The organism is Flavobacterium qiangtangense (genome assembly GCF_042658345.1).
Lineage (GTDB): Bacteria > Bacteroidota > Bacteroidia > Flavobacteriales > Flavobacteriaceae > Flavobacterium > Flavobacterium qiangtangense.
On the sequence record NZ_JBHSQB010000003.1, the window covers coordinates 573064 to 630734 of the forward strand.

Annotated in this window: 50 protein-coding genes (2 of these 50 only partly in view); 28 read left to right on the forward strand and 22 right to left on the reverse strand. The window is 41.3% G+C overall.

Annotation, left to right across the window (positions count from 1 at the left end):
• The 8 genes from ACFPVY_RS02700 to ACFPVY_RS02735 form a co-directional block, all read right to left on the reverse strand.
• Positions 1-1497, reverse strand: partial view of an amidohydrolase family protein gene (locus tag ACFPVY_RS02700; RefSeq protein ID WP_379790173.1) — the 5' portion only. Its footprint begins 24 nt before the window's first position; only the first 1497 of its 1521 coding nucleotides appear in the window; the start codon lies at positions 1495-1497; its stop codon lies beyond the left edge, outside the window.
• Positions 1498-1599: 102 nt separating this feature from the next.
• A complete protein-coding gene (locus tag ACFPVY_RS02705; RefSeq protein WP_379790174.1) occupies positions 1600-2340 on the reverse strand; it encodes a LytTR family DNA-binding domain-containing protein in 741 nt (246 codons plus the stop codon).
• 321 nt (positions 2341-2661) lie between these two features.
• Complete coding sequence (locus ACFPVY_RS02710) at positions 2662-3132, reverse strand: hypothetical protein (RefSeq protein ID WP_379790176.1); 471 nt, start codon at positions 3130-3132, stop codon at positions 2662-2664.
• A 14-nt stretch (positions 3133-3146) separates the two neighbouring features.
• The gene (locus ACFPVY_RS02715; RefSeq protein ID WP_379790177.1) at positions 3147-3740 is read right to left on the reverse strand and encodes a hypothetical protein; all 594 of its coding nucleotides are present in this window, start codon (positions 3738-3740) and stop codon (positions 3147-3149) included.
• Between the two features lie 85 nt (positions 3741-3825).
• A complete protein-coding gene (locus tag ACFPVY_RS02720) occupies positions 3826-4503 on the reverse strand; it encodes a hypothetical protein (protein ID WP_379790179.1) in 678 nt (225 codons plus the stop codon).
• Between the two features lie 19 nt (positions 4504-4522).
• A complete protein-coding gene (locus ACFPVY_RS02725) occupies positions 4523-4885 on the reverse strand; it encodes a hypothetical protein (RefSeq protein WP_379790180.1) in 363 nt (120 codons plus the stop codon).
• 10 nt (positions 4886-4895) lie between these two features.
• Positions 4896-5369 (reverse strand): tetratricopeptide repeat protein, encoded by a 474-nt coding sequence (locus tag ACFPVY_RS02730; RefSeq protein WP_379790181.1) that lies wholly within the window; start codon positions 5367-5369, stop codon positions 4896-4898.
• A 26-nt stretch (positions 5370-5395) separates the two neighbouring features.
• Positions 5396-5623, reverse strand: coding sequence for a hypothetical protein (locus ACFPVY_RS02735; RefSeq protein ID WP_379790182.1), 228 nt, complete (start codon positions 5621-5623; stop codon positions 5396-5398).
• 1112 nt (positions 5624-6735) lie between these two features.
• Between ACFPVY_RS02735 and ACFPVY_RS02740 the strand changes: the two genes are divergently transcribed.
• Positions 6736-7191, forward strand: coding sequence for a response regulator (locus tag ACFPVY_RS02740; protein WP_379790183.1), 456 nt, complete (start codon positions 6736-6738; stop codon positions 7189-7191).
• Positions 7192-7225: 34 nt separating this feature from the next.
• Positions 7226-7900, forward strand: coding sequence for an SOS response-associated peptidase (locus ACFPVY_RS02745; RefSeq protein ID WP_379790184.1), 675 nt, complete (start codon positions 7226-7228; stop codon positions 7898-7900).
• On the opposite strand, the gene ACFPVY_RS02750 is transcribed toward ACFPVY_RS02745, so the two are convergent.
• From ACFPVY_RS02750 to ACFPVY_RS02770, 5 genes are all read right to left on the reverse strand, one after another.
• A complete protein-coding gene (locus ACFPVY_RS02750; RefSeq protein WP_379790186.1) occupies positions 7901-8377 on the reverse strand; it encodes a hypothetical protein in 477 nt (158 codons plus the stop codon).
• Positions 8377-8760, reverse strand: a complete 384-nt coding sequence (locus tag ACFPVY_RS02755) for a hypothetical protein (protein WP_379790187.1) — start codon at positions 8758-8760, stop codon at positions 8377-8379. Before ACFPVY_RS02755 ends, ACFPVY_RS02750 begins: the two co-directional genes overlap by 1 nt.
• 13 nt (positions 8761-8773) lie before the next feature.
• The gene (locus ACFPVY_RS02760) at positions 8774-9283 is read right to left on the reverse strand and encodes a hypothetical protein (RefSeq protein WP_379790188.1); all 510 of its coding nucleotides are present in this window, start codon (positions 9281-9283) and stop codon (positions 8774-8776) included.
• A 1356-nt stretch (positions 9284-10639) separates the two neighbouring features.
• On the reverse strand, positions 10640-11269 hold the full coding sequence (locus ACFPVY_RS02765; RefSeq protein WP_379790189.1) for a M949_RS01915 family surface polysaccharide biosynthesis protein: 630 nt from the start codon (positions 11267-11269) through the stop codon (positions 10640-10642).
• Between the two features lie 215 nt (positions 11270-11484).
• Positions 11485-12072: a hypothetical protein gene (locus tag ACFPVY_RS02770; RefSeq protein ID WP_379790190.1), complete on the reverse strand. Its 588-nt coding sequence runs from the start codon at positions 12070-12072 to the stop codon at positions 11485-11487.
• A gap of 605 nt (positions 12073-12677) precedes the next feature.
• Between ACFPVY_RS02770 and ACFPVY_RS02775 the strand changes: the two genes are divergently transcribed.
• Complete coding sequence (locus ACFPVY_RS02775) at positions 12678-12890, forward strand: hypothetical protein (protein ID WP_379790191.1); 213 nt, start codon at positions 12678-12680, stop codon at positions 12888-12890.
• Between the two features lie 980 nt (positions 12891-13870).
• On the opposite strand, the gene ACFPVY_RS02780 is transcribed toward ACFPVY_RS02775, so the two are convergent.
• The 3 genes from ACFPVY_RS02780 to ACFPVY_RS02790 all read right to left on the reverse strand — a co-directional run bounded on the left by ACFPVY_RS02780 (position 13871) and on the right by ACFPVY_RS02790 (position 16299).
• Positions 13871-14395, reverse strand: a complete 525-nt coding sequence (locus ACFPVY_RS02780; protein WP_379790192.1) for a hypothetical protein — start codon at positions 14393-14395, stop codon at positions 13871-13873.
• Positions 14396-15053: 658 nt separating this feature from the next.
• Entirely contained in the window at positions 15054-15479 is a 426-nt protein-coding gene (locus ACFPVY_RS02785) for a response regulator (protein ID WP_379790193.1), read from the reverse strand.
• A 385-nt stretch (positions 15480-15864) separates the two neighbouring features.
• On the reverse strand, positions 15865-16299 hold the full coding sequence (locus tag ACFPVY_RS02790) for a response regulator (protein ID WP_379790194.1): 435 nt from the start codon (positions 16297-16299) through the stop codon (positions 15865-15867).
• Positions 16300-16816: 517 nt separating this feature from the next.
• Between ACFPVY_RS02790 and ACFPVY_RS02795 the strand changes: the two genes are divergently transcribed.
• A complete protein-coding gene (locus ACFPVY_RS02795; RefSeq protein ID WP_379790195.1) occupies positions 16817-17539 on the forward strand; it encodes a PAS domain-containing protein in 723 nt (240 codons plus the stop codon).
• Between the two features lie 346 nt (positions 17540-17885).
• Complete coding sequence (locus tag ACFPVY_RS02800; protein WP_379790196.1) at positions 17886-18248, forward strand: hypothetical protein; 363 nt, start codon at positions 17886-17888, stop codon at positions 18246-18248.
• 185 nt (positions 18249-18433) lie between these two features.
• Here ACFPVY_RS02800 and ACFPVY_RS02805 read toward each other — a convergent pair whose 3' ends face one another.
• Positions 18434-18625, reverse strand: a complete 192-nt coding sequence (locus tag ACFPVY_RS02805; protein ID WP_379790197.1) for a cold-shock protein — start codon at positions 18623-18625, stop codon at positions 18434-18436.
• A 452-nt stretch (positions 18626-19077) separates the two neighbouring features.
• Between ACFPVY_RS02805 and ACFPVY_RS02810 the strand changes: the two genes are divergently transcribed.
• Entirely contained in the window at positions 19078-20136 is a 1059-nt protein-coding gene (locus tag ACFPVY_RS02810; RefSeq protein ID WP_379790198.1) for a 3-oxoacyl-ACP synthase III family protein, read from the forward strand.
• 333 nt (positions 20137-20469) lie between these two features.
• On the opposite strand, the gene ACFPVY_RS02815 is transcribed toward ACFPVY_RS02810, so the two are convergent.
• On the reverse strand, positions 20470-21591 hold the full coding sequence (locus ACFPVY_RS02815) for a Gfo/Idh/MocA family protein (protein ID WP_379790199.1): 1122 nt from the start codon (positions 21589-21591) through the stop codon (positions 20470-20472).
• Between the two features lie 39 nt (positions 21592-21630).
• Positions 21631-22110, reverse strand: coding sequence for a DUF4385 domain-containing protein (locus ACFPVY_RS02820; RefSeq protein WP_379790200.1), 480 nt, complete (start codon positions 22108-22110; stop codon positions 21631-21633).
• A 329-nt stretch (positions 22111-22439) separates the two neighbouring features.
• Here ACFPVY_RS02820 and ACFPVY_RS02825 point away from each other — a divergent pair, with 329 nt between their 5' ends.
• The 7 genes from ACFPVY_RS02825 (at position 22440) to ACFPVY_RS02855 (ending at position 29308) form a co-directional block, all read left to right on the forward strand.
• Positions 22440-22874, forward strand: a complete 435-nt coding sequence (locus ACFPVY_RS02825; protein ID WP_379790202.1) for a GNAT family N-acetyltransferase — start codon at positions 22440-22442, stop codon at positions 22872-22874.
• Between the two features lie 799 nt (positions 22875-23673).
• Complete coding sequence (locus tag ACFPVY_RS02830; protein ID WP_379790203.1) at positions 23674-23961, forward strand: hypothetical protein; 288 nt, start codon at positions 23674-23676, stop codon at positions 23959-23961.
• 117 nt (positions 23962-24078) lie between these two features.
• Entirely contained in the window at positions 24079-24615 is a 537-nt protein-coding gene (locus ACFPVY_RS02835; RefSeq protein WP_379790205.1) for a hypothetical protein, read from the forward strand.
• A 164-nt stretch (positions 24616-24779) separates the two neighbouring features.
• Entirely contained in the window at positions 24780-25457 is a 678-nt protein-coding gene (locus ACFPVY_RS02840) for an IS1 family transposase (RefSeq protein WP_379790206.1), read from the forward strand.
• A gap of 102 nt (positions 25458-25559) precedes the next feature.
• Positions 25560-26366 carry an RHS repeat-associated core domain-containing protein gene (locus tag ACFPVY_RS02845; protein WP_379790269.1) on the forward strand — a complete coding sequence of 269 codons (807 nt, stop codon included), beginning with the start codon at positions 25560-25562 and terminating at the stop codon, positions 26364-26366.
• A 13-nt stretch (positions 26367-26379) separates the two neighbouring features.
• Positions 26380-26796, forward strand: a complete 417-nt coding sequence (locus tag ACFPVY_RS02850; protein WP_379790207.1) for a hypothetical protein — start codon at positions 26380-26382, stop codon at positions 26794-26796.
• Between the two features lie 2041 nt (positions 26797-28837).
• The gene (locus ACFPVY_RS02855; protein WP_379790208.1) at positions 28838-29308 is read left to right on the forward strand and encodes a JAB domain-containing protein; all 471 of its coding nucleotides are present in this window, start codon (positions 28838-28840) and stop codon (positions 29306-29308) included.
• 71 nt (positions 29309-29379) lie between these two features.
• On the opposite strand, the gene ACFPVY_RS02860 is transcribed toward ACFPVY_RS02855, so the two are convergent.
• Complete coding sequence (locus ACFPVY_RS02860; RefSeq protein WP_379790209.1) at positions 29380-30192, reverse strand: T9SS type A sorting domain-containing protein; 813 nt, start codon at positions 30190-30192, stop codon at positions 29380-29382.
• A 367-nt stretch (positions 30193-30559) separates the two neighbouring features.
• Entirely contained in the window at positions 30560-31651 is a 1092-nt protein-coding gene (locus ACFPVY_RS02865) for an AI-2E family transporter (RefSeq protein ID WP_379790210.1), read from the reverse strand.
• Between the two features lie 677 nt (positions 31652-32328).
• Between ACFPVY_RS02865 and ACFPVY_RS02870 the strand changes: the two genes are divergently transcribed.
• The 15 genes from ACFPVY_RS02870 to ACFPVY_RS02940 all read left to right on the forward strand — a co-directional run bounded on the left by ACFPVY_RS02870 (position 32329) and on the right by ACFPVY_RS02940 (position 56848).
• A complete protein-coding gene (locus tag ACFPVY_RS02870) occupies positions 32329-35439 on the forward strand; it encodes a SusC/RagA family TonB-linked outer membrane protein (protein WP_379790211.1) in 3111 nt (1036 codons plus the stop codon).
• Positions 35440-35450: 11 nt separating this feature from the next.
• On the forward strand, positions 35451-37073 hold the full coding sequence (locus ACFPVY_RS02875) for a RagB/SusD family nutrient uptake outer membrane protein (RefSeq protein ID WP_379790212.1): 1623 nt from the start codon (positions 35451-35453) through the stop codon (positions 37071-37073).
• Positions 37074-37108: 35 nt separating this feature from the next.
• Entirely contained in the window at positions 37109-38233 is a 1125-nt protein-coding gene (locus ACFPVY_RS02880) for a SusE domain-containing protein (protein ID WP_379790213.1), read from the forward strand.
• Between the two features lie 58 nt (positions 38234-38291).
• A complete protein-coding gene (locus ACFPVY_RS02885) occupies positions 38292-39467 on the forward strand; it encodes a glycoside hydrolase family 76 protein (protein WP_379790214.1) in 1176 nt (391 codons plus the stop codon).
• A 98-nt stretch (positions 39468-39565) separates the two neighbouring features.
• The gene (locus tag ACFPVY_RS02890) at positions 39566-41371 is read left to right on the forward strand and encodes a glycoside hydrolase family 2 protein (protein ID WP_379790215.1); all 1806 of its coding nucleotides are present in this window, start codon (positions 39566-39568) and stop codon (positions 41369-41371) included.
• Between the two features lie 82 nt (positions 41372-41453).
• Positions 41454-42884 (forward strand): glycoside hydrolase family 125 protein, encoded by a 1431-nt coding sequence (locus ACFPVY_RS02895; protein WP_379790216.1) that lies wholly within the window; start codon positions 41454-41456, stop codon positions 42882-42884.
• Between the two features lie 22 nt (positions 42885-42906).
• Positions 42907-45090 carry a GH92 family glycosyl hydrolase gene (locus ACFPVY_RS02900; RefSeq protein ID WP_379790217.1) on the forward strand — a complete coding sequence of 728 codons (2184 nt, stop codon included), beginning with the start codon at positions 42907-42909 and terminating at the stop codon, positions 45088-45090.
• A gap of 101 nt (positions 45091-45191) precedes the next feature.
• The gene (locus ACFPVY_RS02905) at positions 45192-46118 is read left to right on the forward strand and encodes an ROK family protein (RefSeq protein WP_379790218.1); all 927 of its coding nucleotides are present in this window, start codon (positions 45192-45194) and stop codon (positions 46116-46118) included.
• 142 nt (positions 46119-46260) lie between these two features.
• Positions 46261-47292, forward strand: a complete 1032-nt coding sequence (locus ACFPVY_RS02910; RefSeq protein WP_379790219.1) for a LacI family DNA-binding transcriptional regulator — start codon at positions 46261-46263, stop codon at positions 47290-47292.
• Between the two features lie 119 nt (positions 47293-47411).
• Entirely contained in the window at positions 47412-48758 is a 1347-nt protein-coding gene (locus ACFPVY_RS02915; RefSeq protein WP_379790220.1) for a sugar porter family MFS transporter, read from the forward strand.
• Between the two features lies 1 nt (position 48759).
• Positions 48760-50502 carry a class I mannose-6-phosphate isomerase gene (locus ACFPVY_RS02920; protein WP_379790221.1) on the forward strand — a complete coding sequence of 581 codons (1743 nt, stop codon included), beginning with the start codon at positions 48760-48762 and terminating at the stop codon, positions 50500-50502.
• A gap of 46 nt (positions 50503-50548) precedes the next feature.
• Positions 50549-52903, forward strand: a complete 2355-nt coding sequence (locus tag ACFPVY_RS02925; RefSeq protein ID WP_379790222.1) for a GH92 family glycosyl hydrolase — start codon at positions 50549-50551, stop codon at positions 52901-52903.
• A gap of 22 nt (positions 52904-52925) precedes the next feature.
• Positions 52926-54104 carry an MFS transporter gene (locus tag ACFPVY_RS02930; RefSeq protein ID WP_379790224.1) on the forward strand — a complete coding sequence of 393 codons (1179 nt, stop codon included), beginning with the start codon at positions 52926-52928 and terminating at the stop codon, positions 54102-54104.
• Positions 54105-54117: 13 nt separating this feature from the next.
• On the forward strand, positions 54118-56286 hold the full coding sequence (locus tag ACFPVY_RS02935; RefSeq protein WP_379790225.1) for a TIM-barrel domain-containing protein: 2169 nt from the start codon (positions 54118-54120) through the stop codon (positions 56284-56286).
• A 232-nt stretch (positions 56287-56518) separates the two neighbouring features.
• Positions 56519-56848 (forward strand): helix-turn-helix domain-containing protein, encoded by a 330-nt coding sequence (locus tag ACFPVY_RS02940; protein WP_379790226.1) that lies wholly within the window; start codon positions 56519-56521, stop codon positions 56846-56848.
• 17 nt (positions 56849-56865) lie between these two features.
• Here the strand turns inward: ACFPVY_RS02940 and ACFPVY_RS02945 are convergent, their stop codons facing one another.
• Positions 56866-57671, reverse strand: the 3' portion of a protein-coding gene (locus ACFPVY_RS02945; RefSeq protein WP_379790227.1) for a site-specific integrase. Its footprint extends 334 nt past the window's final position; 806 of the gene's 1140 nt are visible here — the last part of the coding sequence; its start codon lies beyond the right edge, outside the window; the stop codon is at positions 56866-56868.

Consider the following 57671-nt stretch of genomic DNA (forward strand, 5'->3'; position numbering starts at 1 on the left):
GATAGTCCTGTTTTTGTTATTGGCTTCTTCTATCGCTTTCAGAATTGTCGCGATCTGAACCTTATCGATTGTGCTTTTGTCAGAGAAAACATATTCTATTGTTTTTGTGTTTTTCATGTCCTCTAATGGATTTTCTGAAAGCAGTACCAAATCCGAATCATATCCGACTTTAATTTTCCCAGTATTTGTCTTCATCCAATTACTCGGTTCAACAGTTGCTGAATAGAGTACCTGCGAGTTTTCCATGCCCAATCGCGATAAGGACTGCAGTTCATCATGAAGTGAAAATCCTGGAACGACCGTTGCAACATTCGCGTCTGTTCCGGCCATAATCGCAACCTTATGGTCAACCAGGGCTTTTGCCATGATATGGATCGCTTCCGCATAAGTTTTCCAATAAATCGATGATAATTTTTTTGCCTCTGGATTTTCGTCACCATCGTATTCGTACCCATTTCTGGTTGGCAACCAGCCTAATTTGTACAGTGGCGTCCCTTCGATTATTTTAGGGTTGGCATATTTCAGTTCGATTTCCCTGAGTTTTGATTTTAGATCAAATCTTTGGTTCAAAAAACTCTCACATAACCAGACAGTGGACGTAACGCTGATGTTGTTTTCTTTTAGATTTTTTGCTATCTGAACCGAACGCGTTTCAAAATAGCTGAGAAATTCCTTTGGATTTTTTGATATTGATTTTCCGAAATCATCCATAGCTTTCACCGTTAGTTCTTCCACATGCGCCACTTCTATCTGGCCTGATTTGTAAAATTTGCCTAAGCTGACCAATGGAATATGCCCGATAACAGGAATATTGTATTTTTTGGAAATATCCAGCGTGGTCTCAAACATTTCCGGATTGACAAAACCGTACATTTTGACCGCGTCATAACCTTGTTCCTTTATCTTTTTCAGCTCTTTTTCCGCATCGCCTTTCGTTGAATAATTGATTGACTGCCTGGTCCAGCTGTAGTAATGGCCCATTAGTCTGCTTTCGCTGAATATGGGTGGAGATGCGATAAACATTCGAGGCCCAATACCATTTTTTTGTATCTCTTTTCTCCATTTCAGGGCAATTGGTCTTCCTGCCATTTCTCTGACGGAGGTTACCCCGTTGACTAAATATAAAAACAAATCGTTTTTGCTTTCTTTTAGGTGCACGTGAGAATCAATTAGTCCAGGAATCAGATATTTATCTGTCCCGTTAATAATAACACTGTTTTTTTCGATAAGTTGATTTTTTCCTAACCGGATTATTTTACCATTTTTGATAACGACATCTTGATTTTTAATAAAATGCTTGCAGTCTTCTGAAAGTACATTTGTGTTTTTAATTTGAATTATTTCGGAGGACTTGACAATGGTGGCGACATCAATCACTTCAGTCGATTTGCCTAAAACCTCATGCAATTCATTATCTGCCCAGACAAAGACACCTATTAAAATGCCCAGCACTACGATAGTGACGTAAAGAATCCGCTTGAACCACAATTTTCCCATAATTTTTTAATTTTGTTTTGAGACAAAAATAGACTCAGACACGCTATGGTTCAACGTGTAATGAGAGATTAGGTACGAAGTGGGCTGTTTTAGGGATGAAAATTATAAAGATAGTAGGTGCTCCTTAAAATTTTTAGAGACCGGCAGCTCCATTTGAGTCAGGGCTATGGTATCTTGATTTTTCCAAGCTTTAAAATGCGTTGGATTTATCAGATGCGATCGATGAATTTGAACTAGAAAATCAAAATCTTTTTGAACTTTTTTAAGTGTGCTGCGAATTAGCTTTGTTTTTATTAGGCTGCCTTCCGTATAGAAAATTTCGACATAATTCTGAGCGTTGGATACACAAACCAGGTCGTTTTTTCTTATTTTTAATATGTCCAGTTTGTTTTCTCCTCTGATGGTAATATTTTCGTCTTGAATTGGAATTAGCTTGACGGAATAGATTCTTGCCAAGACAATAATTGGAGTGGAGATTAAAGCAGATTTGAGAATAATTACCTGCAAGAATTTCAAAAAGCCAAACCCTCCATTAAGGATAGGCGATTTGTAATAGGAATAGGTCAGCACTAAAAAGAACAAATGAAATAGTAAAAGGATTGCTATCTCAAAAAGAACATTCCATTTTAATGCTTTCTCAAATAGGCTTTTTTGAATTACTGCAATAAAGCCATAGCATAGAAATGCAATAAAACTAAATCCAGCACTTATAAGAATCCATTGTTTTGAACTTATTGTTCCATCATCAAAGGGTCTGATAAAATAAGCGAAAATGAAAAGCCAAAAACTGATAAAAATTCCGATTAGTAGGTGATTCTTTATCGAAGGATTTATTTTTTTCATTATTCGAAAGCGATGATTAAATGGTTGGTATTGTTCGTTTTACCGTGTTTTTTGGGTGTATTGCTGCCTAAATTATAGCTTTACAACGTCATGGCGCATGTCAGCCTGGTTATGGCTACATATGGGCTGCTTGATTAACATTCTACAATGCTACGAAAAAAAAACAATTCAATTGTCATCTCTTGGCCCATCAAAATTTATTTTTGAAGAAATAGTAAGTGCCTGGGCATCTGTCAATTTGTGCTGACCGCCCTCGACATCTTCAACAAAGAAAAAAACGCTGCCATATTGGTAGCATTTTCTACACGTTATCGTATGAATTTAATTCAATACCGAAATCCAGTTCTGAAACCGAAAAGTAAGCCGTAACCGGATTCTCAACTCCTTTGGTTGCAACTTTCCAGCAATTGCTGAACCAATCATCAAAAATTTCATATTATCATCGTTGTATTCCTCTAATGCCTCTTCAATATCTTCAATACCCTCATCATCTTCGATGTCTTTTACGCGATCCCAAATAGTTTGAGGCAGAAATTTTGCTGACCTCTCGCATATCAATAGTCCAACGTCACCGGTAACTTTAATGCCTTCCTTGTCTGTCCCGAAGAATGTTGTGTCAAGATAGTCATGACGGTATTCAAAATTAAAAGCTGCTACATCGCTTTGTTGGATGCCATCAAATAAACAAATGTTTTCGCCATTGATGAGGCTTTGGAAATCAGTGATCAAAAATGGGCTTATCGATTCAAGGTGCTTTTTTAGTTGCTCATTCAGTTTTTCAAGGGATTCCATAAAGTTTTAACAGGTTAAAGTTTTAGTTTTTCGGCGATGGTCTCGGTCATTCTGTTCGCTACCACCAGATCACAGAAATTAAAATAGACAGGGCTGTCCATATCGGTAACCATGTATTCAAAGCCGTACTCAAAACGTTCGGTAATGACAGGAGCTCCCAAGCCGTATTCGTTCAGTTTTTGCGCGACAGAAGGTTGCACTCCCGCTTCGGCTATAGCCGTGTAGAGCAGGTGATTGATGTCCTGTTGCACCCCGTCATATTCTCCGGATGACTCATATATTTCCATATACAGGCCAAAGATAAACTGCGAGACCTTTCTGAATTTCTCCGACTTACAGGTACTGTACTCAAAAATGCTATAAAACTCCCAGTCGCCCGGACTGTACATAAGTGTGCGGTCTTCGCTAAACGGGTCCATGGTCAGGTAATCGGATTGTTTTCGAAACGAAATCGCAGCGTAGTTATCGCTGGGTATGATGTCGAATGAAATTCCGTTTATCCATTCCAGCTCCATAAGCTCGTCCTTGTGCTGTTCGAAAAGATCTGTCAACGCTTCTTCGAGCATCGGTACAATCTGTTTTACTTTAGGTGGTAATTCGCCTGTCATTTTTTTCTGATAAGGATTATTGCTATGTACATTGGAAAATCTGCGAGACCAGTTGGTGCTCGTTTATTAATAATTGTATCATAGCTTACTTTTTAACGCCTACCCAGTTCCTGTCCAGGTCGCTATAGGGGTAAATATTTAGCATCTTCAACATTTCTACGAACCCTTTGTGGCCAAAGTTTCCTACCGTGACCAACTCTTCTTCGAATATCTCAATACAGAGCAACAGGTGGTGCTTGCTGCTGCCAATTTTAAATTCCTTGTACACATCAAAAAGGATGTACTTGTTTCTGCCGTCATCGCCCTTCAGCATGCAAATTTCGTAGGGGTTAAACGCTTTGTCCCGCGCGGCACCCGCAATCTGTGTGAATGTATCGCAAATTCGTCTCTCGATAATATTAAATGGGGCAGGAGGATCCTGATTGATATCATTAAAAGGCTGCCTGGTAAAAGCCACCAGTTCATACGTTCCTTTTTTGTTTGGCTTCGGTCCTTTACCATCAGGCTTTATAAGTTCCATGGTTGTAAGCCCGGTTCCGGGAATGTGATTTGGGAAATAATGCATATCAACCGACCCAATCGTTATTCCGCCAATTATGCCAAACGGAATTACAGCGTGGCCTACAACAGCTGCCGATATACCTAGCACACCCTCAAGCGCCTGCTGTTTCGAATTATAATGTGCCGCGAACCGCTCGTTAGAAACTTCATTATCAGGGTTTGGCTCATCGCCGCCTCCAAATAGCTTATTGAATATCCCCATGATTTTGTGTTGATTAATATTATTCGATTACCAGCCTCACGCGGGTAACACCCTGCTCATCATCATATTCTTGATTGTACACTCTTTTTCCGATTATTTCGTTGATGGCTTTCTTAACATTATCCAGATTTCCGCCCAGTTCCAGGGTGACGTCACTTGAGTTGTTATAGCGGTCCTCATCTATGAAGTCAGAGACGTGCAGGTAATACCTATCCAAAATATCTTCAAGCGGATATTGAGAGTCCTCTTCATCTTCCAGTTCGTAGCTAAGGGCAAATACATAATGATCTTCTCCAAGGTCTTTATATATGTTACCATCAAGCAATTCGAAATTATTATTGCTGTTGTATTTATCCAGCGATGCCAATTGAATATTCTTCATAGTCGGTTTCTTAGATATTTTTCTTTGCTTTTGCTGCACACTTTCCGTTAGGAAAAATATTCAAATACTGTTGCGACCACCTGGCGTTGTCGCCGTCTGCCTTCATCAGTTTTTCGCAAACCTCCCAAATGTTGAAATCTGCCATCTCCTCATCATATCCTGTATTATATGACTTTATGTAAAATTCCAACGCCTTTTCATAATCGCCTAAAAAGAAATGGCATACGCCGATCTGGCTTTCACAACTTCCTTTCTCTACGGTGTCGGTGGAATTTTCGGCAATTGCAGAGAACAAAGCGATTGCCTCATTATACTGTTTCTTAGGGATGAGCCTGCATGCCTGGTTAAAAACCGAATTATAGGTAGCCGCATCCATATTGTCTTTCAGCGAAAGCTGAATCTTCTCAATATCTTCCATTGAAAGCTGTCCTGAATTCACTGCCAGTCCTTCTTTCTTTTTAAAAATTCCGCTAAAAATTCCCATGTTTATATTTTTTATTTATTTTAAAATTAATACCTTCTCAGCTTTGCGTATTCATCATAGAAGTCCATCCACTCGGTAAACTTTGCATTACAGTCCTCTTTCGGCAATCCTTCATAAGGGTCACTGCCTTTGCCTCCAGGTGATAAAGCTTCGAGCCAGTAATGCCTGTCAATATTTTCATGGCTTAGAGCATCCTGAAGTCTGACGGTCTTAGCCTTCAAATCATCGTTGGTGCAATTAATGTATATAGTCATGCATTCGAATTTGTGTGATTATAATTTACTAAGATTAGGTTTGCTGCTTCACAAGCGCCTTACTATTTGATACCTATTAACTTTCTCCATCATAACTACTGAGGAACTTCGCGACTTCTTTCGAGTCGGCAAGCTCTTCAAATTCAATCAGCATCTTTCAAGTCAATCATCTGCACCAGCATGCTGTTTAAAATGGAGTGCCTAAAAAGTTCTAAATGAAAGCTTATCTCCAAAAGTGAAGCTGTTCATATATCCTGATTCAGGCAGTTCTCTAGTGGTTACTGCATTGGAATACAAGACTTTCCCAGCATATTTCGTTGCAGATTAGCGAATTCCTCAGTAAGTTTCTATTCTTCAAATAAGCTGCGTTTTGCTTCTTGTTTTTCAATATCTTGCGCTTGTCAAACAGTTAAAGAAAGACTCAAAATAAGTAATAATAGGCGTGCCGATCTCATAAATTAATGCTTATGGTGTTTATTGATTTGTTAAAAACTTCCAAATATAAAAAAAATACTGTAAGATTTTTATGGTCGGTAAAAATTAATAAAATGTTGCTTTTTCTGAGGCAATTGAGACAGAATACGCGTAGATTTCGGCTAAAATCGCCACCAAACCGCGGACGACGCGGCAACCGATGTTCTTTAAACGACCCGAAAGAGGTTATGGGATCAGAAGGAAAGTCAAAATAACGACTTGCATTTGAATCCTTGGAGCTAGCCAAAAACCAAAGCGGGCTTCAGTCCGGATTCAGTTGCAAAGCCAGCACCAGCGCCGGAACTTGACACGCAAAGGTCATACCTTATCAACATGGATTTTGTAAATGGAACAAATCGATTGGAAAAACCAGATCTTTGGTGTATACGGAATGGGGCGCGGGTTTTTGCTGGTAGAATAATTTTATAAAGATAGATTGGAATTTTATAACATGCGATTTGATGCGTAGCTTTATTTTTGCCCCAGATTATATGAAGTGGTATTCTGAATTCTAAAATTTGTGGAAAAGAGATGAGGAAACTTGTCTCTTTTTTTATGTGACTGCGCGACCCAAAAATATCTTAATGTGCTTTGCAAGGTGGAAAATTATTGTAAATTTATGGTTCTAAAATTTACTTATGCTAGAAAAAGGCGATAGACTGAAAGTCATATTGGTAGACGACGATCCCGATGACAGGATGCTTTTTGAGGAAGCATTTTCTGAGTTGAGGATTGAAAGCGCCCTGTTTTTGTTCCAAAACGGTTTGGAACTGTTAAATCATCTCTATAGTCCCGAAACCGCAGTTCCTGATTTGATCTTTCTGGATCTGAACATGCCGATAATGGGAGGGATGGAAACATTGGAAAATATCAAGAGAAGCGAAAGGTACGCGAAGGTGCCGATTGCCATTTACTCAACCTCAAGTCACGAACGCGACATCGAGGACACGCTCGCGCGCGGGGCGAACATCTACATCACCAAACCGGCGGATTACAATAAGCTGAAGAAAACGCTGGACGAAGTTCTCAAGATTCAGTGGCAGTATTCGACCAGCCACTTGAAGCTTGAAAATTTTGTTATGGTGATTGAATAGCTTTTCGTAACTTTAGAAGTCTAACTGATTTTGTATGTGCAACAAACGGAAAGCCTATTCTTCTGATGAACTCGTTTACGAAAAAAGGTACAACGCCAGCCTGCTGTTTGACTTTTCCGATTTTGAGTCCTATATGGATGCGTTCACGCATCCGCCTGCGCCAATCCTTTCAAATGACGATCCCGAGGCAATTTCCTTGCGCAATTGGGGCGTTGTCCCGCCGAGCTGGAAAAAGCCCAAGGAAGCGATTTGGAACGGTACCATCAACGCGAAGCTGGAATACTTTGCCAAGCGGTATGCTTGGAAGGAGATCACCCACCAGCGATGCCTGGTCCCGACTTCCGAGTATTACGAGCACCATTGGAACGACGCGAAAGGCAGGAGCAAAACGCTCTACAAGGTGCGGCATGCCGAGGCGGCACTGTTTTCCATTGCCGGCCTCTGGTCCGATTGGGTCTCGCCGGAAGGGGAGGTGCTAAAGACCTACACGCTGGTGACAACGCAGGCCAATGAGATCATGCGATTCGTCCACAACAAGGATGCCCAGAAAGATTACCACAGGATGCCGCTGATGCTGAACCCTGAAGACGAGCGGGAGTGGCTCGATCCGAAAAATGACTACAATGATTTCGCATTTCCGAAGTACCAGCCCAGATTATCTGCATCACCGATGGAACCGCCTGTTGCGACGCAGCTGCGCCTGTTCTAGCTATTTTTTCTTTTTCTTCTTGAATAGGTCCAGCTGCTCGCGCTCCCTGTTTTCAATTTCTACGATATTTTTGGTCTCGTCCTGGTCGAATGAAAACTGGTCGTCGATATACCCGTAGGATTGGTACAGGTCGCCGTCCAGGTAATAGGAGTAGATTTCAAAGTTGGACTTCTCGAGCAGTTCTGAAACTTTGCCCATGACAAATTGCCCATTGGCTTCATCATCCCTCAAAAGAAAATCCGTTTCGATGAACAGGTTCCCCTTAAAATCCTTGTCCCAGTCGGCATTGATCTTTGTGACCTCCACCGGGAAATCAAAGCCGTTGTAATCGTCGTCGCGTTCCAGCACCGTTATTATTGCCTTTCCATCCTTGACGAGCTGCTTCACCTTATTCCAGACTTCGCGCTCATCAAAGTGATTTAATAAGGACGGCACGTCCTCCTTTGCTATTTTTGCCTGTACTTTATAATTTTCCATCAGTCGTAGTCTTTTATGAATGCTAAAAATGTTTCGTCCTGGTTTTCCGAATGGTGGGCGATGTGGAGCGCATCCGATTCGAGTTCGTCAATTACCTTCTGGACTATCAGGTTGTCAAAGGTCTTCCAGTCTTCCCGCTGGTGGCGGTCAAGCAGGATGCTCACAATGGAGTACGTGCCAGGAGCCTTGATTTCATTTTCGAAATCATATACAAAATTTTCCAGCTCGCCGATGTGCTCAACGACAGCTACAATTTCTCCCTGTCCTTCGTTCAGGAACGACCGGAGTGTCAACGCGATGTCTTTTGTTACGGACGCGGTCAGCCGCTCTCCTGTCAGCGGAATTTTTACAGGAACCTTGAATTCAACCAACGCATAGCTCATACCATGATTTTTTTTAGTCAAAATAAACATCTATATCTTTTCTTCTTTCGTCTACTATAATCCTGCTCTGGTTTTCCTCAAAATGTTTTTTCATGTACTCTAGTATTTCTTCCCTGGAAGTTCCGTACGCCGGCGCATTTTGATCTTCAAACTGAAAGGTGATGAAACAGCTTTTGAAAAGATGGGTCTTGAGCGTCTGGTCAACGTAATCCCATCCGGAATCCAGCTCGCAGCCGAAATAGTCTATCTCGGTTCGATCGCTGGCAAGCCTTTCCGCGATAAATTCCCGAAGGTTTTCACCGTCAGGAATGGGGCAGGTTTCATATTTCACTAGCAGCGTGTGGCAGTTGTCGGGCATAATTTCATTTTCTATACTAAAATTACGACACCAACCCGCCAGAAAATTTATACTTTTCTGATAAACAGTTACATCCTGAGACCATTCCCGAAAATTTGGCGCCTTTTCGATGATCTGTTTGCTATTTTCTTCCTGTGAACCCTTTGCTTGTTTGTCTGAGATCAATCTTGAAGGGACGCTATCGAGCTCCAGGAATGAATAAAGACTGTATGCGGAAAATCGTTTTCCTTGCAACGAGGTACTTCTATAAATCTACATCTGCAACAATTCCAGCTATTCGGCCAGAATCTGGCAAAGGGTCGGCGCAATAGAGGCTATCTTCCGCTGGAAAGAAACCGGGACCTGGTGCTGCGGCTCGAATAGCACAGCCGCCTGCGCGCATGCACTGATAGAAAGGGACATGGATAATTAGGGAGCTCAAGAGCATACAGCTCATCTAGCAGAAACTTGTTTATCCAAACGGTACTGAGTCTTTTGCTCTTTGTGGTTCTTGGCGGTATGGCAATGAGGTTTCCTTCAAAATTGAAATCTTCGCTATGGAACGACTCCTAAAAGTAGCTTGCCTGCAGCTTTGGAACTATAAGGGAGATTGCAATAAGCGTCCTTGCCATTGGAGATTGGCGGATGGGCATGAGCAGCTGTCCTCCAGCAGATTTTAATCGGCCGAATTATTTATTTGGTGATTATTAATGCAAATGCAGAGGATATTATGGCTACCTTAGCTAATAAGAGGAATCATGGCATGATTGAACTTTATCGAAAACCTTGAAAAATCGAGCATGGATCGCCAATTGGAAATGTGTAATTTTATTGCAGATTGCGGTTCGCTCAATAGGATTGATTTAGAATTGGTGGGACACGCTCCTGTAGAACAGGCGCCGCAGCAAGAACAGGTTGAAATTTATCTCGGCATATTGTAAGGGTTCAGGAAATGAAACGCACGTTATTGTCACATAAGAACGATGTAAAATTATTCCTCTGGAGTTTCTAAATTGCATTGAGAGCCTTGGGGGCTCTTGACAATTTAGCAAGCAAGAGGCGTTATTTGATAATGCCTCTTTTCTTTTTGCTTAGAATTCGCCAGAGATTTACAGCAAGTTTGCCGGTCGCTTCAATGCCGCGATAGAAGGCCTCGACGAAGCGAACATTTAGCTTCTGACCGGGCGGATTCGACACATACCGGATTAATTAGTGGATTAGATAGTGGATTTGCTATAGCCCTGATAGTTTCCTACAATGCCCTCCGCTGCATTGCTGCTCATGTGAACTGAAAGCTTCGTAGTGTAGCAAAAAGTTGCAGCCGGCAAAAGTGCATATTCCCTTACGAATGCCGCTAATCCTATATTTTATTGTTAAAGATCTGGGGGCCTGCTTGCTTAAACCATTCCGGCGAGCCCCGACGCTATGGAATAGAGCTTAATTTTTAGGATGCATAAATAGGGAAAATAAAACAGCGACTTTCTCATGAAATTAATCGCCCAAAATTGCTTGCGCGTGCGCTGGAGGCTGTGCGCTGTACCGCTACAGGCTTATATTTTTAGTCCACATTTTTTTGGCGTACTCCCTGAAATAGCCAGGTGCGTCATTGAAGGCTTTGTCGAAAGTGTAATTGCCACCATCATATTCTGTTTCAGAAATTTTTACACGACTTTCACCCCGCATTGCTGCTTTATGTTTTCCTTCATACCTGATGATTTTCATTTCGGAAGGGCTTACATCACCGGTGCAGGCCAGTTTATACATCACCCAAATTTCTCCAATTCCGTCATTATCCAAGTCTGTTACATGCAGCGTGTTAGTTAAGAAACTGGCTTCAATGTCAAGTGGGCAATCTTTGACGTAATCGTATAGTTTCCAATTCTGTTCGATAGTGTTGTTTGATCTGATAAAATGATAGGCGTAAAGTGCGGCATCTCGCCCGCCATTGTCAGCGGCCTTAGATTCAAATTCTCCAGTTTCACTGGTCACTGCAAAATTTTCACCTAATCTGTCATTCCAGGTTATCCCGCTTTTAATGTTTCCGCTGTATTTAATTTCCTTAGGAATTTTGCCTGCGTCAATAGTTGCAATTGTAATTTTATGCTGTCCGATGCCTCTTGAAGAGAGAAAAAAGAAAAAGAGGATAGGTGTAGTATATTTTAAAGTTGTCATAAGTGCTGCTTATTTTTTCGAGTTGGCCGGGTGCATAACCGCTGCGGACTTTGCGCGTATTTGACCTTAGGGCTCATTATTTTCCAATAGCGATTAAATTGCTTGAAAAGGCAGGCTTTAAGCTCATATAACAGTGCCTTTGGCACCGGTTTCCTAAGCAGAAATCAAGCAGTCTGTAGCATCCCGGTCAGGATTTCGCCATTTTCGGCCTTCCACTAGATCTTAGCATAAGTTGCGGTCAGGTCCAGCAGCATCCATTGCTTGGTGTTGAAGTTGAACATATGTTTTTTCAAGGCCAGCGAGAAATGCGGTTCGCTATCTCTGGCAATTCCAATAACTTCGCCGAACTGGGCATTAAATGCCGGATTCAGATCGATTACCTTTACGTGTCCGTTTTCCTGTACAGCATAGCGGTAGGTCTTCATCGATGTCGTATACTCGAGCAGCAGGGGAATATTTAAGGCCATATCGAAGTTTAGGTAGGAGATTGTCTGCTCCGGAAAATTGAAGCTCAGCAAGCTGTCGCCTGCTCCGTGCGATCCGGCTCTGGCCTGCGCGAAATTTTGGGGGCTCTCCGGATTATAGAATCCTGAGAAGACGCCATCCAGGGTAGTATGCGGACTTACCAATTCCAGTAGTATATCCGTCGATTCGATGCCGTCGTTATTAAGGTCGACAGCTGCCGCCGCCTGTATAGCCGTAATTTTGTAAGTGCCAGCGAAGTCGTCACGATAGTTTTGCGCGTCGTCGGAACTGCAGGATGCAACCGCGAGCACTAGAAAAGATGCCAGAATTTTTTTCATGATGGATAATTTAGTTGTGTAGGCCAAAGCCTGCATTAGAAATTAGGAATATAAATATAAGAAACTTTTCGACAACTGCGTATTTTCCTATAATTATTTGCTGGCTTCGTATTGAATGGTTTAAAATTTAGGATGAATATATTTCTGTTTAGTACCGATAGCAGTAACCAGGAATACGCATGCAATGTACAGGAGGTGGCAATGCGGTAACAGTGAGACGCAATAGTGTAACGTGGAAGGACCAGTATGAGCTACCTTGCTGGGACTTAACCTTAAACAATCGCCCCAATGATTTGTAAGAGACTCTACAACACCATCCTGCAAAATTGCAAGGAGATGGAACATGCTATGTACCGATATGGTATAGGCTGCGCGAAATTGAAGAAACTCGATTTTTTTGCCATAGCGAAGACATTCGAAAAATTGAAATTCAATACAGAAGATAAGGACGCCAATACAAAGATAATAATGAAAGGCTTTTGCAGAGGATTGAATAGCGCAGTCCGGTAGGTTATAACACTGCCTGCAATTTCCATTCGAGAGTCTGCGCGCGAAACATTGCCGTGGGTGCGCGCAATTTATTTAACCCAGTAAAAACGATAACCATGGTATATTCAGAATTTTGCCAGAAACTTAAAGAGGACAGCCTTGACCGCGAATTAGATATGTACAACTATGGCTTGAGCTGCGGCTTGCTTTGCTGCATTAATTTGAATGGCGTTCGAGTGGCATTCGAAGGCCATAAGTTTACAAAAGCAGAAGTGGCGTCCTTTGTCAGTAAAATAGTTTCGGGTTACTGCAAGGGAGCCAAGGCATAAGAACATGAAGCCAAAATTGAATCCTGTAAAAAGCATTCGGCACACAATTTTTGACTTGCGCTTGCGAGTCGGGGGGCTTGTTACGATATGTTATTTGTAAGCAGCCAGGGACGCATTGGCTTGCATCCCTTTTCTTATTCTTTTACAGCTCATTACGCTAAACACAAATTATCCTGCCTTTTAGTGTTTACGTGCCTGTTGTGCCCTTTGCACTATTTTGAGAACGCAAGACAATCTAGCCTATAGCGACAAAATTAATCTGAGAGCCATCACGATAGTCGCATCTTCAATTGTTTTCCTTTTAATTTTCGGATAGATGCATTTTCAACGAGGGGGAAATGTAGTTGCTTTTTCGAAGGAATTGCCACATTTTCAAGACAAGTGCCACTGGTATCTTCATCATTCCCGTATAAAGGTCCAAAATAATCCACTCTGCGGCGCTTTCTCTGAAATTGAAAAAGATATAGGCCAATCTGGAAAAGAAATGGGAGGCAATTTGGTTACAAAATTCGAATGTAATTGTTTCTCGGAAATGCCTTTCGGCCTTAGCAGACTATTTAAACGGTACTGGCAACGGTCAACATTGGCTTGAAGTTATAGGTGCATTTAGGCGCTTACAGCTGTGTGGGTTTCCTGTAGCTTAATATTGAGCGGTAGCTATTTTAAGTTTCTGAAGTAGTGGATGCTTCGTAGCAGTGGGGGTAGGCTTTGGATCCAGCCTTTTGACTTATACGGGCGGACGCTTTGTAAGGGAAAAATTTCTAGTGCCCCGAACAGGGTAGACTGCTTGGGATTATTTTTTGCGAGAAGCTCGCGTGCGATTGAATCGCATCTATGGGGTATCTAAAGTAAGGCACAATGGACTATATGTCCCAACTGATACTGCCCAGTGCCCTGTTTGTTACTGTCGAGTTAGATAACGGATGCGTTACACAACTTTGAAACTGGTAACAGTGGCGAGTAAAGGGCAAGGCTGCAAATTAATCCATCAGCTCTTCCATTAGTTCAAAAGCTTTCTGCGTATTGGACCTGCCGGAGGTGTTTTTCTTAGGCAGCTGGATATCAGTTGATCTTACGATGCCATTTTCGTAAAACACAATCTTGAAGAAAGAATGGTCCCTGCCAATTCTGCCGCCGGAGTATCCCGCAGAAATTATGTCCCGCTTGTTGATAACCTTGACCGAGGAGGCCTTGACCTGCAACCGAACCAGTAAGCTGAAAATAAGCGCAAAAAGCAAGTGCAGTGCCCAAAAGGCAAGGTGGTCATCGGAGAAAAATTCAAAGCTTGCATAGGCTAGCGAGGCGACAGCGCATATCAGGAAGATGCCGATCTTTACGCGATACCACCATGACATGGTGAAAGCGTCGCTTATATCGATCTTTCTGTCATTCGTAATCACGATGTGATCCTCCAGGATGTAGCAGTGTCCTTTCTTGGTCTTGAATCTCGAGCTTTTGGTTGCGTGGGAAATGTCTTCAGGATATTGTTTTCCTGTTAAATTCATTGGAGGCTTTGGATTTATGATAGCGTGCAAATATAGGCACAAAAACGAGAATCCATATTAAGATGCTATAAATCTATATGCAAATTTTGTAAAATGTATTCTGGAAGGATTTTGCAAATTGCGGTCGCAAGTTGGTGGACTTGTGCGAGATCAATCTTAATAGGTGAAAGAGGCGTATTCCAATCGCGCCTCTTTTTTTATTGATTCGATCCAACTAATCCAGAAATTACTTCATCTAGCGCATAGCTGTTAGAGATTATCTATGGGACCAGTAATTCCCGATGATGTTGCCATAGCACATTTGGAAAATTGATACTAGCGAACCAGACGAATTCGAAAGCTTGCTCGAAATATTGAAGAGCATTTCGCAAATTTGCTTGGGGAGCTTCGTAAGCCTCAAGAAGGGCTTCATCCGCGTATTACCATTCCATTGCAAAGTTACGTTTTTGCAAAAGATAACAGGAAGAATCGAATCGGGATTGCGATTTTCGCGCATTTAGCGTAAAATTTACAGATTAAAATTCTGTAACATTCTTCAGCAAAGGTATAAGAAAAGGTTTTTGTGACTTTGCTAGCTTCCAGCCTGTAGCCGGGGGGCTATGTATTTTACAGTAGTACGGTTGGAGGCGCATTTTTTATGCGCCTCTTTTTTTAGCTTCTATTTGATGTTATTTGGAGACACGCATCTTGTCCAATAGTCGATGATCGATTTGATGGTAGCCAGCAATTCCCTGTATTCGGTCGGCTTTATGAAAAAACCTTGGATTGATTTGGAGTAGGCATCGATCACGCTCTGCTGTTCGGCACTTGTCGTGAAGAACAGATAGGGGATTGACTTTAACCGCAGATCTTCGTTTTCGTGAACTTTGTTTCTCAATTCCATGCCGCTCAGCCGGGGCATGTTGATATCGGAAAATATGATGAAGGGCTCGATTGCTGTTCCGGTAAGGTAGTCCAGCGCTTTTTCGCCGTCTCCGAAAAACTTGACCTCATTCTTGACGCCGAGCTCTTCGAATACTTCAGCAAGGATGTACTGATCATCCAAGTCGTCTTCAATGATAATTATGGGGCCGCCTTTGTTCATGTGTGTGCTTGAATATTTAGTAGTAGTTGGGTCTATTTATTTCTTCTCCCGGGTGCGTGATTCCTTGCGCTTTTTTCACCCGTGATCTTTTTCGCTTGTCCTGGGGGTATGCTGCCGTTCGCAGCCGGGCTTCTCTTGCTGGATTGGGTAGCGGTGTGTGAGCTGCAGCCTGCAAGTGCGAAAATGGACAGCAGCGCTATTACCTTAAAGGTCGTTTTCATGTTTTCTTGTAAATATACGCAATATTTATTGAAAAGGATACTGGCAATATCCAGAATTATCATACCTTTCCGATTGGCTCCATTCACCATATTGAAGATTCCGGGCGTAGATAGAAGATTAAGGTACAGCGGTCGTTAAATTACGCCAAGTGTTCCGTGAATTTTCACTTATATACCTTGACAAAGGTGTCCATGCTTAAAGACGAACTGTTGTACTGCCACTGCATTCTCATCACGTTTTCTAGCACTTCTTTAAGCCTATTGTAGTCGTTTGGCTTTACTATGTAAATATTCGCACCGCGGATAAGGGTATCTTGCATATCTTTATCAGAAGAAGAAGTGGAGTAAATGGCAATGGGAACGTCACGATATTTGCTAGTCCTTCGGAGCATTTCTACTATTTCCAAGCCATCAACGATAGGCATGTTAAGATCCAAAAAAATGATGTGTGGCACTCTAAAATCTGACTTTTCCAACTGCTTCAACGCCTTTGATCCGTTTTCGAACAGCAATAGCTCGCACTTTACTTTTAGCTCACTGAATACTTCTTCAAAAAGCATCCTGTCGTCCTTATCATCATCAACTAAAACTACAGTCATTCTGTCGGGGTTTTCCATGCTTGAAAGCTACGCCTAAAATAACACAAATGCCGACTTTAATGTTTTTAATTTCAGTGTATTTAGAATTGGAATTATAATACGTCGGAAAGAGAGCATCCAGAGAAAATAGTACGGAAGGCAGGATATGCCCACAGCAAATCCATAACCACTCTATTCATAAAATTTTTAGGACTAAAAAAGGCAATAGATAGAACTTAACAGCAGGCCAAATGCAAACAGGCAATGGAAGCACAAAGCTCCTGTGCCGGTCCAGATGTTAAGATTGTGAAAATGGAAGCAGGCTATAGAACGAGATCCCTCCTGCTAATTGGATCCACACATATCGTGACATCAGGGAAGAATTTTGGGTAAATTATTTTGCAGAACCGCGATCTATTAGTGTCGCTCCTCCAATTATGGTTGGTCAAATAGAAGTAATTTGGCTATATTTGTTTGGACAGTCCGGAGGGACCGCGTAAAAAATTATTAAGCAGGCCTTGCATCCTATAGCGGCACTTTGGAAAAAGATGGCGCTTGGGGCGGGAAAGGGCAACGACTCGGTGGAAATGCCCGCAGATTGCATCCGTTTCCGCTTTTCTGGCAGCAAGCCACTACCGATAGAAGTATGGAACATTTTAAGGAAACAAGGGAGCTGCTGGACAGCTCCAACCTATTTTACATCATTACGACGGGCATGGACGGAAATTACAGCTACGTTAATTCCAACTATGCTAGGCAATTCTCCCATGTTCATGGCGAACTGGTCGGCCAGCCCTACTATATTACGATGCATCCCGACGACAGAAAGACCTGCGAAGAGGTTGCCGCGAAATGCTTCGAGCATCCCGGCTCCCTGTTTCCGGCGACCATCCGCAAACACGACGGCAAGGGCGGCTACCTGTATACCCGGTGGGACTACCGCGCAATGCTGGGAAGCGACGGAAGTCCTGCCGGTGTTTTCTGCCTGGGCTACAACATCACGGAATACGTGGCGGAAGGGATCCAGCTCGAGCTGGCCAATCAGGAGCTGGACAGATTTTCTTCACGTATGAAGGACATCCTGTTCCAGCAGTCGCACCTGGTCCGCGCGCCGCTGAGCAACATACTGGGCCTGGCCAATATTGTGGATTTGGCTTCCCTGGACAGCAATACCCGCAATATATTCGAGATGGTCACCGAAAGCGCCCAGAAGCTCGACGGCGTGGTCAGGTCGATCGTAAATGCGGCGCATGGAAAGTAATATCGCAGTGGGATAATTTGGCCGGCAGGCAACTTATCTCATTTCAGATGACCCTACAGATAGGAAACCTAATACAGGTCGGCCAGTTCCCTTGGCTATAAAGACACTCCCTGCTTGGGGCGAGCCGTTTTCATTATCTGTGCCGCCTTCAATCGGCAAACTTGAAGATGGCCTTTGCGATCCTTGATCTGAGTATTTCTCAAGCGACTGCCAGCGCAATATCGCAATGGCGAGCAGACCCATCGCAACAGACTTACAACTTAGGCGTCGCAGCGATCACAATGTTAGTACAAAAAGAGTTGCGAAGGCGATCCCGCAGCCTACCTTTAAGAGAAAATCAGACATTATGAAAGCAAAGAATGAAAAGAATTTCGGGGTATGGATGGATACCCGCAGCGCTGTTATAGTAGGAGTGGACGATGAGGGCACGTTTTCCGTTTTGGGACAAATTGATAATTCAGGCCCCGAGGGCAATTCGAATGAGAATGCGGCAAACAACCACGAGATGGCGCTCACCCAGAAATTTTTCAAGGAAATAGCGGCACAGATGACCAATCCGGAACGGGTACACATTACCGGCACCGGGCAGATCCAGGAGCAGTTCGCGTCGTATCTTGCAGGGTCGGCGCAGTACAAGAATGTTGAGACAAGCCACAGCACCTCAAACAAGATGGGCAACGAGGCGCTGCTGTCTTATTTTGAATTTTGAAGTCTTTTTCAACTAGCGGCAGTGCTGTTGGAAAGCCCGCCTGGCAGGACGGATTTTCTTTGCAGGCGCAGTAGAGCGGGGAGTGGCATCGCAGGAGCTGCTCCTGATCAGGGAGCGGGAAAGGGCAATAAATGAAAGAAGCACCTGCTTTTGGCAGGTGCTTCTTAAATTAGCCCTATAGAGTGTTACGCAAGGACCACGTTTACTGCGTTCGGTCCCTTGCGGCCTTCTTCCACATCGTAGCGTACCGCGTCGTTCTCACGGATGTTTTCCGAAAGCCCCGAAATATGTACGAATATTTCATTTCCTCCATCACTGGGAGTTATAAATCCGAAACCTTTTTCTTCATTAAAGAATTTTACTGTACCTTCTTGCATTTTATATATTTAATTTGCTCAAAGATAAAAGAAAAATGACACAGCGTCTAAAAAAATTGGTTTTAAATCTGCAGGCATGCCAATGTCTGCAGCCTTAAGTTATTAATATACGTTATTTTAATCGAATCCCTTTCCGTGAACTTTGATCGTTGCCGCTGTCTCTACCATTGCTTGTTCGATGTGGCAGTGCGACGGGACGCTGTCTCTAGAATTTAGTGTACGGCACAAGCAAGTTCGATGGCGTCCGATTGGCCAAATCCGCAGGATTATTCATTAAAATTTCAGCGAGCTTTGAAGTATATCTTGATTGCGGTTGCTGACCCAGATAGGCATGCTACCGTCAGCTTTCTTGTGGAGGCAATCCAAGTAGTCAAAATGAGGTAAAAAAGTATTGGAAAGGGTATGGTGAAATTCCATAATTTTATATATTCGCAAACTAAAATTTTGGAAATATGGGCATGAGAATTATAGGTTCTGGCAGTTGTATTCCTGAAACAAAGCTGTCCAACGAACATTTTGAAAACCGCAGTTTTCTAAACGAGGATGGAAATCCCCTCAATTATTCTACAGAAACGATCATATCGAAATTTGCCGCGATCACGGGAATCGAGGAGCGGCGTTATGCAGCTCCCGACCAGGTGGCATCCGATCTCGGAGCTGCAGCGGCCGCAAAAGCTGTTGCAAGCGCTGGAATAGACCCCGAAAGCATCGACTATCTCATCATGGCGCATAACTTCGGCGACGTCCGCTCTGGGAGTTCTCAATCCGATGCAGTCCCGAGCCTGGCATCGCGCATCAAGAATCGCTTGGGCATCAAAAATCCAGATTGTGTCGCGTACGATCTGCTGTTCGGTTGTCCCGGCTGGATCGAGGGAATGATTCATGCGAACGCCTTTATCAGGTCTGGAATCGCAAGGCGCTGCCTGGTGGTTGGCGGTGAAACGCTTTCCAGGGTCTCCGACGCCTTTGATCGAGACTCGATGATCTATGCGGATGGGGCCGGTGCGGTCGTAGTCGAAGGTTCGTCGGTTCCCGGCGGAGTGCTCTCGCACTGCAGCGCAAGCTATACCCAAGAACAGGCAGGCTTCCTTTATTTTGGCAGCTCTCACGAGCGTAAAAGGGGCTCTGACGTGCGCTACATCAAGATGCAGGGGAGGAAGATTTACGAATTTGCCTTGAGCCGCGTGCCAGAGGCGATGAAAAAGTGCCTTGACAGGGCGGGGATCGAAATAGCGGACGTGAAGAAGATACTCATCCACCAGGCCAATGAGAAAATGGACCAGGCCATCGTCTCGAGTTTCTACCGACTCTACGGAATGGAACCGCCTGCAGGCATAATGCCGATGAGCATCAGGCTGCTGGGAAACAGCAGCGTGGCCACCGTTCCGACCCTCTACGACCTGATTGCCACTGGAGCAATGCCGGACCATCGGTTCGATCCGGGCGATATTATCCTGTTTGCTTCTGTCGGGGCAGGGATGAACATCAATGCCATGGCGTACCGGATATAGCGCCCGCGTCGCAATTTTCTTAAAAAAGTCTTGTAAATAAACGTCTTAAATTGACTTAAATTTCATATCTTGCGGCCATTAGCCGGGGGGCTATAGATTTTACGATGAATACGATAGGGGACGCTTCAACAGCGTCCCTTTTTTATTGCATGATTGTTCCAGAAAGGCAAGCGGAAAGCCAGCTCCTTAATTGTAGCTTGCCAAAATTTTAGCTTTCATGCTTATCCTTTTTACATGGCTAAAGTATTCTCTCTAACTAAAGCGGTTGGTTTGGGCGCGCCACTAATTATTCGCAGCTGTTCCGTGAAAACATACAAATGCGGTCATCGCTCCTTAGTCAGTCGCCAGCAATGCAGTGCGTAGTGCTTCTACGGCATCGTCAAGCGTTACTGCCATCTTGTGCTCGGGATTTTTGACGTTCTCGATCAGGTCAGAGAGAATGGCCTGGACGCAGCGCCCGTATACCGTGCCCTTGTCCTGCGCTATCTCAAAACTTCCTTCCAGTAGCTCATCAGCTTCAAAGGACCCGCCTTGCAAATGTACTTCTGGAGCAGGTACCGCAGCTCCCCATCCTTCCGGTCGGGAATTGTCGGCCGCGCTCCCGATTGGCTGGGAATGCGTGATCCTCCATCCCGGAATCTGTTCAAACACGGCCTTGGTATTTGGATCTACCAGGGCTTCAAGCTTTCCTTTCAGCGGCATCCATCCCTGGATTTCGACCCTCGCCCGATCGTAGGCCAGACTGATGGTGGTCCGCTCGAAAAAGCCAGGCCCGGAAAAGGCATGGTAGTAGCTCGCAATCAGTCCCCCGTCATACAGTACCTGCGCGCCAACGCGGTCGCGTTGCAATTCGTTGCGCTTGTCCCAGACCCCGCTGACCTGAACGAAGCGTTGTTCCCCGAGCGCATTGATGATGTCGAAAAAATGAACGCCGTGCTCCACCTGTATGCCGCCCGACTGCTCCTCGTCCCAGAACCAGTGGCTGGGAGGCAGGGACTCGTCCTGCGCATAATTGCTGACCACGGCATGCCGCAGCTTTCCCAGCGCTCCGGTGCGTGAGATCTCGATCAGGCTGCGGATGATGGGGTTGTAGCGGATCATGTGGTCGACCGTGATGGACCTGCCGGTCTCCCGGGCTACGTCAAGAAGTTCCTGCGCCCCTTCGGCAGTGATTGCCGCCGGCTTTTCAAGCAAAACATGCTTTCCTGCGCGCATCGCGGCGCAAGCCATCTCTACGTGCAGTCCTGGCGGGGTGACGATACTGACGATATCGATATTGGGATCTGCGACCAGCTCAAGCCAGTCGCTGTAGATCCTGCAGCCTGTACCTTCTTTGGGACGGTGTTCCAGGTAGGCAATTGCGGCCACTTCGGCGTTTTCCATCTTGTCCCACCAGTGGTGCAGGAAGCTTCCGAAGCCTCCGTACCCGATAATTCCGATCTTGTATTTTTTCATAATATTCCGTATTATTTTTAAGGATTTAATTTAATCAGATCAGCCGCGTGTCGTTTTCCACTGCACCTTGCGGGCCGCATAGCGCGGCTCGGCCTCCGCTTTTTTCCACGACTCGTAGAAAATGGATGCCGCTGCTGCTTTTTGCTGTTCGCCAGTTCCCTTTTCCAGTAGCTTATAATCCTGAGCGCTGTCGTATTTCCTGCCTCCCTTGTAGTTGGCGTACCGCCGCGCCCTGGTGAAACCCATCTGCAGGTACTTGCGCGCCATGTCGGCACCCACAAAATCACCTTGGTCCAAATATTCTAAAAAAAGCACGAAGATAGCGCCGCTGCTCCCTCGGGCTATTTCGGGAGTACGGAAGCGCCAGAACTTTCCAATCTCACTCTTGTAGGGCTGGCAGATCAGTACGCCCTGTTCGCCTTTGCCGACCCGGTACTGCTCGGGATGCTGGCGGTAGTCAATGTCGGGCTTCCATGGGTAGCCCTCAGGATCGAAGTTCAGATAGCTCGGTTTTTCCATTCTTTATGTCTTGGACTGCATGTTCCCGCTTGCGCAATGCGTCGGGAACGGAGCGGCGCGACAGTTGCGATGGCAACTTGCCACGTCCTTTATGATTTGCAACATCATAAAGTTAGTAAAAACTGCCCGTGTTCTGCTGCAGAATTTAGGGTGGATATTGCAAGTATTTCAGGTTTTCCAGTCTTTGGAATTTCACTGCCGGTTAAGTTCTGCGTACATTTGCAGCAAACGTACGTCGGCTACCGATTCTGCCTCACTAGCCTCAATTGAGAGGCTGCGGTCGCCTGCGGGGGCGCACTGTTGGGACTACAACTTTTAAAAAAAAGAATATGATAAATGTAAGGCTAATCAAGACATCAGACAGGCTTTATCCGCTGGAGCAGGAATTGAGAAATAAAATTCTGCTCAGGCCCGTGGGCATCCCCGACCACGCTTGGGAAATGCACGATGAAAAATCGTGGCACTTTGTCGCTGTCGAAGCTGGGCAAGTGCTGGGCTGCGTGGTATTGGTGCCGCTTGACGGACCAGAAATGAAAGGGCAGTTGATCCAGATGGCCGTAGATGGCACACAGCAGGGGAAGGGAGTCGGTAAGCTACTGGTCAAGGAACTATTCGCGTTTTGCGAGTTGGAAGGAATCCATGAGGTTGTGTGCCATGCCAGGGACAGCGCCGTGCCATTTTACAGAAGCCTGGGCTTTGAAGCCTACGGCGAACCTTTCGAAGAAGTAGGGATCAAGCACATGCACATGCGAATAGTGCTATAGAGGGCAGCTGGCGTTTGGACATTGGCGACTGCCTTAAAAGGATGTTCGTGCTTGTACCGCTGCAGACCCGTATGGAAATGCGATCCAAAGCACAAGTGTGCAGCAATAAGGATTAAATCTGTATGCATGCCACCCTGCGACAGAAGATTCTATTTGGAGCGAATGAGGAGATGACGCATCCGTCGCGGTAATACGTGGCAGCTTTGGGACAATAGGTGCGGTTGCAGGGTCAAACGACACCAAACTAATTTTTTCACTGCGCCCCGTTTTTTTCACGCACGTGTACAATAGGACGGAATTTTAAGGATCTTTTTGAAAAACATGCGGGTGCATGTCTGGCAGTGCTGCAAAAATAGCGCCGGTGCCTCAGTTCTCATACAGACATGTAATGATTTTGAACAATGCTGGGATAACGCTAGGCAAAGTTAAAAAAAGCCTGGTGCAGGCAAGCACCAGGCGGAACTAAAAATTAAGAAGTAACAAGTTTCAACAATCATCACAACTAACTATTGCCCAGCTAAGATACAAAATCTAGCTGACAGGCGAAGGCCTGCAGGAAACTTAAAGGAACGATCGTTTGATATCCATCGCAACAAGGCACTTAAATTACTGCATCTAGATTAGGATGTAACCACAGAACTTGATAAACATCGCATATTGCGAATATTTAAATTATTTGTATATATAGCTGTTTTTTCTTTAATATTTTCTTCAATTATTGGTAATTTATAATAACTTTCACAAATATTACAAAATATTGGCAACGACCAAACGTTCTTTTATTTAAAATTCTAGTATAATGGCACCAATTACCGCACCGAATAAAGAGATCATTCAGCAGTGGCAGTTTTTCGCAGATTCCCTTTCGCTTTACGCAGGCGATAACAGGTACGATATGTTGATTCGGGAGAGAGGATTTGAGGTAAAGAACATGTATTTCTACAACGGCGAAATATGTTACGGTATCGTAACCACATTTGCGGTGCTAATTCCCTACACCATACTTGCTGGAGGATATCCGAGCTGCATGCATTATATAGCCGATAAAATAAACCGTCTGGAAAGGATAGATGGGTGCGCACGGTGAAGCAAGTGATATTATTCAAATTCTTCAACTTCGCGGATTGCATTTTCTAGAATCCGTCTGTTGGCATCTGACCTGGCTGGACGTATTATCGACAGAAGAGTTTTTAAAAATTAAGGTATGAGAAAAATAATGATAATGGCATTACTGATTTTTGTTTCTTGCAAAAAGACAAAAACAGTTGACGAAAAACCTCGATGTGAAGTTATTCAAGAATTGAAAATTCAAGCAGTTACAAAAGGTGACGAATCTGCGTATGGCACGTATCTTGATTTTACAAGTCAGGATAGAAATTATTATGATGTCCTAACAATTTCTTTGGTAATGAATCAGAAATATAAAACTGAAAAATCTTTCTATCAAATTTTTCGTGCTATGCTGGCAATCAAAAATGAAGGTATATATGAGTTAAAAAAAATTGAGAACCTAAGTCAGGCGGACAGAAACTACGCGCTGCATTACCTTACAGAAGGTGCAAAATTGAATATTGTCAATTGTCAAGTCGCCTTGGAAAAAGTCTATAGAAATGGCTACGGTGCAAAAATAGAATTTAACAAGTCTGATAGCATTTATAAGATTTTAGAAAACAATAAAGCCATTGGCGATTTTTACAGAAGCAATCGAGAAAATAAAAATAATGTTGACGAAATTAATTAACAATGTATCCACGGTAATGTTTTGTGGTAATGTATCAGATGTGTTGATGAGTAATTATTTGAACTAAGATTTGCAGATAATCAATGATTTATATTAATATCGCAAAGAAATTAAAACAGCCTTCGGGTTGTTTTTTTATTTTATAATGTCTTAAATCGAAAAAAATGGGCTTAAACTCGACTAGGTGTTACAGATGTGTTGGTGAAATTAAAAACATGATAAAATATGGCAAAACAAAGTCAGGCATTCAAAGGTATGTTTGTAAGCTTTGCAAGAAAACAAGGGTTGGAAATTATACTTATCAAGCGTACAAAACTGATATTGATGAAAGTATCATTCAATTTACAAAAGACGGTTTAGGCATAAGAAGTACAGCAAGAATATTAAAAATTTCAACTACGGCACTATTGAAAAGAATTGTATCAATTGCTAGAAATATTAATCATCCTGTTATAAGTAAGGGAAAAGCCTATGAAGTTGATGAACTATGTACTTATATCAGATACAAAAGAAATTTTATTTGGCTGGTTTATGCTTTGGAAAAGAATTCTAGGAATGTTGTCAGCTTTAATGTTGGGAAACGAACCAATAAAACGCTGAGCCGTGTTACTGAAACATTGAAATTATCAGAAGCAAAAAGAATATTCACTGACAGGTTGAAAAACTACAGGTATCTGATTGATGAGAAAATGCATTCCGTAAAGCGTTTTGGGACTAATCACATTGAAAGAAAGAATCTGACGCTTAGAACCCATCTCAAAAGATTAAACCGTCGAACAATCTGCTTTAGTAAAAGTTTAATGGTTTTTACTGCTGTTTTGAAGATTTATTTTTGGATTTGAATGATTAATGGTAAGTTTATCTTTTAAATTACGTTCTTAGAAAATGTTGCCGATTACTATAAGTATAAGTACAACGGAAAGGAGTTCCAGGACGAGCTGGGGCTGAACCTCTACGACTACGGGGCTAGGAATTATGACCCTGCAATCGGGAGGTGGATGAATATAGACCCGCTGGCGGAGAATTCTCGCAGATGGACACCTTATAATTACGCCTACAATAATCCTATCTATTTTGTCGATTCAGACGGAATGCAGCCAGATGATTGGATAATTTACTATAATGATAAGCTTGGAAATAGTCAGTCGTTTGTTTTCAATGGTGGGCATACGGCGTTACCTGACAGCCAATTTGTAAGAGAGTTTGTAGAAGCATATCGTTATGATGTAGGTAATGGTGGCGGAGACGGTTTGCGGTCAGTAGCAGAAAATCCAGCATTAATGATTGATGTTCAAGAAACATCAGAAGCTTCTTATACAGACCAACCTTCCTCATTTCCAAATTCAGGAGATTACAATGTTGTTAAGTGGAATCCAAGAATGGGATTAGAGACCACAAATGGATTTATTTTATCACCAGCTACAGTATTAGACCACGAAGCTGACCACGCAGGTAAATATGCAGCAGCAGGTAAAGTAAGTATGAATGGGCGTGTTGAAACACCTGATAAAAAGTATGATAATAAAGAGGAAAAGAGAGTTATCACTGGTTCAGAACAAAGAACAGCTAGAGCAAATGGAGAAGTGCCACCTGGTAACGTTACAAGAACAGACCATAAAGGATTACCTGTAGTGACTACATCTCCAACTTCAACTAAAGTTGATGCCGACAAGACTGTAAAATATAATGAAAAGTTGAATAGTCAGAAATTATATCCTACTCCATCGGCTGATAAATATAAAAAACAATAAAACTAAATCAGATATGAAATTAATCTTATTTTCAATATTTTGCATTTCAATATTGAATTGCTCGAAAATTAAAAAAGACAATCAAAGTGATAAATATTTAGAGGTATTTTATTTAAAAGAAGGTTTACGGTATCCAATGCAACTTGGCTGTAATGTAGTACATGGTGAATTATTGAAAGATAAAGTAAAATTTAAAAAAATTGATAATGTGGATTTTATAAATCAATTCATAAACCAATTTAATCAATTAAAAACTTCAAAAGAGCAAAGAGACATAGATGTTAGAATACAGGTTGTTTATCATAACAAAAAAAATATTGACACCATTTGCATGGGCGAGCATTTTGACATTAAGGTGAATGGTATTAATAAAGAAGATTCAAAATCTTTTTTAAAGTTGATTAAAGACGAAACATATTATAAGAAGTAATAAACTTCGATTTTAGAATCGTACCAAAACTTTGGAGCGAACAAGCGCATAGTTAGCTATTGAATTGGTGATATATCAGATGTGTTGGTACTCTTGTTTTATAATTTATTAATTTGAAAATCAATGATTTATAATTTTACAGCTAAAAAATAAAACAACCTTCGGTTTTTTCTTTATGGGATATAGGTTTTATTCACGTAAAAAGACTTTAAGTAAGGTTTGTTGTTGCAGATGTGCTAACTAAAAGCTTTGAATATCTTTCTCTTAGAGAAAAGTTGACAGCTGTTCTCAGACAGTTTTTGAGATTTACGGAAAACCGTAATTATCATATTCGGTAAGCTCGTAAATTTGCTTTTGGCGAAGTGCCAAAAATAATTTTAAAGCAGTATTATGGAACAAATTCAAGCTATCAAACCTGATCCGAAGCCAAAAAGAAGATGGAACACCACATTAGAGAAGACGAGTTAATTCACCTAACAAGAAAAGCATACAGAGTTAAAGCCTCACAGTTATACGCCTAATTACTAAATTTTATTTTTAGATTAGAAAAACAAAAGACAGTCATTGTGCTGTCTTTTATTTAAACACTTTTCCAAATCCATCTAGCACGAACAAAAAAACGCAACCAACGCCAAAACCATTTGAAAGACTGCACCAATCAAATTGAACATAATCTCCACAGACGGAGATTGAGGTGTTTAGCATTTGACTTATGTGATTGAGGTATAAATTAACGGGAAAGAATTTCAGAACGACGTGGCTTAATCATTACGACTGCGAGAGTAGGAATTAGACCTGCGATTCGCTAATCATCCCAAACTCGTTAAATTACTCCGCCGAAAAATGGGAATCTTGCTAAAATTTATTTAATAAATGTTGCTACAGGAAATCCAATCAGACTATCATCTATATATTGCCATTTGGACGTTTATGTAAAACAATGTTAAGCCTCCGATTTGGAGGCTTTTAAGTAGCACTCAATAGATTTTTTGAAAACGGCTCTGTATTCTGGTATCTTTGTTTCTCCTGTGTTAGGCGCCTCCTTAACTATCCTAATGTCGTCGCTTTTGTCAGACAGTTAAAAATAAATCCTCTTATTTTCAAAAAAGCTTTTATCAAAAAGGCTATTTTGATATTTCTTGGGCGCAGAAAAGCTAGAAAATAGTACCACTATAAATAGGTAAATTAAGATAAATTTTTACGCATTTTTCAGTTTTTTGTTTCTGCGCATGTCTTTTCGCATCGCTGTAGTTAGAAAAATCAAAGATAAATTTCCTATGCTGTTATATAATTTCTTCATGAAAATAAAATGTTAATGTTCCCTATTTTCTTTTCTTCCACACGCTCTCGATTACCGAATCGATTTCCCTCTAGTAAGCCGTGGGTTCATCTTTCGGTTAACGCATCTGCAAGTGCTCTTAAGATGGGCTTTCCGGCTCCGTCATTGAGCAATGAATATTGGCTCATGAGGAAAAAACATGATAGTGTTTCTCTTTCCCTGCTCAATCTTCATCGGAATGAATGGGCTACATATCCATATCTTCTCCTTAAAGATTCTGTAATGGTCATCTGCAAATTCATTTTGGAAGTAGTCACCAATGCACATCTCTCAGTTATCAATCGGTTTGGTACGATGCTGGCTTGCCTTTCCTTGAAATCTCTTTTGGCTCTTTTTACCAAGTTTTCGAGCTTTACACGCCTAAAGGATTGCTGCTCCGATTAAAACGTTCCAGTGACGGCAAATGCAACTATTTTTCCTTCTCGCTATAATCTTATTCCAAGGGATCAGGTGGCGCCTTGCTAAATATTGGTTGCTGTCAGACTCGCGGCAGCTTCCAATTGCTCCGTGGCTGTGCGACATGCAGTACAGGCTCTTGGTATTGGCAAATCCCCGCACAAAGTTCGGGCGCGGATGCGGTTCGCCTGCAAAAAATTCCCCCATAAATGCAAGGCACTGCGTGCTTGCTTTATTGCGTTGCTTTTTGCGCTCGCTTCCCATTGCCCGGTCTTGGCGCTATTATTAACCATTAAGAATAGCATCATGGAAAAAGCAACACACAGCAGCAACTGGGACAGGGTATCAGAAATCGAATTGGTATACAGGTCGAAAGTAAAGGCGTCGGAACGGCCGAAGATACAGTCGTCCAGGGACGCCCACGAAATAGTCCTCGCATCTTGGGACCCCGGCAAGATCGAGTTTTTTGAGCAGTTCAAGATCGTCCTGCTGAACCAGGCCTACCGCGTGCTCGGCATCTATGAGCTCTCTTCGGGAGGAATCACCGGAACTGTAGTAGATGTGAGGCTGGTATTCTCGGCAGCGCTGAAAGCGAACGCGACGGCGCTGATGATGGTGCACAACCATCCTTCGGGCAACCTGACCGCATCTGAAGCAGACAGGAACATTACCCGAAAAATAAAAGAGGCGGGAAGGCTGCTTGACATCGCGCTTGTCGACTCGATGATCATTACTCCCGAGGGCTACTGCTCTTTTGCAGATGAAGGCCTGCTGTAGGAAATGCCAGGACCGGGCATCTCGATTTGATCTTTAAGATGTATCAAGCTGCTCCTGCCAAGCAGCGGAGGCTATTCCTTGATGATCTTGACGGTCTGCGTTTCGTGGCCACTGGAAAGCCTTAAGAAATAGATACCGGCTGCGAATTGGGAAACATCTAATTCTGTTTGTGGACCCAGTCCGCTGCCTGCATGAATTTCCTGGCCGGCCTGGTTGTAGACTGACAGGCTTCCGATGGCCGCTTTGTAGGATATGGTAACCGTATTTTTTGCAGGGACGGGATAGATGGATAGTGAGGCCATATCAAAATTTTGAGTCCCGAGGCTTCCGACGCTGAGACTTAAGTCCACCGCCTGTCCGTAGCCAGGAAATGCGCCAAAGCCGAAAGCGTCAAAGGAGATTGCGCAGGGATCGACGATCGCGACCGACTCCTCATCGGTATAGGTCTTTGTAATTCGCACGCGCACTGTCCCTGCGGCGGCCGTTGCCGGCACCGCAATGTCTGCAGTCACAAAGGTTCCGTCGCTTCCGTCGGAATCAGTAAGCGTTCCGACCTCGTAAATTTCCCCTGCATCGTCCAGGATGCCGTTGCCGTTCCAGTCGATAAATGCCACGATGCTGGTGTCAAAATTTCCGTACGTATTTCCGAAGACCTGCAGGGTGTAAGCCTGCCCCGGAACTACAGGAACGACAGTGCCGGTAAAATCAACAAGAGGGTCTGCTGTATTAGAATTGATAATTGTCAGGCCGTTAATATTTACCGCAGAGATTTCTTCTACAGAGACCTCGTCAGCATCTGCAATTGCACAATAAGGGGCGGGGAAGCCCTGCGCCTGAGACGCGACGCTTGAAAAAAGAACAAGGAGCAAGGTAATTTTTTTCATGATTTAAAGTTTTAGCAACATACAATGTACGACAGTTGCATCAGACTAAAGTCATTATTTGTAATCTTTTAACTATAACCAGAATGCCTGCGAAATCGGCCGTTGTATGTCCAATTATTGCTGTACCATTGTATTGGAGCATGCGAACGTCGTATTTCGTTGCTACCCAATGAAGGAAAGGAAGTGGAGGCTGTTTCTAAAAGCCCAAAAATTCTTGACATACGCTTTTCTGGAAGGTATCTTTTTGGGAACAGGTGGTTAAAAGGTGCCGTCAAAAATTTAATTGGGAAACAATCCGGCCCCTAATCTTCGAAATACCAAAACAGATTAAGAAACAATCCGTTACCTTGGGAAAAAACGTCCTGACCTATATCCTGGCTCTCCTTCTCCAGAATACTTTTTTGGGAATATCGTCACCCAGCAGGTAGCCCCAGGGCCTCAGGTTTTCCACGCGGTCAAAGATAATTTTCAAGATCGCAATGATCGGGATGGCCAGGAACATTCCTGAAATGCCGCCCAGCAGTCCTCCGATGATGATGCCCACTATCGAGGCAATGGCGTTTAGTTCCACCTTGGAGCTCACAACCATCGGCACCAATATGTTGTTGTCCACGAACTGAACCGCTACATTGACAGCGATGATCCCGACGATGATGGTGGCATCGGTATCGCCGGTAAGCGAGGCGACGACGGTAAGCAGGCCTGCCACCACGATCCCGATGTACGGAATCAGGTTGAGCAGCCCCGTGATCACGCCAAGAAGGATCGCGTACTTGATTCCTATGATGCTAAGCCCTACAGCAGTAAGGACCGAAACGATCACCATTTCGATGAGAAGCCCCACGATATAGCTCCTGACTGAAATTTTTACCGTAGCCAGGATGTCGCGCAATTTTTCATGATTTTCGACCCGAACCAGGTCGCGCAGGAATTTTACGAAATGCTTCTTGTAAAGCAGGATCAGGAACATGTAGATCGGAATCAGTACCAGGTTGAGAAGCGAGTCCGTAATCGAAGCGAGCGTAGCGCCAGCCAGCTGCTTGCCGGTCGATGCCGATTCGCTGGTTGCCTGGGAAATGGCCTGCTGCTGCTGGCCTTTGGTTATGCCGAATTTGGTCTCGACAAACTGCTGGAGGTTGTGGTAGTGCGTATCCAGGTTGGACTTGATTTTTCCCCAATCGTCTGCCATCCCCACGAGCTGCAGGGAAATGAAATAGAAGAGGATAAAGAAGACGGCAATAAAGAGCACTACGGCCACCGAGGTCGCCACCGTGTTGGGAAAGCGAAGCCTTGCCTGAAGAAAGGCCGCTATCGGCTCAATGAGTATGGCGAAAAGCATCGCAAGCAAAAGCGGCGCCAGGACTCCCTGCCCCAAGTACAGCAGTGCGATGACCGAGATAATTATTATAAGTATAAAAGCAAATTTTGCATAAGGTGGAAATGAGTAGTTGGGCTTCATGTGTACGATATCGGTTTGAGATCGAAATTAAGCAATTGCAGCACGTAATTGTTGCAGAGTTGCAGTTTAAGGCTGCATGATTTAGTAGTGCCTCCGTTGAAAATGAGGAACTCTGACTTCAAATAAGCTTCGTCTGCCTTAAAAGTCGCCATCTGTATAGCTCTAGGTCGTCCTTCACAGAAAACGACAAAAAAAAATGTATAAGCTATATTTAAGAACTTCGCCTGAGAAGGGACAGATTGACAAGCGGGACACCTTAGGTTGTGCAAATCCAATTTTAGATACGTACCCTTCGATAGCTTCCCGCTTTGGGGTGGCGCCTACTTTTTGGCCATCCGAGCAAAAAGCAATTAAATTCCCCGATTAGCATTATTGGATTTTCGGCCAATTTATCCAATTATTGGCATACGCTAACATTAATACGTGACTCCAATGAATTTATTGGAAAAATGAGGCAGCGATATCTGGTCTTTTTTAAGGATTCATGAAAATATTGAATTTTACTTAGTCATTGGTGCAAAATGATAATAATATATTAATAAAGCGATTAAAAATTACAGTTTGCATAATTTTTTCGTAATAATTTAATCATAAATGAAATTATATTTTTTTTACTAAAACGTTTTAGTATGTTTGTATCGTCGACTAACCTAGTATCAAAAAAATAACCATCCACAATGAAAACAAAAAATTACTTAAAAAGTTTACCGCCAGGAAATGGTAAGATAAAAGTGTTTTCGTCTAGATTTAATAATCTCGGACTTACAATTTTATTGTTACTGTTTTTTTGCAACGCTTATGCGCAAAACGGTTCTAAAACTGTCATAAATGGAACTGTGTTGGATGAAACGGGATTGCCGCTTCCTGGGGTTTCGGTATCAGAAAAGGGAGCGGGTAATATTGTGCAAACTGATCTTGAAGGAAACTTTTCAATATCTGTTGCAACGCCTCAATCGGTCATCGTTTTTTCTTATATGGGAATGAAAACGATTGAGAAAAGCGCAAGCGCAGGTCAAAATCTAAAAATCGTACTTGAAGACGCGGCAGCAGATTTAGAAGAGGTAGTAGTAATTGGCTACGGAACTCAGAAAAAGACCAAAGTAGTAAGTTCTATTGATCAAGTTAACAGCGAAGCTTTTAAAGATCGCCCGAGTGCAAACACAGTTTTAGCTTTGCAGGGCAAGGCGCCAAGTTTGACCATTCAGCAAACTAATGGCGAACCAGGCGCGGGAGTTAACATTAACATTAGAGGTGTCAGCACACTTGGTAATAACAGCCCATTGGTGGTTGTCGACGGAATCGTTGGCGGCGATATCAATGCGATAAATCCGGCTGATATTGAAAGCGTTTCGGTGTTAAAAGATGCGGGAAGTGCAGCGATTTATGGATCGAGAGCAAGTAACGGTGTTATTTTGATTACAACAAAAAGAGGAAGCAAGAAAACACCAATGACAGTACAGTTCGGATCTCTCGTTGGGTTTAACAATCCTCGTTATTTTACAGAACCTGTCCATGGTTATGAAAACGCTATGCTGCGAAATGAAGCGGCTTACAATTCAGGTGAAACCAATGCTGTTTTTTCGGCAGAACAAATTGCAAATTTTAGAGAAAACGGAGATACAAAATGGTTTGCCAAAGAAATCGTGAAACCCGCTTTGCAAGAAAATTATAATTTATCTATTTCTGGCGGAAGTGAAAACTCAACTTATTTGGTTTCAGTTGGATATTTAGACCAAAGAAGCACTTTTGTTGGTCCAGAAAAAGGAATGAAGCGTTACAATTACAGAATTAATCTTGTTAACGATTTCGAGCGATTTCGATTGACTTCAACTTTGGCATATTCAAAACAAAGAATTACAGATCATTCTGCAAGTACCGGAAATCTGATGGCAGATGCCTTCAGGGTTCCGTTGTATTACAGACAGGTTGATGAAAACGGAAATTATCTGACAAACGATGTCTTGCAGCAATTCAATTCGCTGGGAATTTTAGAAAAAGGTGGTTTCAGGAAATATGATAATGATGATGTTTTTGGAGCTTTAAACGGAGAATATAAAGTGACTGATGACTTAAAAATCAAAGGTATTTTTGGCGGACGCTTATGGTCAAATACGATGTTTACGAGAGTAAAAGAAGTGCAGTTTTCTCCACAAGGAGTTTACGGTGCAGACAGAGACACGAACGATGAAAGTCGCAAAAGCTTAGATTTAAACTTGCAATTGATGCTTGATTATAACAAAGTTTTTGGAAGACACGCAGTCGGAGGTCTTATTGGGGTTTCAAACGAAAACCATTCTGATCGAGGAATCGGAATTTTCAAAAAGTTCACGGATCCAGATTTAGGAACGCCAACGAGTGAGACGGTAATCGGCGAAAACTCTTATAATTCAAACGGAAGCTCTTCTCAAAGTAGCTTAAACTCATTATTTGGTCGTGTGACTTATGATTTTGATAGCAAATATTTTGCGGAACTTAGTTTTCGATATGATGGTTCTTCAAAATTTAACAAAGAAAGACGTTGGGGATTCTTTCCTTCAGCAACGGTTGGTTATGCACTTACGAAAGAAAATTTCATGGAATCGTATAAAGAGAACGTCGGAAACATAAAAATACGTTCTTCTTATGGAATTTTAGGAAACCAAAATGTGGGTAATTATCAGTTCCAAACTACTTATTTTACGTTCCAAAATGCTTATGGTTTCAATAATACGGGCGTCAGCGGAACCGGCTTCAACTTTGCCAACCCAGATATCCAATGGGAAAAAGCAGCCACGTTTAACGTGGGTCTAGATATGGATTTTTTCAAAGGAGCGCTTGGATTGTCATTTGACTTCTTCGATAAAGTGACCTCTGATATCCTTGTGCCACCGCAGGTTCCAGGTGTTTATGGAACTGGACTTCCTGATTTTAACGCTGGAAAAGTAGGAAATAGAGGCTGGGAAATTACCGCTACCTACAGGCATTCTGGAAAATTATTCAACCACAACCTGACGCTTACTTTTGGTGATTCTAAAAATAAAGTCCTTGATTTTAATGGACAGGAAAGACTCACGGGTGTTGAAGAACTTCAAGTTTTGCTTCGCGAAGGTTTGCCATTTAATTCTTACGTAGGACTTATGACTGACGGATATTTCCAAAATATGGACGAAATTCAAGGAGCTGCAGTGCCTGTGGGAGTAACTGTTCTTCCGGGAGACAACCGCTATGTGGATCTCAATCAAGATGGAAAAATAGACGATAAAGATAAATTTGTCTTCGGAAATCCATTTCCAAGATACACTTTTGGAGCTACTTATAATATAGAATACAAAGGGATTGACTTGAGCGTTTTTGTGCAAGGAGTTGGAAAAAGAACGATGATGATTCGTGGAGAATTAGTTGAACCTTTTCACTATAACTACGGAATGACGATGTACACGCACCAGTTAGACTATTGGACGCCTCAAAATCCAGATGCAAGATATCCGCGTTTGGCAAACAATGGGACGCCTTCAAACACAAATAATTTTAGAAGAGGTTCTAATATGTATTTATATGACGGCGCTTACGCAAGGTTGAAAAATGTGCAGATTGGGTATACGCTTCCTGAAATGGCCTTGAAAGATATCGGAATTAAAAGCTTCAGAATGTATGTGTCAGGACAAAATTTACTCACATTGTCAAAAGTGAAATTTGTCGATCCAGAACTATCTGAATTTAATGGAAATATGACACCGTCTGGAGCAAACAGCGGCAGAGCATACCCAACGCAAGTTTATTATGGATTAGGTTTAGATGTTACATTTTAATAAGATAGAAAATGAAAAATAAATTTGTTACGAAACTGAAGATGTTGCCTTTTCTGCTTTTGTTTTTTGCAATAAGTTGCGAAGACCTTGACTTGGCACCAGAAAACCAATTTACAGATGAAAATTATTGGACGAGCGTTGACAAAGCGCAAACTTTATTAAATACTGCTTATTCTCAAATGCAGAATAGTCAATACTTCTTTTATAATGAGGCATTGTCAGACAACGCTGTTAATTCGCGAGGAGACAACGCTGGAGCCGCATCAATTGGCGGTGGTTTATATGATGCATCGCTACCCAGAATGAAAGAGGAATGGAATAACAGATACGCGGGAATAAAATCTTGCAATTTGATTCTTGAAAATATTGATAGAATCAACGGCGCAGACCCAATTGTCATTGCAAGAATGAAAGCGGAGGCACGTTTTATTAGAGCCTTTCAGCATTTTCAACTAACAACATGGTTCGGCGCAATTCCGCTTATCGCGAGTGATCCTTCATTGGGGGAAGCCAGCACGGTTAGCCGTACTTCGCACGAAGAAGTGGTGGAATTTATAGTAAACGAATTAGACGAAGCTGTGACCGACCTGCCTGCAAGTTATGGCGCTTCAGAAAGAGGAAAAATTACTTCAGCTGCAGCGATGACCTTAAAAGCCAGAGTGCTGTTATATGAAGGGCGCTGGAGCGAAGTGATTGAAACTACTGATGCAATTATGGCGGGAACCTTTGGAACATATAGCCTTTTTCCGTCTTATGAAGGTATTTTTCTTCCCCAAAATGAATACAACAGCGAGGATATCTTAAGCTTGCAATATGTGCCGCAGTTCAGGATGTGGGGCGAATTCTTTGACATGGCGCCAATTTCTGTAGGAGCGAGGTTAAACGCCTTGGCACCAACACAAGAATTGGTTGACAGCTATTTAATGCTAAACGGAAAAAAAATCAACGAATCAGGGTCAGGTTATGACGAAAATGATCCGTACACGGCAAGAGATCCCAGGCTGACTGCCACAGTGGTTTATCATTTATATGAATGGGAACAAGAAGATGGCACGATGCGCACGATTTACATCAAGCCTGGAACTTCGCCAGGTGAGCCTACAGACGAATATGTTTCTGGTTCTTCATCGACATCCACAGGATATTACACTCGAAAGTATTTTGATCCGCAGCACACCACGTCATTGCAATCAGGACTGAACTTAATGCTTTTGCGCTACGCGGATGTGCTATTAATGAACGCAGAAGCAAAGATTGAATTAGGACAATTTGATGCAACTTCTTGGGCGGCAACAATCGGAGCAGTGAGATCAAGAGCTGGTTTCACAGATCCTGCCGCGCTGAATTTTGACGGTTCATTGTCTCAAGACGGGCTTCGTCAAGTTTTAAGAAATGAAAGACGTTCAGAATTTGCAATGGAAGGCTTGAGAATTTTTGATATCCGAAGATGGCAGATTGCCGAAACGGTATTAAACGGCTGGGCTCACGGAGCAAAATTTGGATCAAGCTCAATTGACAATGGTTACCTGAGAGTTAATCTGAGAACTTTTGATCCGGGCAAGCATTATTTATGGCCAGTTCCAAGAGATGAGCGTTTGATTAATGGCAATCTTTCTCAAAATCCGGGTTGGTAATTTTAGAAATAACAAACTTTTAAAAAATAAATATCATGAAAAATAATTTTCCAAAAATTTTACTGATTCTATTTTCAGTATTTGCAGTAAGCTGTTCAGATGATGATACGCTTAGCCACACAAATGTAAGTGCAGTAAATGCTTTATACGCGCCTGCTGACAATACTTTTTTTGATTTAGGAGCGCAAAGTTCTGCTGTTTTTGAGTGGGAAGCAGCAAAAGCAGAAGATAACGGTGTCGTGCTTTATGACGTTGTATTCGATCGCGAGGGCGGCGATTTTTCTAATCCTGTTTATGTGATGCCTTCTGATGGTAACGGATTTCAGAGAACTTTGAACATCTCTTTTTCTGATCTTAATAAAATTGCTGGCCTTGCCGGAATTGAGACAGAATCTATCGGAAAATTGATTTGGACGGTTAACAGCTCAAAAGGAATTAATATACAGAAATCTAGTGTTTCAGGTATTTTTGAAGTACTAAGACCGGGCGGTTTCCCAGTTCCTGACCAATTATTTATTTCAGGAACGGGCTCAGAAGGTGGAACAATTCAAACAGAGGCCGTTCCATTCAAGAAAACGGGTGCAAGCACTTTTGAAATTTACACGAAGCTTTCATCTGGAGACTATCAGTTCATTACAAGAAAAAACGGAACTCCAGAAGTGTTTTATATCGATGAAGGAGATTTGCAGGAAAATGGAGCAACCGCATATTCAGGAGATGATAAAGTGTACAGAATTAAAGTTGATTTCAGCGATGGTTCTACAACAATGACTGAAATCAAGAAAATTGAATTGTGGTTTGCACCAAATGCAGAATTTTCATTTGAATACGTTTATGCGGGAAAAGGAACATGGAAGGCTGAAAATAAGTTGATTGTTTTCAGACAAGAAACTTGGGGAAGAGACGAGCGTTACAAATTTAGATTTACAGTAAATCAAAACGAAACCGACTCCTTTGAATGGTTAGGAAGTTCAAACGCAGATAATAATAGGCCAGATGGAAATGTGCCGCCAGCTTACTGGTATATGTTTGCTGTAAGTAGCGATCAGTGGTCAAACTGCTTCAAGTTTGCTTCGGCGGTGGACAACCACAACGTGAATTCGTTGATTGATTTCAGCGGTACAGCCCCAGCTTACACGCATAATTTTACAGTTTTGTAGCTAATTAGACCTTTCTGAATCAGTTTTTGATACCAGAAAAATTATAAATTTTAAAAAAATGAAAAGATTTATTTCAATACAACAAGGTGTAGTTATAGCATTTATTACCAGCCTTGGCTTTAGCGTTACATCTTGCAGCGATGATCCAGTTCCGTTGACAGATCCTGGTGCTAGCGGACCCGAATTTGACTACACTTGGGCGCAAACCGCAGATTCGTTGCAGAATGCGACTTATAATTCCTACTTAGGATCCAATGGAACTTTTGTTCAAGACAATGCAGGAAACAGCACCTTCCACTATTGGCCAAACGCGCACGTTCTTGATATGCTAGTCGATGGCTACCTAAGAACTGGCGACGAAAGCTATTCTCTAAAGATGAAGGCGCTCGTTCAGGGCATCAAAGTAAAAAACGGAAACACCTATAATAATGTCTTCAACGATGACATGATTTGGCTGGGTAATTCATGTTTAAGAGCTTTTGAAGCCACTAATGATCCAGAGTACAAAGAAGTGGCCGATCTACTATGGGAAATTATCAAAACCAGCTGGAGCGATGATGTTTTTAGCGGAGGAATCACTTGGAAACAAGACACACCATTCCAGAAGAATGCCGTTTCCAACGCTCCTGCAGCGATATTGGCCATGAGATTATATGAAATTGACCAAGACCAAGATGACTTGGAATGGGCAATAAGAATTTACAATTGGCAAAAAAATAATTTGGTTGATCCAGTTTCTGGGATCGTGTGGGACAATATTTCCATGGTAAATGGAGTAGCGGTTACTAATAAAGATTGGGTTTTCACCTATAACATGGGAACCTGGATAGGGGCAGGGCTTAGGCTTTATGAAGCAACTAACAATCCTGTTTATTTGACGGACGCTGTAAGGTCAGCTAAAAGTTCAATGACGAGCATAAAGTTAGTTTCAAACGGATTATTAAGAGACGAAGGTCAGGGTGACGGCGGATTATTCAAAGGTATTTTTATCAGATATTTTACTGAAATGATCGAGCAGCCTGCGATAAATTCTTCAGATCGCCAGAATTTTGTGAATTTCTTTAAATTCAATGCCCAAACTTTATACAAAAGTGGTATTCAACGGCCGGTGATGTTTGTGGGGTCCAATTGGAGCGCCCTTCCTGGTGGCACTACTGACCTTACCACACAGATAAGTGGCGTGATGCTAATCGAAGCCGCTGCAAAACTTGATGAAGAAAATTTGTTAGAATAATTGAGTTAGTAAATTTAGTGAATTGCCTGCAGGCGAAGTCTGCAGGTTTTTTTTAACATCAAATTATCTTCCTTGGAATATAGAAAACTCCCCAAAAAATGAAAAACAAACTAATCCTACTTTTTTTACTAGCCAACCTATCCGCATTTGCACAATGGAAACCACAAGGCGATAAGATTAAGACAAAGTGGGCTGCAGCAGTAGATTCACAAAATACACTTCCAGAATATCCGCGACCGATAATGGAGCGCTCGCAATGGAAAAACCTGAACGGATTATGGAATTACGCCATACAGCCAGTGGGAAATGCAATTCCGAAAAATTATGATGGAAAGATATTAGTGCCTTTTGCAGTGGAATCGAGTCTTTCGGGCGTGATGAAAACTGTTGGTGCTGAAAATGAACTTTGGTATGAAACTTCTTTTTCAATTGACAAGAATTGGAAAAATAAAGATATATTATTACACTTTGGAGCCGTTGACTGGAAAACAGAAATATGGCTCAACGACATTAAAATCGGCTCGCATACGGGCGGATACACGCCTTTTAGTTTTAATATTACGCCGTTTTTAAATCAAAAATCTCAAAAATTAGTGGTAAAAGTCTGGGATCCTTCAAGCGACGGAACACAGCCCCGAGGCAAACAGGTTAAAAATCCGGAGTCAATTTGGTACACGCCAGTCACGGGAATCTGGCAAACAGTTTGGTTAGAACCGGTAGCTAAAAAACATATAGAGCATTTAAGGATAACTCCAGATATTGATCAAAAAAAAATTTCGATTTCCAGTGATATTCAAGGTATTTCTGAAGGAGATATTGTTGAGGTCACTGTATTAGATGGTACAAAAGCCGTTGCTTCCGGGAAATCAGTTGCGGGACAGGCTCTCGATATTTTCTTAGATAATCCAAAATTATGGTCTCCTGAAAATCCATTTTTATACGATTTAAAGATTAAGTTGTTAAGCAACAGAAAACCAGTAGATGAAGTGAAGAGTTATTTTGCAATGCGAAAAATTTCTTCAAAACGAGACGAAAACGGCATCGTTAGAATGCAACTCAATAATAAAGATGTTTTTCAATTTGGTCCTTTAGATCAAGGTTGGTGGCCTGACGGTTTATACACAGCGCCAACAGACGAAGCTTTGAAATTTGATCTTATCAAGACAAAAGAATTAGGTTTCAACATGATCCGCAAGCATGTGAAAGTTGAACCTGCGCGCTGGTATACCCATTGTGACAAGATGGGATTTTTAGTTTGGCAGGATATGCCAAGCGGTGATGCGGGGCCAATCTGGCAAATGCACGAATATTTTAGTGGCACTGAATTAAAACGAAGTGCTGAATCGGAAGCTACTTACAAAAAAGAATGGAAAGAAATTATCGACGAACTTTATTCTTATCCGAGTATCGTGGTTTGGGTTCCTTTCAACGAGGCTTGGGGACAGTTCAAAACGGTTGAAATCACTGAATGGACAAAAAACTATGATCCAAGCAGATTGGTAAATTCATCAAGTGGAGGAAATCATTTTCAGACCGGGGATATTCTTGACATCCACCATTATCCCGGACCAAATTTAAAATTATATGACGCCAGAAGAATCACGGTTCTGGGAGAATATGGCGGTATTGGATTGCCGGTAGAAGGGCATCTTTGGCAAACGGATAAAAACTGGGGTTATACCCAGTTTAAGAATGCTTCTGAAACCACTGCCAAATATAAAGAATACGCAGACGAGTTGATAAAACTTGCAAAAGTCGGTTTTTCTGCAGCAGTTTATACCCAGACGACTGACGTTGAGGGCGAAGTAAATGGCTTCATGACCTACGACAGAAAAGTCGATAAAATGGATTTTTCAGAAGTAAACGAAATCAATAAAAAGGTTATCAATTCAATAAATAATTAATTTTTATTCAGAATAAGTTCGGAACAAATCTAAATTCGGAACCCAATATCAATATATTATTTCCAAAATAAAACGATACAAAATGCAAAGAAGAAAATTTTTAAGAAACACAGCAATGTTTAGCGGCCTGACATTAATCAATCCAATGGAAATTATTGCTGGAACTCCAGTAAATTTAGGTTTCCCAACGGTTAGGGTTGCTAAAAACAAAAGGAATTTTGAAAGTGATGTTATTGAAAAAACCATTGCAGAATTTCAGAAAAATGTAAATGACAAAGAACTGGGCTGGCTTTTCAACAATTGTTTTCCAAACACGCTTGACACAACAGTTACCTATAAAGAGAAAAAAGGAAAGCCCGATACCTATGTAATTACAGGGGATATAGATGCCATGTGGCTGAGAGACAGCTCTGCGCAAGTGTGGCCCTATATGGCGTTTACAGGGAAAGACCAAAAATTAAAAAACCTAATCGCTGGTGTAATTAACAGACAAACAGAATACATCTTAAAAGATCCTTACGCCAACGCATTTTATGACGATGCGAATAAAAAAGGGGAGTGGACAAGCGATCTTACCGACATGAAACCTGGCGTTCACGAACGAAAATATGAAATCGATTCGCTTTGCTATCCAATACGATTGGCTTACAATTATTGGAAAAACACCGGCGATACAGCTCCATTTGATGAAAATTGGGTAAAAGCGATCGACGAGACGCTGAAGGTTTTTAAAGATCAGCAACAGAAAGACGGCACCAATCCATATACTTTTCAGAGAACGACACAATTTGCAACGGACACAAGGCCTTTAAAAGGTTACGGATATCCGGTAAAACCAGTTGGTTTGGTGTGTTCTGCGTTCAGGCCGAGTGATGACGCTACGGTATTTTCATTCCTAATTCCTTCTAATTTTTTCATCGTAGTGAGTTTGAGGCAAGCCGCAGAAATGATGGAAACCATCAAAAAAAATAATAGCAAAGCAAAACAATTGAGAGTGCTTGCTGACGAAGTTGAAAAAGCAATTAAGAATCACGGTATCGTGAAACATCCAAAATATGGCGATATCTATGCTTTTGAAGTAGACGGTTTTGGCGGCCATTTATTAATGGATGACTCCAATGTACCTTCTTTATTGAGCTTGCCTTATTTAGATGCGATCGATGTGAATGACCCGATTTACCAAAATACCAGAAAATTCGTCCTGTCAGAAGACAATCCATTTTTCTTCAAGGGAAAGGTGGCAGAAGGTGTCGGCGGTCCGCACGTGGGCATGAACATGATTTGGCCGATGTCATTGGTGATGAGAGCTTACACGACTTCAGATCCAAAGGAAATCAAAGATTGTATTAAGATGTTAAAGGCATCACACGGAAACACTGGTTTTATGCACGAATCTTTCCACAAAGACGATGCTAAAAACTTTACAAGATCTTGGTTCGCTTGGACAAATACGCTCTTCGGAGAATTACTTTGGGACACCTACCAGAAAAATCCAAAACTGTTGGAACTTTAATAAACAGCCTAATTTATTTATTATGTTACAATTCAAAAAAAATATTGCTATCGCTCTGTTTTCAATCGCGCTTTTTGGAGCTAATGCCAAAGCACAAGAAACTGGCGGTGGTTTAAGCACCGGAAAATATACTGCTTTAGTTAACCCATTTATCGGGACTGCACCCTTGCTTGATACAAAAATAATCGGTTACACGCCTCCGGCTGGCATGCGCGTTTGGGCGGGATTGGTTTTTCCAGGTTCATCGGTTCCTAATGCGATGGTGCAATTAAGCCCAATGACAAAATACAGATCTGGCGCGGGTTATGAATACGAAGACACAGAAATTTTTGGGTTTACCCACACAAATAAAGGGCATTGGAATTTATGCCACATTCCGTTACTTCCCGTTTCATCAGGGGCGTCCTATCCTTTTAAATCGGCTTTCAGCCATGATCAAGAAAAGGCAAGTCCGGCTTATTATGAAGTGTATTTAAAAGATTATGATGTTCACGTTAAGTTGACCTCCACTTTACGTTGCGGCGTTCACGAATATACCTTTAAAAATAATAAAGATAGAAAAGTCCTTTTTGATTTGGGCAAAGCCAATAATAATGTTGACGATTGGCAGATTAAGCAAGAAGGAAGCAACGCTGTCAGCGGTTTTCAGCGCACAGGTGGTGAAAAAGTTTTCTTTTATGCTACATTCAGCAGTGCGATTGAAAAATTAGAAATCAAAGATTTGGCAAGAAGCAACGGATATGCTTTGGTAAATATCAAAGATGGAGACAATAATCCGGTAACGGTAAAAATTGCCTTGTCTTTTGTGAGCACAGAAAATGCAAAAGAAAATCTGCAAGCGGAGGCTGAAAATAAAACGTTTACAAAAGTTTTTCAGGAAGGAAGCAGTTCCTGGGAAAACTTGCTTTCAAAAATCGCAGTAAAAGGCGGAAGCAAAGAGCAAAATGTCATGTTTTATAGCATGCTGTACCGTTCATTTCTTTGGCCAGCCTTGCGAAGCGACGTAAACGGACAATTCACAGACGCGGCGGACAAAGTGAGAAAAGAAAATTATATGTACTATACCCTGCCTTCTTTTTGGGATGATTATCGCAATAAATTGGTCTTGTTAAGCATTGTTTCTCCAGACGTGACAAACGACGTAATCAATTCGGTGATTGACGAAGGAGAAATTAAAGGTTTTATTCCAACATTTTTCCACGGAGACCACGCGGCTTCGTTTATTGCAGGTTCTTATTTAAGAGGAATCAAGAATTATGATATCAAGAAAGCATACAAACTACTGCTAAATAACGCTTATAAAGAAGGTGGCACAAGGCCTTACATTTCAGAATATATTGAAAAAGGATTTATTTCTGACCCAGATATAAAAAATCCACAGGTGGAAACGAAAGCGCGTGCTGGAGTTACAAAAACACTTGAATATGCGTATGACGACCACGCGCTGTCATTGCTTGCAAAGGAAATGAACGACACGGAACATTATAGCGATTTGAAAAAACGCTCTAAAAATTATGCAAACGTATTTGACAAATCAACAAAATTCATGAGAGGAAAATTGGCAGACGGTTCATGGATTACGCCGTTCAATCCAGAGTTTCCGTATTATGAGTACATGTACCGCGAAGCAAACGCATGGAACGTTTCCTTTTTTGCACCGCATGACATGAACGGACTTGTGGCACTTTATGGCGGGCCAAAACCGTTTGAAGCAAAATTAGATGAATTTTTTACAAAACCTTGGAATCCAGAATATATCGCTTGGAATATTTCAGGATTTATCGGTCAATATTGCCACGGAAACCAACCTGCTCACGAAGCGCCATTTTCATACTATTTTGTAAACAAACCTGAAAAATCTCAACGAAGAATTGATGAAATTTTAGATACAATGTATGGCATCGGTCCTGAAAAACTGGCGATGTCTGGTATGGATGATGCCGGAGAAATGTCTTCATGGTATGTTTTTGGAGCGCTGGGATTGTATCCGTTGTCGCCTGCAGATCCAGAATATATTGTTACAGTTCCAGTTTTTGACGAGGTGATTTGGACAGTCGATTCGGGTAAAAAAGTGACGATAACAAATCCCAAAGGTGGCCGAAACCTAAAAGAAATTAAAGTGAACGGAAAGAAAAACAAAGGCTACTTTATTTCACACGACCTCTTCAAAGATGGAGGCAAGGTTGAAATAATTACAGCGAAGTGATAACGAAAAAGAATTGAATATAACTTATTGTGATTTAGTGAACCAGATAACTAACTAAATTTCCGTTATTTACAATTTATAATAAGAATAAATTTAATAAGATGGCATTGATAATTGGTGTTGATGTAGGAGGAAGTCACGTTAGCAGTGCAGCGGTTGACGATGAAAATTTTAAAATAATTGCGAGTACCTATTTTAGCGGACCGGTTGACAACAAGGCTTCAAAGGAAATTATTTTTTCAAAATGGGCAGAAGTTATCAACCAGACAATTAAAAATTCAGAGAATCAAGATAGCATAGAGATTGCGTTTTCCATGCCCGGACCATTTGAATATGAAACGGGAAGAGCAATGTTTGAAGGTAATGATAAATTTGAAGCGTTGTATAATGTATCAATTCCAGAGGATTTTTCGAGTTACATAAATGCCGAGAATGTAAGTTTCAGATTTTTGAATGACGCTTCGTCATTTGGAATAGGAAGTATTTTAGTAAACGGCATAGACAAAAAATCTAAAAAAGTCGTGGCAATAACTTTAGGAACTGGTTTTGGAGCTTCCTTTTTGGATGAAATAATGCCACTTAAAATTGGCGAAAATATTCCTGTAGACGGATGTCTTTGGGACAAAAAATTTCAGGATGCCATTGCTGATGACTTTTTCTCGACGCGATGGTTCATTAAAAAATACGAAGAATATAGCGGCATCAAAGTAGTCGACGGAGTAAAAGAAATTGCCTCAAAAAACGATCAGTTTTCAAAAAAAGTATTTGAAGAGTTTGCTGTAAATTTTAGTGAATTTTTGCTTCCTTATTTAAAGAAATTTGGTGCGGAAACATTGGTTTTAGGGGGGAATATAGCAAAGTGTCATTCGCAGTTTTTACCAGAAGTGCAGGAAATTTGGAAGAAAAACGATTTTGAAATCGACTTTACAGTATTAGAAAATACAGAAGAATCGAGCATTGTTGGAACCAGTTTTATGTTCAATGAAACATTTTGGGATAAGATGAATCTCAAGCATTCTAATATCTAATGAAGATATAATATTAAAATTGATTTAAACTTTTTTGCAATCCTGTAATTTGTTAACGTTTAGGCAACAACTGCTTCGATATTTAGTACTTTTGCCAGTATCGTCTCAAGATAAATGGAGATGGTTCAAAACAATAGCATCAATGAGAAAAAAAACTGTTTCAATTAAAAATATTGCTGAGCATTTAAACATCTCAGTTACAACAGTTTCCTTTGTTTTAAACGGAAAAGCGAAAGAAAAGCATATTTCAAAAATACTGACACAAAAGGTTTTAGACTATGCAAAATTGGTGGATTATAGACCAAATCAGATTGCACAGAGTTTGAGAACAGGAAAGTCAAAAATTTTGGTTTTTATGGTCGAAGATATTTCCAACCATTTTTTTTCAAAATTGGCACGAATAATTGAAGATATTGCTTATGAAAAAGGGTATAAGGTAATTTTCTGCAGCAATGAAAACCAAGATACAAAGTCGCTGGAACTGATCGATTTATTTAAAAACAGGCAGGTTGACGGTTTTATCATAGTTCCGTCACCCGGAATTAAAAGCAGGATCGCAGAATTGGTTGAAGAGAACCATCCGATTGTTTTATTAGATAGATATTTTGCGGATTTAAAATGCAACAGCGTCGTGATCGATAATCACCAAGCAACATTTGACGCAACGAATCATCTTATCAGCAATAATTATAAAAATATTGCATTTATAACGACCGATTCAGAACAAATGCAAATGCAAAATAGATTGGAAGGTTATGAAACGGCAGTTTGCGAACAAAATTTGAAGTCGCACGTCCTAAAAATTCCTTATCGCGATGCAAGCGACGGTAAATCACAGCCGATTATTAAGGCGTTTATAGAGAAAAATACAGATTTGGATGCCGTTTTTTTCTCAACGAATTATTTGACACAGTCGGGATTAGAGGCGTTTATAGAAATTGATCGAAATTTGGTTCACACGATGGGAATTGTGACGTTTGATGATAACGAGCTTTTTAAAATTTACAGCCCAACGATAACCGCTGTTTATCAGCCTTTGGAAGCGATCGGAAATAAATTGATGGAGGTAATGCTCAAATTATTGAAACAGAAAGACGTCAGGGAAATTTCTGAAAACATAATATTAAATGCAGAATTAAAAGTTAGAGAGTCTTCGAAAGAGAGGATATACTAGCTTTTGGCAATAATTTAAACGTTTCTGAACTGGAAACGTTTTTGCATATTTTTTTTGCCCAAATTACTAAATCGTTTTAGTAATTATTAGAAGGTTGCAGCAAGTAAAAAAATTAAAATATGAAAAATAAAAAAATAGTGTATTGGTCAATCGTGGTCGCGCTGGCAGGATTTTTATTCGGTTTCGACACCGTTGTAATTTCAGGAGCCGACAAGCAATTGCAACAGTTATGGGGAACTTCAGATTTGTACCACGGCTTGGTAGTCATGTCGTCCGCACTTTGGGGAACGGTTATCGGAGCTATTTTCGGTGCTTATCCCACAAATACTTTTGGAAGGAAAAAAACTTTGATTTTCATCGGAATTTTATTTTTTCTCTCCGCTGTGGGAACCGCCTTTACGAACGATTCCATCGTCTTTTCAATCTTCAGATTCTTAGGGGGAATCGGAATCGGAACATCAACAATTGTAGCACCCACGTATGTTTCAGAAATTGCTCCAGCGAAAGACCGGGGAAAATTAGTAGCGTTATATCAATTCAATATCGTATTTGGTATTTTAATTGCATTTTTGTCCAATTATTTCTTGCAAGACATTGGTGAAAATTCTTGGCGATATATGCTTGGCGTTCAGGCAGCACCAGCACTTTTATACACCATTTTAGTTTTAGGAATTCCCGAAAGTCCCCGCTGGATTTACGAATATAAAAAAGACCGAGTAAAGGCAATTTCCATCTTACAGGAAGTAATCACGGAAGAAGAGGCGATTTTAGAAATTGCAGCAATGGACATTGAGAAGCAAGAAGTTTCAAAAACAGAATCCATTTTTTCGAAGAAATACAGAAAACCGTTGTTTTTGGCGTTTTTTATCGCTTTTTTCAATCAATTTTCGGGGATAAATGCCTTTTTATATTATGCTCCCAGGATTTTTGAATTAGCAGGACTTGAGAAATCAGCTTCATTTTTTAGCAGTATCGGAATTGGGTTGGTTAACTTAATTTTCACGCTGATCGGGATTTATATGATTGATAGATTTGGCCGAAAAACGCTAATGTATATCGGTTCTTTGGGCTACATCATTTCCCTGGGATTGGTCATTATAGCGTTCGCCAACGAATGGAAAGGAATGGCAATTCCCTCGTTTTTCTTCTTATTTATCGCTTCACATGCGATAGGGCAAGGCTCTGTCATCTGGGTTTTCATTTCAGAATTATTTCCAAATAAATTAAGAGCAACCGGAACCGCTTTCGGCACATCAGTCCACTGGATTCTGGCAGCTTTGATTCCGTCATTTGTTCCTTTTTTATTTAATGAAATTGGCGCAACAATGGTTTTTGCTATTTTTTGCGGGATGATGGTATTACAACTTATTTGGGTTTTCGTCAAAATGCCTGAAACAAAAGGAAGAACGCTAGAAGAATTGTCCGAAAGTCTCCAAACAAAACAACTAACTACCACAACAATTTGAGATGAGCACATACAACAAAACTCCTTATTTTTCAATTTCTGGCAAAGCCAATACAGGTTGGGATGCCATAATTGAAGAACTAGAAAATAAAATTAGAAAGACCGATAATGACCGATTTATACTGGTCGTTGAATGTTACCAAGGCGTTGACGACGCAGAATTAATTCAAGGTTTTAAAAAATTAAATCCAGACACTTTCATTTCTTCGGAAGATGCTTTTAAATCAGAAGAAGAAATCTTGAAACTAACTTATGATGATGTCACGGACGATGCTATTTTCGGATTTATCACGAGACTTAAATTTCAAGATTTTTTAGAAGACAAGAAGGTAAAAGAATTCAGAAATACCATAAAAAAATCAACCGGGCTTACTATTGTTTACGGTCATGCGTCCTCAATAATCGCCAAAGAATACGACTGTTTGATTTATGCCGATATGGCGCGCTGGGAAATTCAGCAAAGGCAGCGAAATCACGAAATAAATAATTTAGGGCTAAAGAATGCTCAAGAATCGGCATCGATTCAATACAAACGAGGCTATTTTGTGGATTGGCGCGTGTGCGATAAACTCAAACAAAAGTTATTCGATAAAGCAGATTTTTGGCTAGATTCCAACAAAAAAGGACAGCCAAAAATGATTTCCGCAGCTACATTGCGCAACGGATTAAGTGATTTGGTACAAAGTCCGTTTCGCGTGGTTCCGTATTTCGACCCAGGACCTTGGGGCGGACAGTGGATGAAAGAAACGTTGGATTTAGATAAGTCAAAGTCCAATTATGCGTGGTCTTTTGACGGTGTTCCCGAAGAAAATAGCTTGTTGCTGGAAATTTCCGGAGAAATTATTGAAATTCCGAGTATCAATTTGGTTTTTTACAAAAGCAAAGAATTGCTCGGAGAACCAGTAGAATCAAGATTCGGCAAGGAATTTCCAATTAGATTTGATTTTTTAGATACCATGTCTGGTGGCAACTTGAGCCTTCAGGTACATCCGACCACGCAATACATTCGCGAGAATTTCGGAATGAATTATACGCAAGATGAAAGTTATTATATTTTGGACGCCAAACCAGATGCAACAGTTTTGTTAGGATTAAAATCCGGTTGCAACAGCAAAGAACTTATAAACGAATTAAAAGAGTCTCAAAAAACTGGAACCAGCTTTGATGCAGAGAAATTTGTAAATGTATTTCCGGCAAAAAAGCATGACCATTTTCTAATTCCAAATGGTACAATTCACTGTTCAGGAGCTAATAGCATGGTTCTTGAAATCAGCGCAACGCCTTACATTTTTACCTTTAAATTATACGATTGGGGACGAATGGGCCTCGATGGAAAGCCTCGTGCCATAAATATTGAACGTGGAAAAGAAGTGATAGATTGGAACAAAGACACAGCATATTGCGAAAATAATTTGGTGGGTCAAGTGGAACAAATTGCCCAAGGCGACGGCTGGCGCGAAGAAAGAACGGGACTGCACAAAACCCAATTTATCGAAACCCGAAGACATTGGTTTACCAAACCGGTCGTACATCAAACTGGTGAAAGCGTGAACGTGCTGAATCTTGTGCATGGAAAAAAAATCATCGTCGAAAGTCCTACTAATAGTTTTAAGCCATTTGAGGTAAATTATGCTGAGACTTTCATTGTACCTGCATTCGTAAAAGAATATATAATTAGGCCAAGCGATGGAAATGAAGATGAAGAATGTGCAACCATAAAAGCCTATGTTAGATTTAAAGCGTAAGGTAAATTAAATACTTACAAAATATTGAAAATATAAATTTTAGTATATGAAAAATAGATTAAAAGCAATTGTCATAATCGCTGTCGGATTTTCTTCGCTGGCAGGTTTCGGCCAAAAAACCAGAAAAAATTTATCAGATTATGTAAACCCAAATATTGGCACCGCACACAGCCGCTGGTTTTTTTATACGCCAGCATCAGTGCCTTTTGGCCTTGCCAAATTAAGTCCTTCGACAAATGCGCATTTGGGGAATTTACAAGGATGGGAAGCCACGGGTTATGACGAACGAGACAATTCCATAGAAGGTTTTGCGTGTCTGCATGAATTTCAGATTGGAGGAATTGTGATTGCGCCTTCGGTAGGAAGTTTGCAGTTAAAACCAGGCCGACTTGAAAATCCAGGTGAGGGCTATCGTTCTAGATTTGACCGAAAAGATGAATACGCGACATCAGGTTATTATTCAGTTCTGTTAAAGGATTACAACGTTAAAGCAGAACTTACTGCAACAAAAAGAGTTGGTTTTCAGAAATATACATTTCCAAAATCAAAGCAGTCAAATATCATTTTTGACATTGGTAACAGGCAGGGCGAAAGCGGCCAAGTGAAAGATTCAAAAGTAACCATTACCGAAGACGGACGAATTGAAGGCTACGTGATTACGATGCCAGAATACGTAAAAAAATACCAAGCCGGGGCGGAAGTAGCCATGTATTTTTCGGCAGTTGTAGACAAAAAACCAAATAGTTTCGGAGTTTTCAATAAAACGGAAAATGTAGCAGGAAATAAAGAAATTTCGGGCGAAGGCGCTGGAGCGTATTTGATTTTTGATACCAAAGAAAATGAGGAAATTACCATAAAAGTCGGTTTGTCGTTCACGTCTGTTGCCAACGCGCGCCTGAATCTTGAAACCGAAGCAAAAAATTTAGATTTTGATCATGCTAAAAAGAATAGCCTTGCAACTTGGAACGATTATTTGGGAAGAATTAAAGTCGAAGGAAAAAATGAAGATGACAAAGTCAAATTTTATACTGGTTTGTACCACGCACTTTTGGGAAGAGGTCTGGGAAGTGATGTGAACGGCGCCTATCCCATGAACAATGGCAAAGTTAGCCAAATTCCTTTGGATGTAAACGGAAATCCTAAATATAATTACTACAACACCGATGCGATTTGGGGTGGTTTTTGGAACCTTACCCAGCTTTGGGCCCTGGCATATCCTGAATATTACGCCGATTGGGTTCAGGCGCAGTTGCTCGTGTACAAAGATGCAGGTTGGCTGGGCGACGGAATCGCTTCAAGCAAGTATGTTTCGGGCGTGGGCACGAATTTTACCAGCCTTGCCATTGCTTCGGCATACAGCAGTGGTATCAGAAATTTTGATGTAGAACTGGCATATGAGGCGTCGCTTAAAAATGAATTGGATTGGAGAGACAGACTTGCCGGCGCTGGTAAATTGGATGTAAAACAATTTGTAGAGCGCGGTTATTCGCCACAGATTGAGGATATTGGCTTTGAAACCGTGGAAGCAGGTTCTGGATTTTCAGCATCGCACACATTGGAATATTCGTTCAGTGCGTATGCTGTGGCTCAGTTTGCAAAAGCATTGAACAAAACCCAAGACTATCAGAAATTGATGAAATTGTCGCAAGGCTGGAAATTATTGTATGATGAAGAAACCAAATTCATCAGGCCAAAAGATAGCAACGGAAAATTTGTTGCCAATTTTGACCCGTCCCAGCCGTGGCGAGGTTTCCAGGAAGGCAATGCTTGGCAATACACTTTTTATGTTCCGCACGCAGTTGAGGAATTGGTTGCTACTTTAGGCAAAGATGTTTTCAATGACAGGCTGGAAAAAATCTTTGAAATTTCTCAAAAAAATATCTTCGGCGGAGGTAAAACTATTGACGCATTTGCTGGATTATCGGGTTATTACAACCACGGAAATCAACCAAATCTTCACATTTCATGGCTTTTTAATTTCTCTGGGAAACCTTATTTGACTCAAAAATGGGTACACGCCATTTGCGACGAATTTTATGGAACCGAAGGAATTCACGGCTATGGTTACGGGCAAGATGAGGACCAAGGACAGTTGGGCGCCTGGTACATAATGTCGTCCATCGGTTTGTTTGATGTCAAAGGTCTTACCGATGTCAATCCGTCGTTTCAGGTTAGCAGTCCGCTTTTTGACAAGGTGACGATTGCGCTACCAAAAGCGTTGAACCGAAAGCCATTTGTGATTGAAACAGCCAATAATAGCAAAACAAATGTGTATCTGCAAGAAGCAAAACTGAACGGAAAAGACATGGAAAAACTTTCAATTTCCCTTCAAGATATTGCCAAAGGAGGAACAGTTAAGATGAAAGTTGATGCAAAACCAAGCGAAAAATGGTCGAAATAATCGCTTCTGAAAAATAAAGATCATGAAAAATAAAGATCAAATTGCGAGAATCGCGCCCATCTTATTTGGGTTTTTCATCATGGGATTTTGCGATGTCGTGGGAATTGCGTCAACAAATGTCAAGGCAGATTTTGGGCTTTCTGACACGATGTCAAACATGATTCCTGTGTCGCTTTTCACGATGTTTTTATTTTTCTCAATTCCCACAGGCATTTTGATGAATCACATCGGTCGCAAGAAAACGGTGTTACTGAGTAACGCGATTACGGTGATTGCAATGTTTTTGCCATTAGTTGAATACAATTTTGCAACGTGTTTGGTCGCATTCGCGCTACTCGGAATTGCAAATACCATGCTGCAAGTTTCTTTAAATCCATTGCTTAACAATGTGATTTCGGGAGAAAAATTGTTTTCGGGAATTACGGCAGGGCAGTTTATAAAGGCGATTTCGTCGTTCTGCGCTCCGTTTTTAGCTGCTGTTGCCACAAGACATTTTAGCAACTGGCAACATATTTTTACCATTTACGGAATCATCACTTTTTTGCTGACCATTTGGATGTCGCTAACGCCAATTGAACGCGAAATTAAACCTGAAAAAGCCAATTCTTTTCACGACGTATTTCGATTACTGAAAGACAAAACGATTTTGCTGTTATTTTTAGGAATCGTTTTTCTCGTTGGAATTGATGTCGGAGTTAATACGGCCGGACCCAAAATTTTAATGGAAAGACTGAATTTGGATTCCATCAGTGCCGGATATGGCGCAAGCGTATTCTTTGCGTTTCGAACTGCTGGTGCGTTCATTGGAATCATTTTGCTGGTAAAATTTTCTCCAAAATTAATATTTAAGATTACGACTGTCACTACGATATTGGCATTGATAGCGCTATTTTTTGCAAATGATAAAATGAGCATTTTTGCCATCTACGCCGTCATTGGTTTTTCTATTGCCAACACATTTTCAATATTATTTTCGATGGCATTGAAATCTAATCCTGATAAAGCCAATGAAATTTCTGGGCTGATGATAACGGGAATTTTTGGCGGTGCCGTCGTGCCTTTTTTGATGGGAATTACCTCAGACAAAATCGGGTCGCAGAACGGAAGCATCATCGTCATTTTAATATGCGCCATTTACTTGCTTTTCTGCGCTTTTGCTATAAAAACCAGCGTAGCAGAATCGGCTCAAAAATCAATTTAATTAAAATATAAATATGTACAAAAGTTTAAAACACTGTTTCATAGTTTCCGCGTTGACATTAACTTCGATTTCATCTTGGTGTCAGACCTCGAATTTGGTCGGAGAAAACATCGCTGTTTTTTATCCGGCAAACTTTGAAGCTTCGGGAACCTTACCGTCACTAATTTTTGAAAGAGACTTTGTAAGTCACGGAAAACTTCCTTCAAAATGGAAGATAAAACCGATTTTTAGCGTCGAAAACGGAAAAACCACGGTCAAAATTCCATACGACGGAACCATTGATTTCTATGGAAATGGAGAAGTAACCGGACCTTTAAAACGAAATGGTACTGATATCACTTTGTGGAACAGTGACAGCGGGGCTTTTTCTGTCGATAACGGAAAGAGACTGTATCAGTCGCACCCTTATGTGATGGGCGTTCGCGAAGATGGAACCGCCTTTGGAATTATCGCTGACAATACGTGGAAACAGACTTTTGAGATTTCAAATCCAATAAAAATTACTTCACAAGGACCTGAATTTAGGGTAATTGTCATCGAGAGAAGTTCACCGCAGGAATTGGTAAAAACGCTTGCTGATTTGACCGGAAAAATGGAGCTTCCAGCACTTTGGACGCTTGGTTACCAGCAAAGCAGATTTTCATATGTTCCAGAAAGTCGCGTGATGACTATTGCCGATGAATTTCGTTCCAGAAAAATTCCGTGTGATGTGCTTTGGATGGATATTGATTACATGGATGAATTTAAAGTTTTTACGTTTGACCCAAAAGGTTTCCCTAATCCGAAGAAATTGAATGATTATTTACACAGCAAAAATTTTAAATCAGTTTACATGATTGATCCGGGCGTAAAAACGCAGAAAGGATATTTTGTTTATGATCAAGGAACGGCAGGAAATCATTGGGTTAAAACTTCCGAAGGAAAAGAATTTACAGGAAAAGTTTGGCCTCCGATAACTTCGTTTCCAGATTTTACAAGACCAGAAACAAGAGCTTGGTGGGCAACTTTATATAAGGATTTTATGGCGACGGGAATCGACGGACTATGGAATGATATGAACGAACCATCCGTTTTTGACGGTCCGGGCGGCACTATGCCAGAAACAAATTTGCACGCTGGAGGTGGCGGATTACCTGGTGACTCACACCTTAGATATCATAATATTTATGGATTTTTGATGGTAAAGGCGAGTAGGGAAGGTATCGCAAAAGCAAATCCAGAAAAGCGTCCGTTTATACTTTCCAGGTCTAATTTTCTTGGTGGACAAAAATTTGCTGCAACTTGGACCGGCGATAATGTTTCGAGCTGGGAACATTTAAAATTGTCCATCCCAATGTCTTTAACTTTGGGGCTGTCAGGCCAGCCAATTTCTGGCCCTGATATCGGAGGATTCTTGGGAAATTGCACGCCAGAATTATTAGGCCATTGGATGGCTTTAGGCGCCTATTATCCGATTGCCCGAAATCACTCCGTTGCGGGTTCAGTCGACCAGGAGCCTTGGGCTTTTGGAACAGAAATTGAAAACGTTTCGCGCACCGCGATCAACCGAAGATATCAATTGATGCCTTATTTATATACATTATTACGAGAAGCTTCCGAAACAGGAATGCCAATGATGAGACCGCTTTTCTTTGATGACATTAGAGATCAAAGTCTCCGAGAAGAACAGCAAGCATTTCTTTTGGGAAAAGATTTATTGGTCGTTCCAAGATGGGCAGAAAATCCAAATTTGCCAAAAGGAAATTGGAACCAATTTAAACTTGAAGCAACGCAGGATGATAAATATCAAGCCAATTTATACATTAAGTCAGGTGCCGTAATTCCAATCGGTGAAGTCATTCAAAGTACTGCCGATTATGAAAGTGAAATCATCACTTATTTGATTAATCCGACCAAAAAGGGGACAGCCGAAGGAACAATATACTACGATAATGGAGAAGGATTTGGCTATAAAACGAATGATTATTCGATGCACAAGATTAACGTTTCAAAACACAATTCAAAAACACTAAAAGTTGCTGTAGAGCAGGTTTCCGGAAATAAAAAAGCGAACCGAACCAGCAGGGTTGGATATGTGACCGATGATGGAATTGTGTATTCTGATTGGTCAGCAGATGATGTGATTTATGTTCCTATTATAGAAGATAGTACTCATAGCATCCCAATGGGCAAAATTCGATGACTCGAATTTGTTCAAAAAAATTAAGGATTTAATTTTTCATCTTAGTTAAAATGCGATTTTCTTAAATATAAATTATAAGGTTCCAGACTTCGGATGCCAAAAGTTGCCATCTCTAAACAGTATTCAGTATAACAAGTATTATTTACGAACTTTGAAGTATTTCAGTACTACCCTATTTAATACTAGTTAGGATTAAGAAATACAATACGCACGATATAGAAAATAATACATCATGAAGACCGGCAAATATGAGAGAATACTTAGCATTCTCGCAGATGTTTTAACAAAGATTGATAGAATAGAATTTTTTTTTGAAAAAGATTTCAATCAAAGAAAAGTTTCTGCAGATTCAGGAAGCGAACTTCTGACAATTTCAGAAGTGGCAGAATTGCTTAAGCTTTCGGTTTCTACTATTTATTCAAAGGTCAGTCGCAGTGAGATACCGGCCTTCAAGATCGGCAAGCGCCTTTATTTCTGCAAGCACGAAATCATTTTGTGGATCAAGTCGGGAAAAATAAAGACTCTTACCGAGATAAGGAAAGAGGTCGGAGGCACATTTTAATAAATATCCTGCTCGCTTTATTCCAGTATAATTTTGCCAGCAGCTTGCACTTTCTTTTCATCGACAAGCTTTGCATAGATCTGCGTGGACTTGATGCTTTTGTGGCCCAGCATTTTCGATACGGTGAACAGGTCCGTTCCTGCCGATATCTGCAGGGTGGCATAGGTATGGCGGAAGCAGTGGAAGGTGAAATGCTTCGTTATACCCGCCTCTGAGATCCATATTGGAAGTAGCCGGTCGATGTCCCACTTTTTCAGATCTTCAAATACTTTAATGCCATCATTTTTTCCATCATATAGCAAGCGGTAGGCATGATCTGAAATGGGCATCATCTCATTTTTTTGAGTTTTCTGCTGCTGGAACTTTATATAGTGCCCGTCGCCATGGGTCTGAATATCGGTCCATTTTAGCTTTGCGATGTCTGAATAGCGCATTCCTGTCAGCAGGGAAAAAAGGCTGACCCTTTTTACTATATCCTTCTTGCAGGGAGTATTGTAAAGCGCAATGGATTCTTCGAGCGTAAGATAATTCCGGTCAGATTCGATCTCCTTTATACCTTGAACTTGAAAATTTATATCGCTTTCAAGCATGTTCATCTTGTAGGCTTTTCGAAGCGTGGCCTTGACCTTGTTGAAATAAGAGAGTGCCGTATTTTGAGACAGATTTTTACCTATGTTCCTGATGCTCTCTGTTTTTAGCAGGTATGACTTAAAGTCCTCAACCACGTCGGCAGTCACATCAGTAAATAGGAGGTCCCGTCCTTGCAGAAATTTCTCAAAGTGTTTTATTGCACACTCCCAGAGAGAAAGGTTTTTGCCGCACC

Coding starts and splice junctions, on each gene's coding strand:
- ACFPVY_RS02825 (WP_379790202.1), top strand. CDS start 22,440: ATGATAAATGTAAGGCTAATCAAGACATCAGACAGGCTTTATCCGCTG.
- ACFPVY_RS02905 (WP_379790218.1), top strand. CDS start 45,192: ATGGCATTGATAATTGGTGTTGATGTAGGAGGAAGTCACGTTAGCAGT.
- ACFPVY_RS02800 (WP_379790196.1), top strand. CDS start 17,886: ATGAAAGCAAAGAATGAAAAGAATTTCGGGGTATGGATGGATACCCGC.
- ACFPVY_RS02930 (WP_379790224.1), top strand. CDS start 52,926: ATGAAAAATAAAGATCAAATTGCGAGAATCGCGCCCATCTTATTTGGG.
- ACFPVY_RS02745 (WP_379790184.1), top strand. CDS start 7,226: ATGTGCAACAAACGGAAAGCCTATTCTTCTGATGAACTCGTTTACGAA.
- ACFPVY_RS02780 (WP_379790192.1), bottom strand. CDS start 14,395: ATGAATTTAACAGGAAAACAATATCCTGAAGACATTTCCCACGCAACC.
- ACFPVY_RS02725 (WP_379790180.1), bottom strand. CDS start 4,885: ATGAAGAATATTCAATTGGCATCGCTGGATAAATACAACAGCAATAAT.
- ACFPVY_RS02840 (WP_379790206.1), top strand. CDS start 24,780: ATGGGCTTAAACTCGACTAGGTGTTACAGATGTGTTGGTGAAATTAAA.
- ACFPVY_RS02810 (WP_379790198.1), top strand. CDS start 19,078: ATGGGCATGAGAATTATAGGTTCTGGCAGTTGTATTCCTGAAACAAAG.
- ACFPVY_RS02925 (WP_379790222.1), top strand. CDS start 50,549: ATGAAAAATAGATTAAAAGCAATTGTCATAATCGCTGTCGGATTTTCT.
- ACFPVY_RS02900 (WP_379790217.1), top strand. CDS start 42,907: ATGTTACAATTCAAAAAAAATATTGCTATCGCTCTGTTTTCAATCGCG.
- ACFPVY_RS02805 (WP_379790197.1), bottom strand. CDS start 18,625: ATGCAAGAAGGTACAGTAAAATTCTTTAATGAAGAAAAAGGTTTCGGA.
- ACFPVY_RS02785 (WP_379790193.1), bottom strand. CDS start 15,479: ATGAACAAAGGCGGCCCCATAATTATCATTGAAGACGACTTGGATGAT.
- ACFPVY_RS02880 (WP_379790213.1), top strand. CDS start 37,109: ATGAAAAATAATTTTCCAAAAATTTTACTGATTCTATTTTCAGTATTT.
- ACFPVY_RS02870 (WP_379790211.1), top strand. CDS start 32,329: ATGAAAACAAAAAATTACTTAAAAAGTTTACCGCCAGGAAATGGTAAG.
- ACFPVY_RS02770 (WP_379790190.1), bottom strand. CDS start 12,072: ATGAAAAAAATTCTGGCATCTTTTCTAGTGCTCGCGGTTGCATCCTGC.
- ACFPVY_RS02720 (WP_379790179.1), bottom strand. CDS start 4,503: ATGGGGATATTCAATAAGCTATTTGGAGGCGGCGATGAGCCAAACCCT.
- ACFPVY_RS02750 (WP_379790186.1), bottom strand. CDS start 8,377: ATGGAAAATTATAAAGTACAGGCAAAAATAGCAAAGGAGGACGTGCCG.
- ACFPVY_RS02920 (WP_379790221.1), top strand. CDS start 48,760: ATGAGCACATACAACAAAACTCCTTATTTTTCAATTTCTGGCAAAGCC.
- ACFPVY_RS02765 (WP_379790189.1), bottom strand. CDS start 11,269: ATGACAACTTTAAAATATACTACACCTATCCTCTTTTTCTTTTTTCTC.
- ACFPVY_RS02885 (WP_379790214.1), top strand. CDS start 38,292: ATGAAAAGATTTATTTCAATACAACAAGGTGTAGTTATAGCATTTATT.
- ACFPVY_RS02775 (WP_379790191.1), top strand. CDS start 12,678: ATGGTATATTCAGAATTTTGCCAGAAACTTAAAGAGGACAGCCTTGAC.
- ACFPVY_RS02915 (WP_379790220.1), top strand. CDS start 47,412: ATGAAAAATAAAAAAATAGTGTATTGGTCAATCGTGGTCGCGCTGGCA.
- ACFPVY_RS02940 (WP_379790226.1), top strand. CDS start 56,519: ATGAAGACCGGCAAATATGAGAGAATACTTAGCATTCTCGCAGATGTT.
- ACFPVY_RS02740 (WP_379790183.1), top strand. CDS start 6,736: ATGCTAGAAAAAGGCGATAGACTGAAAGTCATATTGGTAGACGACGAT.
- ACFPVY_RS02835 (WP_379790205.1), top strand. CDS start 24,079: ATGAGAAAAATAATGATAATGGCATTACTGATTTTTGTTTCTTGCAAA.
- ACFPVY_RS02865 (WP_379790210.1), bottom strand. CDS start 31,651: ATGAAGCCCAACTACTCATTTCCACCTTATGCAAAATTTGCTTTTATA.
- ACFPVY_RS02735 (WP_379790182.1), bottom strand. CDS start 5,623: ATGACTATATACATTAATTGCACCAACGATGATTTGAAGGCTAAGACC.
- ACFPVY_RS02855 (WP_379790208.1), top strand. CDS start 28,838: ATGGAAAAAGCAACACACAGCAGCAACTGGGACAGGGTATCAGAAATC.
- ACFPVY_RS02710 (WP_379790176.1), bottom strand. CDS start 3,132: ATGGAATCCCTTGAAAAACTGAATGAGCAACTAAAAAAGCACCTTGAA.
- ACFPVY_RS02790 (WP_379790194.1), bottom strand. CDS start 16,299: ATGACTGTAGTTTTAGTTGATGATGATAAGGACGACAGGATGCTTTTT.
- ACFPVY_RS02830 (WP_379790203.1), top strand. CDS start 23,674: ATGGCACCAATTACCGCACCGAATAAAGAGATCATTCAGCAGTGGCAG.
- ACFPVY_RS02730 (WP_379790181.1), bottom strand. CDS start 5,369: ATGGGAATTTTTAGCGGAATTTTTAAAAAGAAAGAAGGACTGGCAGTG.
- ACFPVY_RS02910 (WP_379790219.1), top strand. CDS start 46,261: ATGAGAAAAAAAACTGTTTCAATTAAAAATATTGCTGAGCATTTAAAC.
- ACFPVY_RS02705 (WP_379790174.1), bottom strand. CDS start 2,340: ATGAAAAAAATAAATCCTTCGATAAAGAATCACCTACTAATCGGAATT.
- ACFPVY_RS02815 (WP_379790199.1), bottom strand. CDS start 21,591: ATGAAAAAATACAAGATCGGAATTATCGGGTACGGAGGCTTCGGAAGC.
- ACFPVY_RS02820 (WP_379790200.1), bottom strand. CDS start 22,110: ATGGAAAAACCGAGCTATCTGAACTTCGATCCTGAGGGCTACCCATGG.
- ACFPVY_RS02895 (WP_379790216.1), top strand. CDS start 41,454: ATGCAAAGAAGAAAATTTTTAAGAAACACAGCAATGTTTAGCGGCCTG.
- ACFPVY_RS02850 (WP_379790207.1), top strand. CDS start 26,380: ATGAAATTAATCTTATTTTCAATATTTTGCATTTCAATATTGAATTGC.
- ACFPVY_RS02860 (WP_379790209.1), bottom strand. CDS start 30,192: ATGAAAAAAATTACCTTGCTCCTTGTTCTTTTTTCAAGCGTCGCGTCT.
- ACFPVY_RS02875 (WP_379790212.1), top strand. CDS start 35,451: ATGAAAAATAAATTTGTTACGAAACTGAAGATGTTGCCTTTTCTGCTT.
- ACFPVY_RS02890 (WP_379790215.1), top strand. CDS start 39,566: ATGAAAAACAAACTAATCCTACTTTTTTTACTAGCCAACCTATCCGCA.
- ACFPVY_RS02935 (WP_379790225.1), top strand. CDS start 54,118: ATGTACAAAAGTTTAAAACACTGTTTCATAGTTTCCGCGTTGACATTA.
- ACFPVY_RS02715 (WP_379790177.1), bottom strand. CDS start 3,740: ATGACAGGCGAATTACCACCTAAAGTAAAACAGATTGTACCGATGCTC.
- ACFPVY_RS02755 (WP_379790187.1), bottom strand. CDS start 8,760: ATGAGCTATGCGTTGGTTGAATTCAAGGTTCCTGTAAAAATTCCGCTG.